The sequence below is a fragment of the Pedococcus sp. P3_C7 genome, assembly GCF_056402615.1.
Genome location: NZ_JBFUHC010000015.1, coordinates 1 through 42,238, shown reverse-complemented (window position 1 = coordinate 42,238; position 42,238 = coordinate 1). Strand labels below are relative to the sequence as shown.

Here is a 42,238-nt window from a genome sequence, read left to right as displayed (position 1 = left end):
CGAAGAAGGCCGCGCCCGCGAAGAAGGCCGCGCCCGCGAAGAAGGCCGCGCCCGCGAAGAAGGCCGCGCCCGCGAAGAAGGCCGCGCCCGCGAAGAAGGCCGCGCCCGCGAAGAAGGCCGCRCCCGCCAAGAAGGCCGCACCCGCCAAGAAGGCCGCACCCGCCAAGAAGGCCGCACCCGCCAAGAAGACGAGCGCGGCACCGGTCAAGAAGACCAGCGCCGCCACCAGGACCGCCCCCCGGTCCCTGCGGGTCCGTGACGACGAGTCTCCGTGGACGGCGAAGGAGCTGCGCGAGATCCGCACCGCGATCGAGGCCGACGTCGCGCACCTGCGCCAGGAGATCACCGTCGCCGAGGCCGATCTGGTCGGGCTGATGCGGGACGCCGGCGACGGCGCCGGGGACGACCAGGCGGATGCAGGAGCCAAGACGTTCGAGCGCGAGCAGGAGATCTCGCTGGCCAACAACGCCCGCGAGATGCTCGACCAGAACCTCCACGCCATCGAGCGGCTCGACAACGGCAGCTACGGAATCTGCGAGTCCTGCGGCAACCCGATCGGCAAACTTCGCCTTCAGGCCGCTCCTCGTGCGACCCTATGCGTGACATGCAAGACGAAGCAGGAGCGCCGCTGATCGCGGCCGACGAGTCCCCCACCACCACCAGACCCGCACCAGAGCGCCGACGCCTCTTCGGCCTGATGGCCGCAGCGGCCCTCACGGCCTACCTCGCCGACCAGGCGACGAAGGCCTGGGCCCTGGACCACCTCGACCCGGGCGCACCCGTCAACGTTGTCGGGGAGTTCATCCGGCTCAACCTGATCCGCAACGCCGGCGCCGCGTTCTCCATCGGGAACGGCGCCACCTGGGTGCTCACCCTGATCGCGTTCGCCGTGCTGGTCGTCATCATCCGCACGGCCCGCCGGATCGGGAGCCGCGGCTGGGCCTGGGCACTGGGGCTGCTGCTGGGCGGGTCCCTCGGCAACCTCACTGACCGGATGGTTCGCGAGCCCGGTCCCGGACGCGGACACGTCGTGGACTTCATCGACTACTTCGGCCTGTTCATCGGCAACATCGCCGACATCGCCATCGTCGGCGCCGCCGCAGCCATCGGGCTGCTGGCCCTGCGCGGTATCGGTGTCGACGGCAAACGCCCCCACCACGGACGACATGAGGCCGCAGATGACTGACGCCAGAACCCTTTTCGTCCCGGACGGGCTCGAGGGGGAGCGTGTCGACGCTGCCCTGGCCCGGCTGTTCGGGGTCTCGCGCACCAAGGCCGCCGACCTCGCCTCCGCGGGTGACGTCCAGGTCAACCACAAGCAGGCCGGGAAGTCCGACCGCGTCAGCGCGGGCGACCTGCTCGAGGTGACCCTGCCGGCCAGCGAGCAGAGCCCGACGCTCAAGGTGATCGCCGAGCCGGTACCCGGGATGAGCATCATCCACGACGACGACGACCTGGTCGTGGTCGACAAGCCCGTGGGGGTGGCGGCCCACCCGAGCGTGGGCTGGACCGGCCCGACGGTCGTCGGCGGCCTGGCGGCGGCCGGCTACCGGATCGCCACCAGCGGGGCGAGCGAGCGGCAGGGGATCGTCTCGCGCCTCGATGTCGGCACGAGCGGCCTGATGGTGGTGGCCAAGTCCGAGTACGCCTACAGTGTCCTCAAGCAGGCCTTCCGCAGCCGCAGCGTCGACAAGAAGTACCACGCCCTCGTCCAGGGCCTGCCCGACCCGGTCGTCGGCACGATCGACGCACCGATCGGCCGACACCCGAACCACGACTACAAGTTCGCGGTGATGGAGAAGGGCAAGCCCAGCGTCACCCACTACGAGGTGATCGAGGCATTCCGGGCCGCCTCGCTCCTCGACATCCACCTCGAGACCGGCCGCACCCACCAGATCAGGGTGCACTTCTCCGCGCTGCACCACCCCTGCGCGGGCGACCTCACCTACGGCGCCGATCCCACCCTGGCGTCCCGACTCGGTCTCGAGCGGCAGTGGCTGCACGCCGTGGGGCTCGGCTTCGACCACCCCGGAACCGGCAAGTACGTCACCTACGAGAGCCCCTACCCGCCTGACCTGGCCCAGGCGCTCGAGCGTCTCTGAGCCGTCCGGGCGGGCGCTGACGTATGCCGCGGGGCCGGCTCTGCGGCATACCTGAGCGTGGTGGGGGAGGCGTCGGGAACCCGCCGCGACACGGGGTCCCGACACGCCGAGGGGCAGTCGGTGGGGAGGCTTAGGATCGTCTCGATGTCCTCCCAGCCCGGCTCCCGCGCCTCTTCCACCACCTCGAGCGGCAACGACTCGTTCGTCCACCTCCACGTGCACACCGAGTACTCCATGCTCGATGGCGCGGCGCGGATCGGTGACCTGTTCACCAAGGCCGCGGAGATGGGGATGCCGGCCCTGGCCACGACCGACCACGGGTACGTCTTCGGGGCCTACGAGTTCTGGAAGAAGGCCCAGGGGACGGGCGTCAAGCCGATCATCGGGGTGGAGGCCTACGTCACGCCGGGCACCCACCGCACCGACAAGACGAGGGTCAAGTGGGGCGAGGACCACCAGGGCGGCGACGACGTCTCCGGGTCGGGTGCCTACACCCACATGACGCTGCTGGCCCGCAACAACAACGGCCTGCACAACCTCTTCCGGCTCGACTCCCAGGCCAGCCTCGACCAGGTCTACGCCAAGTGGCCGCGCATCGACCGCGAGCTGCTCGGCCAGTACGGCCAGGGGCTCATCGCGACGACCGGGTGTCCGTCGGGCGAGGTACAGACCCGCCTTCGCCTCGGCCAGTACCGCGAGGCGCTGCAGGCGGCGTCGGACTTCCGCGACATCTTCGGCAAGGACTACTACTTCGCCGAGCTGATGGACCACGGCCTCGACATCGAGCGGCGGGTGCAGAAGGACCTGTTGCGCCTGGCCCGCGAGCTCGGTCTGCCCCTGGTCGCGACCAACGACCTGCACTACACGACGCGCGAGGACGCCAAGGCGCACTCCGCCCTGCTCTGTGTCCAGTCCGGCTCGACCCTGATGGACCCCAACCGGTTCAAGTTCGACGCCGACGACTTCTACCTCAAGAGCCCGGCCGAGATGCGCCACACCTGGCGCGAGCTGCCCGAGGCGTGCGACAACACCCTGCTCATCGCAGAGATGTGCGACATCTCGTTCACCGAGGACGAGGGCCGCTACATGCCCCGTTTCCCTTGCCCCCCAGGGGAGAACGAGGAGTCGTGGTTCATCAAGGAGGTCCAGCGAGGGCTGGTCGAGCGGTTCCCGGGCGGGGTCCCCGACTACGCCACCAAGCAGGCCGCTTTCGAGACCGACGTCATCGTCTCCAAGGGCTATGCCGGCTACTTCCTCGTCGTCGCCGACTTCATCAACTGGGCCAAGGAGAACGGCATCCGGGTCGGTCCCGGTCGTGGCTCGGGTGCGGGGTCGATGTGCGCGTACGCCATGAAGATCACCGACCTCGACCCGATCCCGCACGGCCTGATCTTCGAGCGGTTCCTCAACCCCGAACGACCCTCGCTGCCTGACTTCGACGTCGACTTCGACGAGCGCCGACGCGGTGAGGTCATCAAGTACGTGACGGACAAGTACGGCGCCGACCGCGTCGCCCAGATCGTCACCTACGGCACCATCAAGGCCAAGCAGGCCGTCAAGGACGCCGCCCGGGTGATGGGCCACCCGTTCGTCGTGGGGGAGCAGCTCACCAAGGCGATGCCGCCCGACGTCATGGGCAAGGGCGTGCCACTCGCCGAGATCTACAACAAGGAGCACAAGCGCTACAACGAGGGCGGCGACTTCCGCACGCTCGTCGAGACCGAGCCGCACTTCAAGGAGATCGTCGACACCGCGCTCGGCCTCGAGGGGCTCAAGCGTCAGTGGGGGGTGCACGCCGCCGGCGTGATCATGTCGAGCGAGCCGCTCATCGACGTCATCCCGATCATGCGGCGGCTGCAGGACGGCCAGGTCATCACCCAGTTCGACTACCCGAGCTGTGAGGCGCTCGGGCTGGTCAAGATGGACTTCCTCGGCCTGCGCAACCTCACCATCCTCGACGACGCCATCGACAACGTGGTGGCCAACCGTGGCGAGGAGATCGACCTCGACGCGCTGTCCAAGGACATGACCGACAAGGCCACGTTCGACCTGCTGGCACGCGGCGACACCCTCGGGGTCTTCCAGCTCGACGGCGGCGGCATGCGCACGCTGCTCAAGCTGATGCAGCCCGACAACTTCGAGGACATCTCCGCGGCCCTCGCGCTCTACCGACCCGGCCCGATGGGGGTCAACGCCCACACCAACTTCGCCCTGCGCAAGAACGGCAAGCAGGAGCTCACGCCGCTCGACCCGCAGCTGGCGGGCAAGCTCCAGCAGGAGATGGTCGACGCCCTCCTGCCGATCCTCGGCACCACCTACGGCCTCGTGATCTACCAGGAGCAGGTCATGGAGATCGCCCAGAAGCTGGCCGGCTACACCCTCGGCAACGCCGACCTGCTGCGTCGCGCGATGGGCAAGAAGAAGAAGGAAGTCCTCGACGCGGAGTACGTCCCGTTCTCCCAGGGCATGAAGGCCAAGGGGTTCAACGAGGCCTCGATCGCGGCACTGTGGGGCGTCCTCGTGCCCTTCTCGGACTACGCGTTCAACAAGGCGCACACCGCCGCCTACGGGCTGGTGTCCTACTGGACCGGGTACCTCAAGGCCAACTACCCGGCTGAGTACATGGCAGCGCTGCTCACGAGTGTCGGCGACGACAAGGACAAGTCGGCGCTCTACCTGGGCGAGTGTCGGCGGATGGGCATCAAGGTGCTGCCCCCCGACGTCAACGACTCGGTGGCGCGGTTCGCCGCGGTGGGCACCGACATCCGCTTCGGCATGCAGGCGATCCGCAACGTCGGGCACAACGTCGTCGAGGCGATCGTGGCCGCGCGCGAGGAGAAGGGCGCCTTCACCTCGTTCAAGGACTTCCTGTCCAAGTGCCCAGCCGTGGTCTGCAACAAGCGCACCATCGAGTCGCTGATCAAGGCCGGCGCCTTCGACGGGCTGCAGGAGTCGCGACAAGGGCTCTACCGCGTGCACGAGGACTTCGTGGACAACTTCGTCGACATCAAGCGCCAGGAGGCGATCGGCCAGGACTCGCTGTTCGGGTCCTTCGGCGACGATGCGGCAGGGGAGTCCGTCGACTTCTCCGTGCTACCCACCATTCCCAGCGTCGAATGGGACAAGAAGACCCTCCTGCAGTTCGAGCGCGAGATGCTGGGGCTCTATGTGTCCGACCACCCGCTGTTCGGGATCGAGCACGTGCTCAGCTCACACGCCGACACCTCGATCGCGAGCCTGATGGGGGAGGACGGCAAGCCCGAGGGAGCCAACGTCACGATCGCCGGGCTGATCACCGGCCTGCAGGTCAAGCGCACCAAGAAGGGCGACCTCTGGGCGATCGTCACGGTGGAGGACCTCGAGGGCGCGATCGAGTGCCTCTTCTTCCCGAGCGCCTACCTCACGGTTCAGCATGCGCTCACCCACGACGCCGTCGTCGTCGTCAAGGGCCGGGTGAACCGGCGCGACGACACCCCGACCATCTTCGCCTCCGACCTGACGCTGCCCGACATCTCAGAGGGGCCGCGGGGCCCCGTCGTGGTCACCATCGACACCAACCGGGCAACCCAGACCAAGGTCGAGGAGCTGAAGTCGGTGCTGTCGTCGCACCCCGGCTCCACCGAGGTCCACGTCCGACTGAGCCAACCCGGTCGCTCGGTCCTGATGAAGCTCGAGGACTCCTACCGGGTCAACGCGACGGAAGCGCTCTTCGGCGACCTCAAGGTGATCCTCGGCCCGCGCTGCCTGGCCGGCTGAGGCCACCACGTAGGGTGCGAGCGTGACCACGCCTGAGGCAACCCCACCAACCACCGCGCCCATGGTGAGTGCGCCGCCTGTGCCGACGGGACCCGCCCCGGCCCCCCCTCGGGCGGAGCAGCGCGAGAGCACGCGGGAACACCACGGTGACGTCATCGTCGACCCCTACGAGTGGCTGCGTGACAAGGAGGACCCGGCGGTGCGCGCGCACCTCGAGGCGGAGAACGCCTACGCCGAGGCGGTGACCGCCGACCTGCAGCCACTGCGCGACGCGATCTTCGAGGAGATCCGCTCCCGCACCCAGGAGACCGACCTCTCGGTCCCGGTCGCGAGCGGCCCCTGGTGGTACTACTCCCGCAGCTTCGAGGGCTCGCAGTACACCGTCGAGTGCCGCGCCCCGCGGGTCGAGGGCGCGCCGCGACCGATGCCCGAGCCCGGCTCCGAGGTCGAGGGCGAACAGATCCTGCTCGACGCGAACGCCGAGGCGGCGGGGCACGACTTCTTCGCACTCGGGGCGCTCACGGTGAGCCCGGACCACCAGCGCCTCGCGTATGCCGTGGACACCGAGGGCGACGAGCGGTTCGCGTTGCGGGTCAAGGACCTTCGCACCGGCGACGTCATCGACACTGCGGTCGACGAGGTGGGTTACGGGTGCGTGTTCTCGCTCGACGGCCAGCACCTCTTCTACACGCGGGTCGACGAGACCTGGCGCCCCCACCAGGTCTGGCGACACGAGGTCGGTACTCCCACGGCCGCTGACGTCCTCGTCCACCATGAGGAGGACGAGCGCTTCTGGATGGGCGTCGGGTCCTCCCGGGACGACCGCTGGCTGATGATCGGCCTGGGTTCGAAGACGACGTCGGAGGTCCGGATCCTCGACGCAGCCGACCCGACGGGCGAGTTCCGCGTCGTCGCGCCCCGGCGCGAGGGTGTCGAGTACGACGTGGAGCCCGCAGGAGACCGCCTGCTGATCGTGCACAACGCGGACTCGATCGACTCCGACCTGGCCTGGGCCCCGCTCGATGCCACCTCGGCCGACCAGTGGCAGACCCTGATGCGGGCCGAGCGGGGGGAGCGGTTCCAGGGCATCGACGCCTTCGACGACGTCGCAGTGCTGTCGCTGCGCAGGGACGGGCTGACCGCCCTGCGGGTCCTCGACCGCGACCCGGCTCAGGCGTCGGGCTTCGCCGGCCACCACGACCTGCAGTTCGACGAGCCGGTCTACTCGGTCGGGCTCGGCGACAACCCCGAGAGCGCCTCGACGAGGCTGCAGGTCGTCTTCGAGTCGATGGTGACGCCCAAGACGGTCTACGACTACGACGTCGTCAGCCGAGAGTTCGAGCTGCTCAAGCGACAGCCAGTGCTCGGCGACTACGACCCGACGCAGTACGAGCAGCGGCGCGAGTGGGCGACCGCGGCGGACGGCACCAAGGTGCCGCTGTCGCTGGTCTACCCCGCCGGCACCCGACCCGACGGAGCCCACCCGGGGCTGCTCACGGCCTACGGCTCGTACGAGATCTCGTCCGACCCCTACTTCTCGGTGGCCCGGCTGTCGCTGCTCGAACGCGGCTTCGTCTATGCCATCGCGCACGTTCGCGGGGGTGGCGAGCTCGGACGGGCGTGGTACGACGAAGGAAAGCTCGCGACCAAGAAGAACACCTTCACCGACTTCGTCAGCTGTGCTGAGCACCTCGTCGAGAGCGGCTGGGTGGCACCGGATCGACTGGTGGCAGAAGGCGGTTCGGCTGGTGGCCTGCTCATCGGTGCAGCGGTGAACCTTGCGCCCGCTCGCTTCCGTGCCGTGCACGCCGCCGTCCCTTTCGTCGACGCCCTCACCACGATCCTCGACCCCTCGCTGCCGCTGACGGTGGTGGAGTGGGAGGAGTGGGGCAACCCGCTGGCCGACCCCGAGGTCTACGGCTACATGAAGTCCTACTCGCCGTACGAGAACGTGCAGCACGCGGCATACCCGGCGGTCCTCGCCACCACGTCGCTCAACGACACGCGGGTGTTCTTCACAGAACCGGCGAAGTGGGTTGCCCGCCTGAGGGAAGCCACGACGAGTGACCCAGCCCAGCGCCCCGTGCTGCTGCGCACCGAGATGGTCGCGGGCCACGGGGGCAAGAGTGGGCGCTATGACGCGTGGCGGCAGGTGGCCTGGGAGTGGGCTTTCCTCATCGACCAGGTGGACGCCGTGACGAGGAACTCCCGATTCAGTCTGAAATGACCGTGTCTCAGCACCGGTGGGGGCCCTACCCTTTCGGATAGAGCGATCCAGGTCGGACAGAGGCGGAATGCGTGGGTGAGGGCCGAACGCGGGAGGCGCGTCGTCTTGCTGCCCACAGCGACTGGGCCGCCACGCCTCTCGGGGCTCGGTCGCTGTGGCCACCACAGCTCGAGGCCGCCTGGGAGATCGCCCTGGAGTGTCCGCTGCCGGTGGCGCTGCTGTGTGGAGCCGACCTCACCATGCTCTACAACGACGCCTTCCGCGACCTCTTGGGCAGCAAGCACCCGTCGGCGTTCGGACAGTCTGCGCGCACGGTGGTCGCGGAGATCTGGGACGACCCCAGGGTGGGTCCGCTGCTAGAGCGCACCTTTGCCGAGGGCGAGTCGTTCCTCGACGAGGGCAGCGAGCTGCGGCTGGACCGCGGGCGAGGGTCGGTTGCCGGCCACGGCACCGGGTCCCAGGGTGGGTCCCGAGACGGGTCCCAGGAGGGGCCGGACGACGGGACCGACGTCGGCTACTTCCTGCGGAGCGGGTCGCCGGTCCTGGCCGAGGACGGGAGCGTGCTGGCGGTCCTGCACGTCATCGTCGAGACCACCAGTGCCATCGGGCGGGCGCGCGCCGTCGCGAAGCTCGCCGCCCAGCTCGCTGTCGCAGTCACCGTGGACGACGTGTGCAAGGTGGTCCTGCGCCAGGCGATGGTGGCCTTCGACGGGCTGTCCGTCTCGATCTGCCTGCCGTCGCCGGGGCCGGCCTCGTGGCGGATGGCGCGACGCCACCGGATCGAGCAGCTCTCGCCCGACGAGGAGCGCTTGCCGCTGATCTGGTCCGAGCTCGGGGAGGACATGTCGGCGACCATCGCCCAGGCGATCGCGCGCGGCGAGCCCTACCTGTCCGACAACGGCGAGATCGTGGCCGTGCCGACCAAGGCGGGCGGAAGGGACTCGGCGCTCGTCATCCAGCGCGAGGCCGCTCCCGTGCCGCACGACGTCATGGCGGTGCTCGCGCCTTTCCGTGAGCTCGTGGGGGATGCCCTGGGTCGGGCCGTCGTCTATGACGCCGAGCGCACCACGGCAGAGCTCCTCCAACGCACGCTGCTGCCCCCCAACCTGCCGCAGTCCGACGCGATCAGCATCGCCGCTCGCTACGAGCCGGTGTCGGAGGGGACGGTGGCCGGCGGAGACTTCTACGACTCGTTCTTCCTCCCGGATGGCCGGCTGGCCGTGGTCATCGGAGACGTCGTCGGGCGGGGCGTCATGGCAGCCACGGTCATGGGCCAGGTGCGCGCCGCCGTGCGGGGCGCGGCCCTGACCAACAGCGAGCCGGCCTCGGTCATGAACGCCCTCGACCGTGTCGTCTGGGACCTGGACGCCCTGTGGCCGGCGTCGATGCCGCTCGGCTCGCCCCGGGCCAGACCGGGGATGGCCTTCGGTGGCGAGCTGTTCGTGACGATGCTCTACGGCACGGTCGACCCCGAGACGGGCGACGTCGTGCTGGCCAGCGCGGGCCACCCGCTCCCGGCACTGCTCTTCGGCCATGCCTCCCGCGAGGAGGGTCAGTCGCGGGCGATGCTGTTGACGGTGCCCGTCGGTCCGCCGCTGGGGATTGAAGGGGTCCGGCCGGCACACCACCTCACCCTCGGGGTCGGCGACATGCTGGTCTGCTTCACGGACGGCCTTCTCGAGCGGCGCGGTGAGGCCTTCGACGAGGGCGAGGCCCGGCTGCTGGAGGTGTTGTCCGACATGCCGCCCGGCAGCCCGCGCAGCGTGGCGCAGCACGTCATGGACTCGATGCTGCAGACCTCCGGCCAGGAGGATGACTGCGCAGTGCTTGCCGTCGGGCGCTCACCGGCGGGGCACCGGCGGGCCGCGATCGTCGTCCCACCCATGCCGGAGTCCGTGCGTGCCGCTCGGGACTGGGCGCGCGAGCAGCTGACCGACTGGAACGTCGGCGACGGGGACCAGCACACCGTCGTCACCGGGATCTCCGAGCTCATCACCAACGCCGTCCTGCATGCCGGGACCGAGTCACACCTCACCATGGACCTCGACACCGGGATCCTGGCCGTGACCGTCGCCGACAGTGGCAACAGGGGCGAGCCACTGTTGACCGGCGCGGAACCCATGGCAGTCCGCGGCCGGGGCCTGTCGCTCGTGCGCGCCATCGCCGACGCCTTCGGAGCCCACCGGACCTCGGCCGGATCTACCGTCTGGTTCGAGGTGGCCGTCGAGCTGGTGGGGGCGCAGTCCACCGCCCAGGGTTGGGCCGGCTGATCCGCCCACGCGCGGGCCGGCTCCGGGCCGCGGGTGAGGTTCGTACGACTCCGTGGCCCGGACCAGCCGGACTCGTCCCGATTTGGTCGGGAGTGGCCGATCGTCCGTTCGGACATCGCTCGGTGACCAACGAACGAGACCGCCCGCACCGGCGCGCCGCCAACGCCTTGTCTGCGGCATCGTTCATGCTGCGCGTCAGAAGGATCGCCCGGACGAGTGCTCGTCCTGAACGGTGAAGGGTCGATGGATATGTGGCAACGGCTGCTCGAACGGTTCGTCCCCCTCATGGACGAGGACGTCTCGTCGCTGGACCGACGTGACGGTGTGGGCACCTCGAACGACTCGGCTCCTGCGCTGCCCCGTCGCGTCGGTGCTGCCGCGGCGCCCGTCAGCCACATCCGCACGGCGTACGAGGGACGGATCAGCCCCCTGACCTCCTGAGGCCCCGGTCAGTGCACCGTGGCCGGCGGCTCGCCGAACCGGTTGGTGCCGGGACTCTGACCCTCTCGTTGCTGGGCCCGTCGATGTTCTCACGCCCCGAGCAGCGCGGCGCGGTCCCTCGGGAGTTTGAGAGCATGGGCACCGTGCCCGAGTCGGTGTCGTTCTCCAGTACCAGCGGACCGCGCCTTGCCGGCGTCATCGACCAGCCCGATGGGCCGGTCCGGGGTTGGGGCGTCTTTTCCCACGGCTTCACCTTGGGCAAGAACAGCCCCGCGGCCAGCCGGATCTGCAAGCAGCTGGCCCTCGAGGGCATCGGGATGCTGCGGTTCGACAACCTCGGGCTCGGTGACTCCGAGGGTGACTGGGGGGACGGGTCGTTCTCGCACAAGGTCGCGGACACCGCCCAGGCGGTGCGGTTCATGAACGAGTCCGGTCGCCAGGTGCGGCTCCTGGTGGGGCACTCCTTCGGGGGCGCGGCGGTGATCGCGGCGGCCCACCACCTCGAGTCCGTGCGGGCGGTGGCGAGCATCGGAGCGCCGTACGAACCAGGGCACGTGGAGCACAACTACGACGCCCTCGTGGAGCGGATCCTGGCCGACGGGGAGGCTCCTTTCCTTATCGGTGGCAAGGCGCTCGTCCTGCGCCGGCACTTCATCGAGGACGTCCGGGCGGTGGACCTGCGCGAGCAGATCAGGACCCTGCGCCGGGCACTCCTGGTGATGCACTCCCCGACCGACAACACCGTGGGCATCGCGAACGCGAGCGAGATCTTCCGGGCCGCTCGGCACCCACGCAGCTTCGTGTCACTCGAAGGCGCCGACCACCTGCTCACCGGCAGGAACCAGGCCAAGCGGGCGGCCCGGATCATCAGCGCGTGGGCCGACCCCTACCTGGTCGAGCGGTGACGACGACGCACCGTGACCTCGGCACCCTCGTCCTCGTTGTTCCTGTCACCGAGCCAGCTCGGCCATCGACGAAAGGGCGGACCGGACATGTGGCAGCGACTGATCGAGCGGTTTGTGCCCCTCCGGGAGGACGAGCCCTCGGGCCTCGACCGACTTGACGGCGTGGGCCGCGTCAGGTGCCGAGCGCTTCCGCTCGAACCCCACGCGCTGCTCGAGGCGCAGGAAATCTCGGGCCACACGACCCTGAGGCGCGATCCCGAGACGTGGTGAGAGGTGCCTACGCCCCCTGGCCCCCTGTTGCGTAGGCACCTCTCTTCCCCGCACCAAGATTCCTCGCGGTGAGCCCTCCAGACCATAGTCAGTTTGAGCCATTTGCCCACCCATCGGGAGGAGGCATCATGGTTGATTCGGCCCTTTCGGCGATGGTCCCCACCCTGAGGGTCACCGGCGTGTGAGCCCCCCGGTGTAGGCCCGGTGTGGGCCCGGTGGCGGGATCAGCCGGCCAGGACGACGACCAGGGTGCGCGGCCCGTGGACACCTTCGACGCGGTCCAGCTCGATGTCGCTCGTCGCCGAGGGTCCACTGATGAAGGTGAGTGGGGCCCTCGGGTCCACCCGGCCCAGTCCCTCGGGAACCGTCTGCACGATGTCGGCCGTCCGGACGACGCAGACGTGGGTATCGGGGACCAGGGTGATGGCGCGGCGCCCGCAGAGGAGCCCGGCGTCGAGGACGATGGTGCCGGTCTCGGAGATCGCGACCACGGACCCGGTGACGACCGCGGGGATGCGGTCGAGCGCTCTGGCGTCCAGTGAGTCGTCGTCCACGACGACGTCGGCCAGCCACGAGGTCCACTCGCGCGGTGTGCCGGCAGGAGTGACGGCCTGTCCGATCTCGAGGGAGGCCAACGCGTTCGCAACCGCCTGTCCGATGGAGTCGTGGGGGGGTCCGCGCCGACGCGGACGACGGTGGCCTTGTAGTCCTCGAGCCGGTCGACGAGCTGGAGGACGAGCTCAGGTGCGCCCGCGGCATACGCGCCCTGCGTGCGGTAGGTGCGAGTCACCGGCGGCGCTGACGGGTCCTCGCCGAGGGCGCCGCGGATGCGGGCCAGCACCTCCTCGCGGGCGGTCACGACGAGCTCCCACGGGTGCGGGTCCACCAGTCGCGGAAGGACTCGGCCTGCGGGCTGGGGGCGTCGCGCGAGGCGGTCCACCCGCTCAGCGGCGGAGGGAGGGGGATGAGGGTCTTTCCTTTTCGTATGCCGTGTCGTGCCAGCGCCGCGGCGCGTCCCGCCTTCGCGAAACGCCGTTCGTCGGCCATCGCCCAGGCGGCGGCCTTCATGACGGCGGCCTCAGGGCTGGGGAGTCGGTGGTTGTCGGCATGGGCCTCGGTGTGCTCGGCGCGCAGCTGGACGAGCATGTCGGGGATGTTGATCTTCACCGGGCACACGTCGTAGCACGCCCCACAGAGCGAGGAGGCGTACGGCAGCGAGTCGTTGGGGTCGTCTCCGCCGGTCAGGCCGGTCAGCAGCGGCGTCAGGATGGCGCCGATCGGGCCGGGGTAGACCGAGCCGTAGGCGTGGCCGCCGGTGCGTTCGTAGACCGGGCACACGTTGAGGCAGGCCGAGCAACGGATGCAGTGCAGGGCGGTGCGGCCGAGCTCGTCGGCGAGCGCGCGGGTGCGGCCGTTGTCGAGCAGGACCAGGTGGAACTCCTGGGGTCCGTCGCCGGGGGTGACCCCGGTCCAGGTCGACGTGTAGGGGTTCATCCGCTCGCCCGTGGAGGAGCGGGGCAGGAGCTGGAGGAAGACCTCGAGGTCGCGCCACGTCGGGACGACCTTCTCGATGCCCATCACGCTGATCAGGGTTTCGGGCAGCGTCAGGCACATTCGTCCGTTGCCCTCGGACTCGACCACAGTGAGCGTGCCCGTCTCGGCGACCCCGAAGTTCGCACCGGAGACCGCGACCCTGGCTCGCAGGAACACCTCACGCAGGTGGGTCCGGGCCGCGGCCGCGAGCACCGCCGGCTCGTCGGTCAGGCCCGGGTCCACGCCGGGCATCTCGCGGGCGAAGATCTCGCGGATCTCGGCCCGCCCGCGGTGGATCGCCGGGACGAGGATGTGCGACGGCTTGTCGTGGCCGAGCTGGACGATCAGCTCGGCCAGGTCGGTCTCGTGGGCGGTGATGCCTGCGGCCTCGAGGGCCTCGTTGAGCCCGATCTCCTGGGTGGCCATCGACTTGACCTTGACGACCTCGTGGGCTCCCGTGGCACGGACGAGGTCGGTCACGATGCGGTTGGCCTCGGCGGCGTCGCGCGCCCAGTGGACGGTGCCGCCCCTTGCGATGACGTTGGCCTCGAGCTGTTCGAGCAGCTCGGGCAACCGGGCCATCGTGTCGGCCTTGATCGCGGAGCCGGCGTCGCGCAGGGCCTCCCAGTCCGGCACCTCGGCCACCACGCTGGCCCGCTTGGCCCGGATGGTGGAGGTGGCGTGGGCGAGGTTGCGCCTCAGCTGAGTGTTGGCCAGCGCGTCTCGGGCCTCGGCGGGAAACGACCGGTCGCCGGTCAGGTGGCCCACGGCGGTGTCGGCGGCGGGGCCGCGCACCCGGCCACCCGGCATGCCGAGGAAGGTGCTCATGCGGTGCTCGCCAGGATCTCGGCGAGGTGCACGGGTCGCACCCCTGTCTTCAGGCGGGAGAGGCCGCCACCGATGTGCATGAGGCAGGAGGAGTCACCGGCGGTGACGACCTCGGCCTTGGTCGTGAGGACGGAGGACATCTTGTCGGCGAGCATGGCGGTGGAGGTCTCGGCGTTCTTGACCGAGAAGGTGCCCCCGAAGCCACAGCACACGTCGGCTGCGGGCAGCTCGACCAGGTCGATGCCGCGCACCGCGCGCAGCAGGTGCAACGGGGCTTCGCCGACTCCCAGCAGGCGCAGGGAGTGGCAGGTGGGGTGGTAGGTCACGCGGTGCGGGTAGGAGGCCCCCACATCGGTCACGCCGAGCACGTCGACGAGCAGCTGGGACAGCTCGAAGGTCTTCGCCGCGACCGCCTCCGCTCGCACGGCCAACGGCTCGTCACCGGCGCGGCGCGCGATCGCGGCGTGCTGGTGGCGCACCGAGCCGGCGCACGACCCGGAAGGCGCCACGACAGCTTCGCAGCCGTCCGCGACGGCCTGCTCGAAGACATCGACGTGGTGGCGGACCAGCCCCACCGCGTCACGCTGGTAGCCGGTGTTGGTGTGCATCTGGCCGCAGCAGGTCTGGGCCTGGGGGAAGACGACCTCGTGACCGAGCCTCTCGAGCACCGTGACCGTGGCGCGACCCACGTCCGGGAAGAGAACGTCTCCGAGGCACGTGACGAACAGCGCGATCTTCATCAGGCGCTCCTGCGGGCGGCAGCAGTGGAGGCGCGGGCCACGAGCTCGGGCTGGAAGACCACGTGCTGGTGCTCGTGCTCGTCGCCCTGCTCGGCCTCGTCCACGAGCAGCCGGGCGGCCGTGCGACCGAGGAGCTGTCGCGGTTGGGCCACGGTGGTGAGCGGCACGGCGGCCGCAGCCGCGTACTCGATGTCGTCGTACCCCACGATGGCCACGTCGTCGGGCACCCGCACACCGAGCTGCACCAGGTGCTGCAGGAGGCCCAGGGCAAGCAGGTCGTTGGCGCAGAACACCCCCGTCGGGCGACTGCGCCGCGGCAGGCCGAGCAGCCGCTCTCCGGCCCGCCGGCCCTCGGCGATCGTGAGCGCGTCGGTCTGGATCCAGACGAGGTCGTCGGGGCGCAGGCCGGCGGTCTCCATGGCCCTGCGGGCCCCGATCTGACGGTCCTTGACCTGGGGGATCTCGAGGGGCCCCCCGATGAAGGCGAAGCTGTGGTGCCCCGCCTCGATGAGGTGGTTGAGGGCGAGCTCGCCACCGCTCACGTCGTCGACCCCCACCGTGCACCAGTCGTGGGGGCCCTGCGGCGCCCGGTCGACCAGGACGACCGGGACCCCCTGCTCCCGCAGCCGGGCCAACCGAGGGTTGGCGTAGTCGATCGCCGTGATCAGCACGCCGCGCACCCGCAGCTCGGTGAGCTGCTCGAGGTACTGGTCCTCGCGGTCCGCGTCGAGGTCGCTGTTGCACATGAACAGCGACAGGTGCTCCGTCTTCGCGACCTCCTCGATTCCCCGGGTGACGTCGGTGAAGAACGGGTTGGACGCGTCGAGGACGAGGTAGGCGAGCGTGCGACTTCGCCCCGCGGCGAGCTGTCGAGCCGAGGCATTGGGCACGAAGCCGAGCTGGGCGATCGCTGCTTCGACCTTGGCCCGCGTGGTCGGACGGACGGCGTCGGGACGGTTGAGCACGTTGGACACGGTGCCGACCGAGACCCCCGCCACGGCGGCGACGTCCTTGATGCTCACCGAAGCCATGTGCCTGGTCCTATCCATTGGTGCCGACGACGGGATGACTGCTCATTGTTGCGGTTGGGCTCGCGCGACGGGTCAGGAGGGCACGAAGTCGCGAACCTCCTGGGTCGCGTGCAGGTTCGCCCTGATCTCCTCGAGGCTGGCCGGCGCGGCACCGTGGGCTCTGGCCTGGACCAGTATGTTGCCCAAGCCCGTGGCCTCGACTGGTCCGCTCGTGACAGGCTTGCCGGACAGATCGGCGGTGAGCTGGCACAGGAGCGCGTTCTGGGAACCACCGCCGACGATGTGGATTACGTCGATGTCGTGGGCCAGCTCGGTGGCCTGGCCGAGAGTGCGGGCGTATGCCGTGGCGAGCGAGTCGAGGATGCACCGCACCGTGGCAGCCGGCCCGGCAGGGAGCGTGCGGCCCTCGCGGGACACGGCGGCAGCGATCCGCTGCGGCATGCGCCCCGGGGGGATGAACTCGGGGTCGTCGACGTCGATGGTCGGGCCACCGCCGGGCAACGTCTCTGCTTCGGTGAGGAGCGAGTCGAGGGCGTGGGTGGTGCCCTCGTCGGCCCAGGTCCGCAGGGACTCCTGGAGAAGCCACAGTCCGCCGACGTTGCGCAGGTACCTCACTCGCCCGTCGACCCCACCCTCGTTCGTGAAGTTCGCCTGCTGGCTCTCCCGGGTGAGGACCGGCTTGTCGAGCTCGAGTCCGGCGAGGGACCAGGTGCCGCTGGAGACGTAACCGAACCGACGGTCGGTGGCTGGCACCGCGACGACGGCCGAGGCTGTGTCGTGCGACCCGACAGTGGTGACCACGACACCCGGGCCCAGACCGGTCGCCCGGGTCACCGTCGGGAGCAGTCGACCGCGGATGTCGCCCGGCTGGTCGAGGTCGGGAAGGAGGTGTTCGGGGAGGTCCAGCAGGCTCAGCACTTCGGTCGACCAATCCCCGGTGGAGACGTCGAGCAGCCCGGTGGTGGAGGCGTTGGTGGCTTCGGTGCGGAGCTGTCCGGTGAGCCAGTGGGCCAGCAGGTCCGGCAGGAGGACCACGTGGGCGGCCCTGTCCCACAACGGGGATTGCCTCTCCGCCTCCAGCTGGTAGACAGTGTTGAACGGGAGGAACTGGAGCCCGTTCACGGCATACAGGTGGTCCTGGCTGATCCGGTCGTGGACGCGCGCGATCACGGCATCGGTCCGGCCGTCGCGGTAGGAGATCGGCTCGGCGAGCAGCCGACCGTCGGAGTCGAGCAGTCCGTAGTCGACGGCCCACGTGTCGATGCCGATGGACTCGACGTCGGGGAACTGGGCAGCCAGCTCGGTCAGCCCGGTGAGGACCTCGTCGAAGAGCCCGGTGAGGTTCCACCGCAGGTGACCACCCTGCATCGCCGCTCCGTTGGCAAAGCGATGCAGGGTGTGCAGTTGGGTCCGGCCGCTGGCCGGGTCGACGACGCCGGCCATGACCCGGCCGCCGGAGGCTCCGATGTCGACGGCGCCGAACACCCTGCCTGCCATGGTCTAGCGCAGGAAGGCGTTGGCGACGCCGGAGTCGACGGGGATGTGCAGGCCGGTGGTGTGGCTGAGCTCGTCGGAAGTCAGCACGGCGGCGGCATTGGCGACGTGCTCCGGAAGGACCTCGCGGCCGAGCAGGGTGCGCTTGGCGTAGTAGGCGCCGAGCTCCTCCTCCGGGACCCCGTAGACCTCGGCGCGCTTGGCGCCCCAGCCACCGGCGAAGATGCCGCTGCCGCGGACCACCCCGTCGGGGTTGATGCCGTTGACCTTGATGCCGTGCTCGCCGAGCTCTGCGGCGAGCAGCCGGACCTGGTGGGCCTGGTCGGCCTTGACCGCGGAGTAGGCGATGTTGTTGGGGCCTGCGAAGACCGAGTTCTTGGAGGAGATGTAGAGGATGTCGCCGCCGAGCTTCTGGGCGATCATCGCGGCGGCGGCGGACTTGGAGGCCAGGAAGCTGCCCTTGGCCATGACGTCGTGCTGCAGGTCCCAGTCGGCCTCGGTGGTCTCCAGCAAGGGCTTGGAGATCGACAGGCCGGCGTTGTTGACCAGCAGGTCGATCCCGCCGAAGGCGAGCAGCGTGGCGTCGACGGCGGCTTGGACGGCGGCGGCCTCGGTGACGTTCGCCTGGACGCCCACTGCGACATCGGTGCCGCCGAGCTCGGCGGCGGCGGCCTGCGCCTTGGCCAGGTCGAGGTCCGCGATCACGACGCACGCGCCCTCGGCCGCAAGGCGTGTGGCGATGGCCTTGCCGATGCCCGAGGCGGCGCCAGTGACGAGGGCGATGCGGCCGGCGTGCGAGCGGGGCTCGGGCATTCGAGCGAGCTTGGCCTCCTCGAGGGCCCAGTACTCGATGCGGAACTTCTCGGACTCGTCGATGGGGGAGTAGGTCGAGACCGACTCGGCTCCGCGCATCACGTTGATGGCGTTGGTGTAGAACTCGCCGGCGACGCGGGCGGTCTGCTTGTCCTTGCCGTAGGAGAACATCCCCACCCCGGGCACGAGGACGATCGCTGGGTCGGCGCCGCGGATCGCGGGGGAGTCGGGGGTGGCGTTGCGGTCGTAGTAGGCCTGGTAGTCCTCGCGGTATGCCGTGTGCAGCTCGCCGAGGCGTGCCACCGTCTCCTCGACGGTGGCGTCGGCGGGGAGGTCGACGACGAGCGGCTTGACCTTGGTGCGCAGGAAGTGGTCGGGGCAGGAGGTGCCCAGCTCGGCCAGGGGAGCGAGCTTCTCGCTGGCCAGGAACTCGAGGACGACGTCGGTGTCGCTGAAGTGGCCGACCATCGCCTTGTCCTGCGAGGCGACCGCGCGCAGGTGCGGGGCGAGTGCAGCGGCCTTGGCGCGTCGCTCGGACTCCGGGAGGGCGGCATACCCGGGCACCTGGGGGCCGAAGGGCTCGGCCTTGCCGTGCTCGTCGAGGTAGGCCTGCGCGGTCTGGATGATCCACAGCGAGTTGGCTTCGGCCTCCTCGCTCGTGTCGCCCCATGCGGTCACGCCGTGGCCACCGAGGATCGTGCCGACCGCCTGAGGGTTCGCCTTCTTGATGGCGGCGATGTCGAGGCCGAGCTGGAAGCCGGGACGGCGCCAGGGCACCCACACCACCTTGTCGCCGAAGATCTCCTTGGTGAGCTGCTCCCCGTCCTTGGCCGTCGCGATGGCGATGCCACTGTCGGGGTGGAGGTGGTCCACGTGAGCCGCATCGACCAGACCGTGCATCGCCGTGTCGATAGACGGCGCCGCGCCGCCCTTGCCGTGCAGGCAGTAGTCGAAGGCGGCGACCATCTCGTCCTCGCGGTCGACACCGGGGTAGACGTCGGCGAGGGAGCGCATGCGGTCGAGCCGCAGCACGGCCAGGCCGGACTCCTTGAGCGTGCCGAGGTCGCCACCGGAGCCTTTGACCCAGAGCAGCTCGACCTGCTCGCCGGTCACCGGGTCGGTCTCGGCGCCCTTGGCGGAGGTGTTGCCACCCGCGTAGTTGGTGTTCCTCGGGTCGGCGCCCAGGCGGTTGGAGCGGGCGATCAGGTCGGAGACGGCGGGGTTGGTCATCGGGGAGTTCTTTCTCGTTCGGGGGTATGACGGTGCAGGGGTTCGCGAGATGGGGGACTCGGGGTGGGGGCTGGGGCGCGGTGCGGTGGGCTGCTCAGGCGCCCCAACCGGCCTGGGTGCCGCCGACTCGGTCAGAGGCGATGCGGGCCTGGTAGCCGCTGGCGGCGTACGCCTTCAGGGGGTCGGCGGGCAGCCCGCGGCCGGCGCGCCAGTCCGCGAGGTCGGCGCGCACGTCGGTGTAGAAGGCGTCCATGAGGACGCCGTTGGCGCCCAGCACGTCACCCGCGCGCTCGGCTTCGCGCAGCGCCTCACGGTCGACGAGCAGGGCCCGGGCCGTCATCTCCTGGACGTTGAGCACCGACCGGATCTGGCCGGGGATCTTGTCCTCGACGTTGTGGCACTGGTCGAGCATGAAGGCCACGTCGCTGTCCTCGCCGTAGCCGCCGCCGCGGATCACCTCGTAGAGGATGCGGAACAGCTGGAACGGGTCGGCCGCCCCGACGATGAGGTCGTCGTCGGCGTAGAAGCGCGAGTTGAAGTCGAAGGAGCCCAGCCGACCCAGCCGCAGCAGCTGGGCGACGATGAACTCGATGTTGGTGCCGGGGGCGTGGTGGCCGGTGTCGAGGCACACGCTCGCCTTGTCGCCCAGGGCCAGGCAGTGGACCAGCGAGGTGCCCCAGTCGGGGACGTCGGTGGCGTAGAAGGCGGGCTCGAAGAACTTGTACTCGAGGACCAGCCGCTGGTGCTCGCCGAGGCGGGCGTAGACCTGCTGGAGGCTGTCGGCCAGGCGGTCCTGACGGTCGCGCAGGTCGCCCTGACCGGGGTAGTTGGTGCCGTCGGCGAGCCAGATCTTCAGGTCCCGGCTCCCGGTGACGTCCATGATGTCGATGCACTCGACGTGGTGGGCGATGGCCTTGGCGCGGATGCGCTCGTCCACGTTGGTGAGGCTGCCGAACTTGTAGTCGTCGTCCTGGAACGAGTTGGAGTTGATCGTGCCCAGGCGCAAACCCAGGTCCTCGGCGAAGCGGCCGAGCTTGTCGTAGTCGTCCACCTTGTCCCACGGGATGTGGAGGGCCACCGACGGCGCGAGCCCCGTCAGCCGGTGCACCTGGGCCGCGTCCGCGAGCTTCTCCTCGACCGTGCGCGGCGTGCCCGGGGTGGTGAAGACCTTGAAGCGCGTGCCCGAGTTGCCGAACGCCCAGGAGGGCAGCTCGATCGCCTGCTCGGCGAGCCGGTCTGCGATGTCGGCGAAGGTGTTCATCCGTGACCGTCCGTTCATGAGTGTAAATGAAGCGCTTCAGTTGAGTGGAGTAAACAGCATGGACCGGCGCACGTCAACGCCGAACTGTGGACTGCTCGCAGGAGAGGGCGCCTAGGGCCGCATGGCTTGATGTCAAGGGCCTGTGAGGCCGGAATAAATCGCGAATGAATGGTTGACAGGTTCAAGTGGCACCCTTACCTTGGAGCCACGTCAGGAAATGAAGCGATTCAAAACAGGACGTGAGACCAACGCGGATACGCGCCCCAATGCTGTGGAGGTACCCATGAAGATTTCCCGTTCAAAGTTCGCGGCAACCGTCGTTGCTGCAACTGCCGTCGTGTCGCTTGCTGCCTGTGGTGGTGGTGATGCCAGCTCGTCCGGCAAGACGACGATCACGCTGCTGACCGACAACGCCGAGACGACGGTGAAGCCTGCGAAGGCGCTCGCGGCGGCTTTCGAGAAGGCGAACCCGACCATCACCGTCAAGCTGGAGTCCCGGCCGGGTGGCGCCGACGGCGACAACCTGGTCAAGACGAAGCTGTCGACCGGCGACATGGCAGACGTGTTCTGGTACAACTCCGGGTCGCTCCTGCAGGCGCTGAGCCCGGAGAAGAACCTGGTCGACCTGACCGGCGACGCGGCGCTCAAGGACACCGACCCCGCGTTCCTGCCCACGGTCACGCAGAACGGCAAGGTCTACGGCGCTCCCGTGGGCACCGTGATGGGCGGCGGCATCCTCTACAACAAGGACGTCTACTCCAAGCTCGGGCTGTCGGTCCCCAAGACGTGGTCGGAGTTCGAGTCGAACAGCGACAAGATCAAGGCAGCGGGGATCACCGCGGTGGTGGGCAGCTTCAAGGACACCTGGACGTCCCAGCTGTTCGTTCTCGGCGACTTCCACAACGTCGCTTCGGCCAACCCCAGCTTCGCTGCCGACTACACCGCGAACAAGGTCAAGTACGCGACGGATCCGACGGCGGTGAAGGGCTTCGAGAAGACCGCAGAGGCGAAGGCCAGGGGCTGGCTCAACAAGAGTGCCGGCTCCACCACCTTCGACCAGGGCATGAAGCTGCTGGCCAGTGGCAAGGCCGGCCAGTACCCGCTGCTCACGTTCCCAGTCGGCACGCTGTCGAAGGAGGACGCCGCCAAGATCGGCTTCTTCGGGATCCCGGGTGACGACGCCAGCAAGAACGGCGCCACCATCTGGCCCGGTAACGGTCAGTACATCCCCAAGAACAGCAAGAACATCGACGCGGCCAAGAAGTTCATCGCCTTCGTGGCCTCGCCCGCCGGCTCCGAGGTGTACTCCTCCGCGGCCCCGCCGACTGGCCCCTACATGGTGACCGGTTCGAAGGTGCCCGCCGATGCCCCGCCGGTCGCCCAGGACCTCCAGGCCTACATCGACGCCAAGGCGACGACCCCGGCCCTCGAGTTCCTGTCGCCGGTCAAGGGCCCGTCGCTCGAGCAGATCACCGTCGCCGTGGAGACTGGTCAGACCTCGGGCAAGGACGGTGCCGCGCAGTACGACGCCGACGTGACCAAGCAGGCGAAGCAGCTGGGACTGCCGGGATGGTAACCAGCGCCACCCCGAGCCAGACTCGGACGACCGGTCCCCGCGGTGACGCGGGGGCCGGTCGGCCCACCCGGAAGCAGGCCCGGTCCGGTGGCGCCCGCAACCTCCGCGCTCGGACCTACTCGTACTGGTTCTACGCGCCCGCAGCGGTCATCTACGGCCTGATCTTCCTGGTGCCGACCGTGATCGCCTTCTACTACTCCCTCACTCGCTGGACCCTGTTCGACTCAGAGTTCATCGGTCTCGACAACTTCAAGCAGTTCTTCTCAGAGCAGTCGCTGGTCAGCGGCATGAAGAACACGCTGATCTATGCGGTCCTCACCAGTGGCCTCAAGGTGGTGCTCGGGATGCTCTTCGCAGTCCTGCTGACCGGGCCGATCCGCTCTCGTGGCCTCCTTCGGTCGGTGGTGTTCTTCCCCGTCCTCGTGAGCACGGTGGCCGTCGGCATCACCTTCAGCGTGCTGCTGCAGCCGGACTTCGGCCTCGTTGCCACCGTCCTGAGCAAGGTCGGCATCACCTCTCCCGACTGGCTCGGTGACCCCAGCCTCGCCCTGATCTCGGTGGCTCTCGTCGACGTGTGGAAGGGCGTCGGACTCGCGACGCTGATCTACATCGCGGGCATCCTCGCCATTCCCAAGGACTACTACGAGGCCGTCGACGTCGACGGCGGCAGTGCCTGGACCAAGTTCAGGAACATCACCCTCCCGCTCGCCCGCCCGGCCACGTTCACCGTGATCCTGCTCTCCCTCATCGGGGGTCTCAGGTCGTTCGACCTCATCTGGACGATGACCGGGGGCGGGCCCGGGTTCAGCAGTGACGTGATCGCCTCGGTGATCTACAAGCAGTACCAGGCCGGCTTCTACGGCCTGGCGACGGCGGGCAACGTCGTCCTGTTCGTCCTGGTGTCCCTGATCATCTTTCCGCTGTTCCGGTACTTCAACTCGAAGGAGGTGGAGTCATGAGGACACGAGCCCTGAGGCGTGTCTCACTCGAGGTACTGGCCGTGGTGGTCGCCCTGGTCGTCTTCGTCGTCCCGTTCGTCTTCATGTTCCTCACCGCGTCCAAGGACGAGTTCGAGTCCGCCGACCTGAAGTTCTCGCTGCCCACCGACTGGGCTGTCGTCGACAACATCAAGGAGGCATTCGCCGCCAGGGACGGGATGCTGCTCACGGCCTTCAAGAACAGCACCATCCTCACCGTCGTCCCGGTGGCCATCCTGGTGGTGCTCTGCTCGATGGTCGGCTATGTCATCCAGCGCCGGCCCGGGCGGGTGGCAAACCTCGCCAACGTGCTGGTGATCTCCGGGCTGATCATCCCCCCGGCCGTCGTGCCGACGATCTGGGTGCTCCAGCAGCTGCACCTCTTCAAGACTCTGCCCGGACTGATCCTCGTCGAGGTCGCCTTCCAGATGGCGTTCTGCGTCCTGCTCTTCCGCGCGTTCGTCGCCGCCATCCCGCGAGAGCTGGACGAGGCGGCCATGATCGACGGGTGCACCGGGCTGTCCCTCTTCTTCCGGGTGATCTTCCCGCTCCTGCGGCCAGTCACGATCACGGTGATCCTCACGAGCTCGGTCTTCATCTACAGCGACTTCGTCAACCCGCTGTACTTCCTGCCTGGTGACGAGAACGCCACGGTGCAGCTCACGCTGTACAACTTCCTCAGCCAGTTCAGCACGCAGTACAACCTGCTCTTCATGGACATCGTGCTCGTGACGCTGCCGCCGCTGGTCCTCTTCATCTTCTTCAACCGCAAGATCGTCGCCGGCATGACGTCCGGCGCCGTCAAGGGCTGACGCCCTTCGCCAGGTGGGCGCAGGGCCCGCCAACCCGACCCTTCCTTCCCCGATCCCGTGACGCTCTCACCGTTCTCCTGAAAGGCAGACATGACCCACGACTGGTCCGCAGCCCTGATCGCCCCCGACGAGGACTTCGCCGGCGCCCCCGTGCTGCGCAAGGAGTTTGCGCTCGACCAGGGCCATGGCGCCGTGGTCCGCGCGACACTCTTCGTCACGGCGCACGGGATCGTTGAACCGACCCTCAACGGCGCGCCAGTGTCCGACGAGGTGCTCACGCCGGGATGGACCAGCTACGAGTGGCGGCTGCGCTACCGCAGCTACGAGGTCACGTCGCTGGTCTCGGACACCTCGGTGTTGGGGCTCGCGCTCGGCAACGGCTGGTTCCGCGGCCGTCTCGGGTGGGACGGTCGCCGGGCGTTGTACGGCTCGGAGCTGGCGGCCCTGGCGGAGCTGCACCTCGACTTCGAGGACGGACACCACCAGGTCGTGGGCACGGACGCCACCTGGCAGGCAGGTCCCTCCGCCACGCTCGCCAACGACCTCTACGACGGCCAGACCATCGACGCCCGGCTGGAGTCGTCCGACTGGACGCTGCCCGAGGCGGCCCTCGACGGTTGGTCCGGAGTGCACGCGGTCAGCCATGACACCGCGCGACTCGAGCCCTACCTCGGGCCTCCCGTCCGTCGTCAGGAAGTCGTGGCACCGGTGAAGGTGTGGACCTCACCGGCGGGCGCGACGTTGGTCGACTTCGGGCAGAACCTGGTCGGCTGGCTCCGCTTCTCCATGCAGGGCGAGGCCGGCACCGAGGTCACCATCCGTCATGCCGAGGTCCTCGAGCACGACGAGCTGGGCACCCGGCCGCTGCGCAGCGCGTTGGCCACGGACCGGTTCGTCCTCAGCGGGGGAGTGGACACCTTCGAGCCCACCAAGACCTTCCACGGCTTCCGGTATGCCGAGGTGACCGGTTGGCCGGGTGAGCTCACTGAGGGCTCGCTCGAGGCCGTCGTGGTCCACTCCGACCTCGCGCGAACGGGGACGTTCGAGAGCTCCGACGAGATGCTCAACCAGCTGCACCGCAACGTGGTCTGGGGCCTGAAGGGCAACTTCCTCGACGTCCCCACCGACTGCCCGCAACGCGACGAGCGCCTGGGCTGGACCGGTGACATCGCCGCCTTCGCCCCCACGGCGGCATACCTCTATGACGTGTCTGGTTTCCTCTCCAGCTGGCTGGTCGACGTCGACCTCGAGCAGAGCCACGCCGATGGCATGGTGCCGTTCGTGGTGCCAGATGTCCTGAAGTACATGGAGATCCCGGCCGAGTTCCCCACTCCGAACAGCACCGCTGTCTGGAGCGACGCGGCCGTCTGGGTGCCTTGGGCGCTCTACCAGGCGTACGGAGACCGGGAGGCGCTCGGCCGCCAGTACCCGGCCATGACGGCGCACGCCCGCCGGGTGGAGGGCATGCTGTCTGACACCGGCCTGTGGGACACCGGGTTCCAGTTCGGCGACTGGCTGGACCCGCAGGCACCCCCGGACGAGCCGTTCAAGGCCAAGGCCGACAACGGCGTCGTCGCGACCGCTTGCTACTACCGCACCCTGCGCCAGGTGTCCGCGACAGCCGAGCTCGTGGGTGAGAGCGACGACGCCGGATACTTCTCGGACCTTGCGGACCGAGTGCGCAGCGCCTTCCTGAAGCACTACGTCACCGAGGGCGGCCGCATCGTGAGCGACTGTGCCACGGTCTATGCCCTGGCCATCGAGTTCGGTCTGCTCGACGGGGCCGACCGCCAGGGTGCGGGCGACAGACTCGCAGAACTGGTGCGGCAGAATGGTTTCCGCATCTCGACCGGGTTTGCCGGGACGCCCTTCGTAACGGACGCACTGACCAACACGGGGCACCTCGACGACGCCTACAACCTGCTCCTCGAGCGAGAGTGCCCGTCCTGGCTGTACCCGGTCACCATGGGTGCCACGACGGTCTGGGAACGGTGGGACTCCATGCTCCCGGACGGCACCATCAACCCCGGCGAGATGACGAGCTTCAACCACTACGCCCTGGGTGCCGTGGCCGACTGGATGCACCGGACCATCGCCGGCATCGCGCCCCTCTCGCCCGGGTACGACCGCGTCCTCATCGCCCCACAGCCAGGCGGAGGGCTGACCTGGGCCAGGGGTGCTCTCGACACGAGGCACGGCACCATCGCCACTGACTGGGCCTTGGATGACGACCGACGGCTGTCCGTCCGGGTGACGGTCCCCGAGGGCGTCGAGGCGACGGTGCGCCTGCCCGACGGCACGGAGCAGACCGTGAGTGCTGGGGACCACGAGTTCACCGGCTAGAGCCGGCCCCTGCACCGAGCCCACCGATCCCGGGACTTCCACCGCGAGCAAAGGACTGCAGCATGACCCTGGACGACCTCAGCCGGCTCATCAAGGACCCTGCGATCGAGTACCGGCCCGAGCTGCGCTGGTGGCTCGCCGAGGGACTGCACACCGACGAGACCCTGCGACACGAGATCGACACCGCCCATCGACTGGGTTTCGGCGGGATGGAGTTCCTCGCCATGGACGAGGGCGACATCGACCACACCCGCTACGGGTGGGGGGCCGAGGAGTGGGTGCACGACTCGCAGATCGTCGTCGAGGAGACCACCAAGCGGGGTATGTCGGTCAGCTTCACGTCGGGGACGAACTGGTCGAACGCGAACCTCCCGACCATCGACGCCGACCACCCCGCAGCGGCCAAGGAGCTGGACGTCGTCATCGAGGAGCTCCAGGGCGGGGCTTCGCGACGGGGCGCCCTGCCCCGCATCGACCTCGATGCTGAAGTGGTACAGCAGGTGCTCCCCGGGCACCGCGGTGAGATCCGCAAGCAGCATTTCGTCTCGGTCCTGGCCGCCCGCGTGGTGGAGGAGACGGAGATTGGCGCTGTCCTGGACGTCGACTCCGTGGTGGACCTGACGGGTCTCGTCCAGGACGAGGCGCTGGCGTGGACTGCCCCGGACCTCGGCTCCTGGCGGATCTTCACCTACTGGACGCACGGGACCGGGCAGACAGCGTCTCCTGCGGCCTTGGTCAACTACACCGTCAACTACCTCGACCCTGATGGCGCGCAGGAGGTGATCCGCTACTGGGACGCCGTGGTGCTCACTCCCGAGCTCCGAGAGCAGATCGCCCGCAACCCGCGCGCCCAGATGTACATGGACTCCCTCGAGCTGTTCACGACCGGAGCCGGTGGCGTGTTCTGGGGCCGCACGGTGGCCGACGAGTTTCGGACACGCCGCGGCTACGACATCCAGCCCTGGCTGCCTTTCCTCACCCGGACGGTGTTCATGATGGCGGCGGCGACGACCTACCACAACGAGGCCACCGAGGAGCACCAAGTCACGGTCGAGAAGGTCCGCTTCGACTACGTCCGCACCCTCACCGACCTCTACATCGAGAACATGCTCCGCCCGTTCGCGGCGTTCCTCCACGACAACGGCATGACGCTCCGCGCGGAGATCAGCTATGGCCTGCCGTTCGAGCTCACCCGACCGGGCCCGGAGGTCGACGGCATCGAGACGGAGTCACTGGAGTTCGCTTCCCAGATCGATGCCTACCGGCTGATGGCCGGTCCGGCTCACCTGTTCGGCAAGCAGTACTCGTCGGAGACCGGCGCCACCACCCGCAACCACATCCTCGACCACCGGTTCTACGACCAGATCATCGCCACCCAGCTGGCCGCCGGCATCACCAAGACCGTCCTGCACGGCTGGGCCAGCACCGCCGGCGCCGAAGGTGTGACCGAGTGGCCCGGACACGAGGGCATGTGGTCCATGTTCTCCGAGCGGTTCGACACCAGGCAGCCGGGGTCGGAGTTCTACCCGCTGTGGAATGACGCGCTGGGCCGCTACCAGTGCGTCCTGCGGCAGGGAAACCCCCGCGTCGATGTCGGCATCCTGCGCACCGACCACTTCACCGACAACATGTCCGGCATCGGGTTCCTCGGCGCGGACGGCACCCGCACCCACGACGAGGAGGCCTATGGCCGCCTCTGGATGCGCAACCGACAGAACCACTGGTGGCAGGACCTCGGCATGCAGGACGCCGGCTGGACCTACGAGTTCTTCGACGGCTCCCTCCTGCTGCGCGATGACGTCACCCTTGCCGACGGGCTCGTCCAGCCGAATGGTCCCGGCTACCAAGCGCTGATCGTGTACCAGAGCGAGTTCGACCCGGACGTCGCCGCCAAGCTCCTCGAGTGGGCTCGCCAGGGGCTGAAGGTGCTCGTCGTGAACGGCGCGCGCGAGCTGAAGCTGCTCATCAAGGACCTTCACAGGACCCATGAGCGTGCCGCCGCACAGACACCCGGACTCGACGGACGCGACGATGAGCTGGCCCGCACCATGGCCGAGCTCCTCGCCCAACCCACCGTCGTGGCGATCGACGATCCCGCAGAGACCGTCGAGGCACTGCGAGACCTTGGCGTCGCGGGACGCGCCGAGTTCACCAACGAGAACCGCAGCGTGCTGTCCCACCTGCGCGAGGACGGTGAGCTGCTGCACTTGTACCTGTACCACTTCCTCTACGAGACGGGAGCGCCCGTCGAGGTCGAGGTAGCACTTCCGGGTCAGGGACGTGCGCACCGGATCGACGGGTGGACGGGGGCGATCCGGCCGTACCCGAGCGTGGGGGAGGGCGATCGAACCATCCTGCGGGTGGCGCTCGCACCGGGTGAGACCGTGCTGCTCACTCTGGACCGCGGGGACACCACCGCCCCTGACACCACCGCCCCCGACACCACCGACGTCGACGTCGATGCGACCTCGTTCGAGACGGTTGTCGAGCCGGCCGAGTGGACGATCGCTGTCGAGAGCTGGGACGCGGGGGAGCTCAAGGTCATCACCGAGGACCGCGGGCTCGGCTACCAGACCCGCGAGGTCCGGCCTCTGACGGCAGTCTCGCGCCTCGAAGCCGGGACAGGAGCACTGCGGCCCTGGAAGGACCTGCCCGAGGTCGGACCCGAGGTGTCCGGCGTGGGTGAGTACACCACCACGCTGCAGCTCGACCATGAGCCGCTGGAGGGGCGCCGCCACCTCCTCCACCTCGGCTCCACCGCCGGCGCCCTCGGCTCCGTGCGGATCAACGATGCCGAGGCAAAAGGCTTCGACACGTCCTGTCCCGTCGTCGACGTCACCGACGACCTGCGCGCGGGTGCCAACACGCTGACCGTCCGGGTGTCGAGTTCACTGAACAACCGGCTGCTCGCCCGGGGTTACTACGAGAAGGTGCCCGACATCATCTGGCAGATCTCAGGTGGGGAACCACAGATGCAGACAACCGACGTGCACGATCACGGCCTCCTCGGTCCCGTCCGTCTCATCCGGGAGGCGACGGGGCAGTGACCCCGACCCGATATGGCGCGCGAGGCACCAACGAGGCGCCCCTGAACCTCAGAGCTTGAGCTGGGCCGCATGCCCCATGACCACGACGGGATGTGACTCGGGAGCGAGGTGCAGCAGGAGGTAGCGCACACCCTCAGCGGGGAGGGAGACGCAACCGTGCGTGGGACCGTCGTGGTCCACATGTAGCCAGATGCCACCGCCGCGTCGGTCGCCAAGAGGTCGTGACTGGTCGAGGGGCGACCGGCCGGGAACGCGGTTGTAGTCGACGGCGATGACGTAGTCGAACGCGTCCGCCGTCGAGTCCCCGAAGCCCGGCTGCTTGGGAGGAGGCTCGAACGCTGCCGACCGGTGGTAGGGCAGCTGGGATCCGGGATTGGCCTTGCGCCCGCCTGCCGCGCTGAGGGTGAAGGTGCCGACCGGAGTCTTGAGGTCGCCTTCGACGTGGCTGGTGGCCCAGCCCCGTTTGCCGACGTGTCCCCGCCAAGCGGCCACGAGCATCCAGTCCGCTGCCGTGCGCTCGTAGAACTCGACAGTGGCCGCACTCGACGTCGCGGTCGCTCCACGAACCACCACCACCTGTCTGGTGTGTCCTGCAATGGTGCTGCGCGTCCGTGCGCCGACAGGGAGGGTCCGCGGGGCGGCTGTGGTGGTGGAGGGGGTGGGGGAGGCGGCCGGGTCAGGGACCGCGGAGCCTGCTCCACTCGCCGACGTTCCGGGCGAGGGGGTGTCCTGGGGCCCGTTGGCGGCTGCCGGTTGCTCATGCTGGCCTGCCGGCCCGCTGAACGGGCCGATCCCCATGGTCGCGAGGCCAGCAAGGCCGAGAGCCGTCCCCAGCGCCAGCATCGTCACGGTCGCGGCCAACCGCTCGATACGGGGTGGGTACCTGCGTGGTGTGCGGTGTGAGCCGGCATGGCTGGCAGCGCGGGCCTGTCGGCCTGCGCTGGAGCGGCTGCCACCCGACATGCCGCGAGTCTACGGCCGCCTCCTCGTGAACTTCGTCAGCCTGCGGATCGCCCCGGAACCACGTCCGCGTGCGGGGTGGTGGCCGCAGTCGCGCCGGCTTGGAGGGAGCGCACGACGAGGGTGGCGAGTGCGGTGGTGACCGGGACAGCAAGGACCAGGCCGATGCCGCCGGCCATCGTGCGCACGATCTCCTCGCTGATGTCGGAGCTGGTCAGGATCCGCGCGACGGGCTGGTTGACCAGGCTGATGAGCAGCAGGACCGGCAGAGCGGCGCCGGCGTAGGCGAACACGACCGTGTACACGGTGGAGGCGATGTGGTCGCGCCCGATGCGCATGGCCTGTTGGTACAGCCGCAGCGGCGGCATGGTCGGGGCAGCGTCGTACAGCTCCCAGACGGCGGAGCTCTGCGTGATCGTCACGTCGTTGAGGATGCCCAGACCGGCGAGGATGATGCCGCAGGTCAGCAGGTTGCGCAGGTCGATCTGCTGGGCCACCTGTTGCAGGGCGGCGTTGTCCTCACTGCTCACGCCGTTCAGGTGCGCCTGCGCCACTGCCAGCGTGCCGACGCCAGCGGTGATCCCCAGGCCGGCGAAGGTCCCCAGGAGTGCGGTCGTCGTGCGGGCCGAGACGCCGTGAGCCAGGTACAGCACCACGATCATGATCGCTGCGGAGGAGAAGAGGCCGACCGCCACAGGGCTGCGCCCATCGAGCAGCGCAGGCATGAGGTACTTGACGACCACCGCGCCGGCGACGGCGAGGCCGACCAACGACCGCAGGCCGCGCCACCGGGCGACGGCGATGACGGTGAGGCCGAAAGCGACCGCCAGCCACGTCAGGGGAGCGCCGCGCTCGATGTCATAGAAGGTGTAGGGAGACCCCTCTCCTTCGCCGGGGACCTTGAGCACCACGAGGCCGATGCCAGTCCCCGCACGTCTCGCATCGGGGGGCAGGTCGACGGTGACCTCGGATCCCTTCTCCGGGCCGGTGCGGATCTCGACCTTGGCCCGTCCACACTTCGCGGTCGCTGGATCCTTGGTGATCGCGGTGTCGGGTGCCCCGAACTGGTCACAGTCCAGGGGGGCGATCGAGGTGACGGTGCCGTGGAGGTACTCGACGCCGGCGACGGCGCTGTCGCGCAAGGCCGGACGGCCCTCGCCAGTGGGACGCAGGACCCACATGCCGGCTGCCGTCACGACGGCGATGACCAGGACGGCGGCGCCCAGCGCGACCCGCATCCACACCGGTGTCGGCGGGTGAGCGCTCGTGTTGGTATGCCGGTGGGAGCCTGCCATGGGTACCTCTCTCGTGGATCGCACTGCGCACCTTATGCGCTGAGGCTGGCCCTCGCCGCACGCCCTCCCTGAGGGCACTGGGGCTGGGCCAAGAGGCCGTCAAGATTGCGGTCGCGCGCGCTAAGGATGCGTCAAGAGCCGGGGCCGCGCGGTCGCACCGGTGTTTCAGTCGGGTCGTGACCGAACTGCTGCGCATGCCCAAGCGCCTCCTGGTGGGCCGACCACTGCTGAGCTCCCAGATGGGGGAGACCCTGCTGCCGAAGAAGCTGGCTCTGCCCGTGTTCTGCAGCGACCCGCTGTCGTCCAACGCGTACGCCACCGAGGAGATCCTCCTGGTTCTGAGCATGGGTGGGCTGACCCTGCTGCACCTCACCCCGCTCGTGGCCGCCGGAGTCGTGCTGCTGCTCGTCGTGGTCGTCCTGTCCTACCGGCAGACGTGTCACGCCTATCCCAACGGCGGCGGAGCGTATGCCGTCAGCCGGGCCAACCTGGGGCGAGGCGCGGCCCTCGTGGCGGCCAGCGCCCTGCTCGTCGACTACGTGCTCACCGTCGCGGTGTCGGTGGCGGCAGGAGTGGCCAACATCGTCTCCGCGATCCCGGCCCTCGCGCCCCACGCCCTCACACTGTCGGTCGTGCTGGTGGCCCTGCTGGCACTGGTCAACCTGCGCGGGATCAAGGAGTCCGGAGCCGCGTTCGCCGTCCCCACCTATGGGTTTGTCGCCTGCGTCCTCGTCATGCTCGCCCTCGGGATGTACCGGACCGCGAGCGGAGCGCCACCGGTCGCTGAGTCCGCACCACTCGGCATACACGCCGAAGGCCACGTCTCAGGGTTGCTCGTGCTTGCCCTCGCGCTCCGAGCCTTTGCCTCGGGCTGTACCGCGTTGACCGGCGTCGAGGCCGTGAGCAACGGGGTGCCCAACTTCAAACGACCCAAGAGCCGCAACGCCGCCGACACCCTGGCGATCATGGGGGTCCTGACCATCGTGATGTTCGTCGGCCTGACCGCGATGGCCCTGATCGCGAAGGTCCACGTCGCTCATGACCCCAGCATGCTCACCGGTGCTCCTGATGGGTACATCCAGAAAACAGTGATCGCCCAGATCGCTGGTGCCGTCTTCGGTGGGGGCAGCATCGGCTTCTACGCGGTCCAGGCCTTCACGGCTGCCATCCTCGTCCTGGCTGCGAATACCGCGTTCAACGGTTTCCCGATCCTCGCCTCGCTGTTGGGGGAGGACGGCTACCTGCCGCGACAGTTCGCTCGTCGCGGGGACCGGCTCGTGTTCTCCAACGGAATCGTCATCCTGGCGCTTTTGGCGGTCGGTCTGTTGTGGGCCTTCGACGCGAACACCACTCGCCTGATCCAGCTCTACATCATCGGGGTGTTCGTCTCCTTCACCCTCAGCCAGGCCGGGATGGTTCGGCACTGGCAGCAGCTGTTGGTCGGACCAGCAGCGCCACGGGACCGGGCACGTACCAGGCGCAAGCTGGCGATCAATGCTGTGGGCGCTGCGGTGACCGGGTTGGTGCTGGTCATCGTCCTGGTCACCAAGTTCACCCACGGTGCCTGGCTGGTCGTGGTCGCCATGCCCTTGCTCATCGCGCTCATGACGCTCATCCGCAGGCACTACCGGACGGTGGCCCGAGCGCTTCGCCCGGCCGCTGGCGGGGTGGTCCTCCCCGCCCACATCCACACCCTGGTGCTCGTGTCGAGGCTGCACGCACCCACGCTGCGCGCGCTGGCGTTCGCCCGCGCGACCAGGCCGGCGAGCCTCCGGGCCGTCACGGTGCGCACCAGCGCTGCCGACACAGAACGACTGACTGCGCAGTGGATCGAGCGCGACATCCCGGTCGAGCTGACCGTCCTGGACTCACCGTTCCGCGACATGACCCGCCCCGTGGTCGAGCACGTCCGCGAGCTCCTGCGCGACCATCCCCGCGACGTCGTGTCGGTGTTCATCCCGGAGTACGTGGTTGGTCGGTGGTGGGAACAGCTGCTGCACAACCAGAGTGCACTGCGGTTGAAGGCTCGCCTCCTGTTCGAGCCCGGGGTCATGGTCACGTCAGTGCCCTGGCAGCTCTCCGCCGACCCCCCGGTCGAAGGGGAGGACCTGTCCCTATCCCGCGACGCACGTGTGTCACGCTGAGGACATGCAGCGGGCCGCGCGGGACGTAGAGCTCATCGTCCCCCTCCTTCCTGCAACCGTGCCACCGTCGAGGGTCATCGGCCTGCCACGACGGCGGCTGCTCATCGGCCTCGGCCTGTGCCTCGTCGGGCTGCCACTGCTCACATGGGTCATGGTGGGGCTGCGCGGCTCCGGGACCGGTGAGAGCGTGCTGCTGATCTACCTGTTGGCGGTCGTGGTGATCGCCGTCGTCGGCGGGATGCTGCCGGGTCTGCTCGCGGCGGTCGGCGGCTTCCTGCTCGCGAACTGGTTCCTGACCCCGCCGTTCCACACGTTCACGGTCGGCGAACCCGCAGCCCTGGCCGACCTCGTGGTGTTCGTCCTGGCCGCCGCGATCGTCAGCGTCACCGTCGAGGTCGGTGCACGGAACCGCGCGAAGGCGGAGCGAAACCGGCTCCAGACCCACATGGTCGCGAACCTGAGCTCCGCCGAGATGCAGGGCGTCAGCGTGGAGCGGGTGCTCGACCAGGTGCGCCAGCTGTACAGCATGAGCACCGTGGTCCTCGCCCCGCACACCGACGTCCGGCGGCCGGTGGCATCGGTTGGTCCCACCCCCCACGGGTGGCCGGTGCTGTCGATCCCGGCGTCCGACTCGTTGAGCCTGCTCGGGTACGGCCGCCCCGTGTTCGCCGAGGACCGTGTCCTGCTGCAGGCCCTGGCCGGGACTGCCGGCCGCGCGTGGGAGACCGCGCGCCTGGCCGAGGAGGCCAGCCGAGCCGAACAGCTCGCGCAGACCGACCGGGTCCGGTCCGCGCTGCTGACAGCCGTGGGGCATGACCTGCGCACGCCGCTGGCGGGCATCAAGACCGCTGCGTCGGGGCTGCGGCAGCCCGACGTGGCCTGGGAGCCGGGCGAGCAGGACGAGCTGCTGGCCACCATCGAGGACGGCGCAGACAGGCTCGCCGCCCTCGTGGACAACCTGCTGGCGATGAGCCGCCTCCAGGCTGGCGCGTTGTCCGTGCACGCTCATCCCGTGGACGTCGAGGAGGTTGCCTCCCGAGCACTGATCGGCCACGACACCCACTGCGTCGTCCTCGACATCGCGAAGGGACTGCCACCCGTCATGGCCGACGGTGGCCTGCTCGAGCGCGTCCTGGCGAACCTTGTCGACAACGCCCTCCGGTACACCCCCGAAGGGGGCCAGGTGACCGTCGCCGCCCTGCTGGCCCCCGACCCCGCAGTCGTCGAGATCCGCGTGAGCGACCAGGGACCCGGCGCCGACCCAACGAGCTGGGACGAGATGTTCGTTCCCTTCCAGCGCCTCGGTGACAACACTCCTGGCGGGGTCGGGCTCGGTCTGGCGATTGTCCGCGGCTTCACCGAGGCGATGAGCGGAACCGTCAGGCCATCTGCGACTCCCGGCGGCGGCCTGACCATGACCCTCCTGCTGCCGGCGTCGGCCACGCCGTGACCACCGTGCTCATCGTCGAGGACGACCCCCAGCTTCGCCGGGCGTTGGCGATCAACCTGCGCGCCCGCCACTACGACGTGCGCGCCGTGGCCGACGGAACCTCGGCCCTGAACGCCGCCGCAGCCGAGGTGCCCGACATCGTCATCCTCGATCTCGGGCTGCCTGACATCGACGGGGTCGACGTGGTCAGCGGCCTGCGTGGCTGGACCGACGTGCCGATCATCGTGCTCTCCGCGCGGGACGGCCAAGGGGACAAGGTCGACGCACTGGACGCGGGCGCGGACGACTACGTCACCAAGCCGTTCGGCATGGACGAGCTCCTGGCCCGGTTGCGCGCGAGTCTGCGACGAGCGGCTCCGGCCGAGGACGCGCCCACCCTTCTGGCTGGCGCCCTGGTCATCGACCGACGGGCCAAACGCGTGACGCGATCAGGACAGGATGTGCGCCTCACGCCGACCGAGTGGCACCTGCTCGAAGCCCTGGTGCGCGACCCGGGCAAGCTCATCCCCGGCCGTCAGCTGTTGCAGGAGGTGTGGGGGCCCTCCTACGGCGACGAGACCAACTACCTGCGCGTCTACATGGCGACGCTGCGGCGCAAGCTCGAGGAGAACCCTTCCGCGCCGCGCCACCTGATCACCGAACCCGGACTGGGCTACCGCTTCGAGCCGTAACTGGTCCCTGCGCCAGTGAGACGACTGGCTCAACGATCTCCTGCTGGTGCAGATCAGCCGCCGTTTCCCGCTCGCTCAGATATCGAAGTACATCTCGAACTCGTGCGGGTGCGGGCGGAAGCGGATCGGGTCGACCTCGTTCTTGCGCTTCCACTCGATCCAGGTCTCGATGAGGTCCTTGGTGAAGACGTCACCCTCGAGCAGGAACTCGTGGTCGGCCTCGAGGGCTGCGAGCACCTCGGGGAGCGAACCGGGCACCTGCGCGATGGCGTCGTGCTCCTCGGGCGGCAGCTCATAGAGGTCCTTGTCCACCGGCTCCGGGGGCTCGATGCGGTTCTTGATGCCGTCCAGGCCGGCCATCAACATCGCGGAGAACGCGAGGTAGGGGTTGGCCGACGGGTCCGGCACGCGGAACTCGACGCGCTTGGCCTTCGGGTTGTCGCCGGTGATCGGGATGCGGATGCACGCCGAGCGGTTACGGGCCGAGTAGACCAGGTTCACGGGCGCCTCGTAGCCGGGCACCAGGCGGTGGTAGGAGTTCACCGTCGGGTTGGTGAACGCCAGCAGCGCCGGAGCGTGCTTGAGCAGTCCGCCGATGTACCAGCGGGCCAGGTCGGACAGGCCGCCGTAGCCGCGCTCGTCGTAGAAGAGCGGCTCGCCGTCCTTCCAGAGCGACTGGTGCGAGTGCATGCCCGAGCCGTTGTCGCCGAAGATCGGCTTCGGCATGAAGGTGACCGTCTTGCCGCCGTCCCACGCGACGTTCTTGACGATGTACTTGAACTTCAGCACGTCGTCCGCGGCCTGCTTCAGCGTGTTGAAGCGGTAGTTGATCTCCTGCTGACCGGCGGTGCCGACCTCGTGGTGGGCGCGCTCGACCGACAGGCCGGCGGCTTCGAGGGCCAGGGTCATCTCGTCGCGCATGTCGGCGAAGTGGTCGGTCGGCGGGACGGGGAAGTAGCCACCCTTGTAGCGGGTCTTGTAGCCCTTGTTGCCGCCCTCCTCCTCGCGCCCGGTGTTCCAGGCGGCCTCGACGGAGTTGATGTAGTAGTAGCTGGCGTTCTGCTTGGTCTCGAAGCGCACGTCGTCGAAGACGTAGAACTCGGCCTCGGCGCCGAAGTACGCGGTGTCGGCGATCCCCGTCGACTTGAGGTAGGCCTCGGCCTTGGCCGCGATGTTGCGCGGGTCGCGGGAGTACTCCTCGCCGGTGAACGGGTCGACGATGGAGAAGTTGAGGATGAGCGTCTTTTCCTTGCGGAACGGGTCGAGGTACGCGCTCGTGGGGTCCGGGATGAGCTTCATGTCGGACTCGTGGATGGCCTGGAAGCCGCGGATCGAGGATCCGTCGAACATCTGCCCTTCCTTGAAGAACTCCGCGTCGAGGCTCTTGGCGGGCACGTTGAAGTGCTGCATCACGCCGGGCAGGTCACAGAACCGCACGTCGACGAAAATGACGTCCTCGTCCTTGATGAACTTCAGGACCTCGTCAGCATTGCTGAACAAACCAACCTCCTGTGGTGGGGCGGGCGAATCCGCCCATGGCTCAACTGGTGTCGGCGTCGACCCTAACGGGTGGGGATTTCTCGCCCATGACCCGAATGTTTCGCCGGTGTTACGCGGACATAGGCTTTCCGCGTGGTCGACCGCAAGGACATCGGTTCGTGGCTCCAGGGGCCGGGTTCGCTCTCAGGCGCGCCCGCGGCATACCCCGGTGAGCGTCTGGGTATGCCGCGCGAAGGCGCCGGTTCGATGGGCCGGTTCGGGCGCCGCCTGGTGGGCGTCGTCATCGACTGGACCGCCTGCCAGCTGATCGCGGCGGCGCTGTTCCACGTGCCGCTGCCGTTCAGGGGAGTGGCCTCGGGGACCGACACCCTCATCCTGCTGGCGATCTTCGCCCTGGAGAACCTCCTCCTGCTCAGCACGACCGGCTACACCCTCGGCCACCGCATCGTCGGCCTGCGCGTGATGTCCCTCGACGGTCGCACGCCCAGGCCCACCCAGGTGCTGGTGCGCACTGTGCTGCTGTGCATGTTCCTGCCCGCGATGTTCTGGGACAAGGACGGTCGCGGCCTGCACGACAAGGCGGCTGGCACCCTCCTCGTGCGCAGCTGACCGACCGGCAGGCTCAGCCGGCCGGTCGGTCAGCGCCGGGTGATGACGTCGCGGATCCGCCCCGTCGCCTCGGCGAGGATGTCGATGATCTCGCGGCTCTGGTCGCTCGTGAGCCCGTGCCGCTTCCACGCGCCTCGCGCCTCGGACCGCAGCTCGGCAACGGCCTCCTCGAGATCGCGGATCGCCTTGGGGTCGCTGCCCTTCCAGCCTTGCCACGGCTCCGGGCCACCGACCGGTGTCGCCGTGCGGCGGGCCTCCTGGGCCGCGGCCCTGAGCTCGGCGCGCAGGTCCTTGGTCTGGCCACGGACGCGCGAGCGCACCTGTTCGGCGAGCTCGCGCACCGACAGGTCGAGATCGGACTCGAGGCTGGACAGGTCGTCCCGGCGTGCCCGGACCTCCTCACGGCCGGCCTCGGTGATCCGGTAGATCGCCTTGCGCCCCTCGTCGGACCGCTGCACAAGGCCCTCCTCCTCGAGCTTGGCCAGCCGCGGGTAGACGGTGCCGGCACTGGGGGAGTACAGCCCGTTGAAACGGTGCTCGAGGTCCTGGATCACCTCGTACCCGTGCCGGGGACCCTCGTTGAGCAGGGCCAGCAGGTAGAGGCGGAGCTGGCCGTGCGCGAAGACGGGGCTCATGCGGACGCCTCGTCCGAGGGCGCCGCCGGGCTCGCCTTGAGGACCACGACATTGCCGGAGACGGCGTTGGCCTTGAGGCGCAGGCTGCCATCGCCGTCGGTGAGCCGGTTGCCGGGTTGGCGTGAGTGCTTGTGGATGGTGTGGCCGTCGATGACGACCTGGCCTGATGCGGTGTTGGCCGTGACGTCGTAGCCACCGTGCGGCGCACGGACGGTCACGTCCCCGGAGACCGAGTTGGACTTGATCGTGGCAGCGCCGTTGACCAGGTCGAGGGCCACGTCGCCGCTGACCGTGCTGATGCTGACCTCGGGCACGTCGCTGTGCTGGGCGGTCACTGCACCGGACACGGAGTGCACCTTGAGCGGGCCGCGCACGTTGCCGCACTCGACCTCGCCACTCACGGTGTTGACGTCGACGGGGCCGACGATGTCGTCGATCGTGATCGAGCCGGAGACGGTGTTGGCCCTGACGCCCGCCCGCATGCCGGCGAGCAGCCCGCTGGCGCTGACCGTGCTCACGGAGGTCTCGGCGTCCTCGGGGATCGAGATGCTGATCGCGACCCGGTTGCGCTCGAGGCCGTCGAAGGCCTGACGCACCCGCTCCAGGATCCGGGTGGAGTCCACGCCGTGGGTGATCTTGAGCTTCGTGCCGTCCCAGGTGACCTTCACCGGCATGCCCTCGACCTTGGCGATCTCGACCCGCGCCGTGGGGGAGTCGGCGTGGGTCACGACGTCGACCCTGCCGCCGACGATCGCGACGCTGAGCCGGCGGACCCGCTCGCCGTCGCCACCGATGTCGAGCACCCTGGCGGTGTCGATCGACCATTCCTCGCTCATGGGATGTCCTTTCGTTGAGGGGTCATCTCGCGCTATATCGCGTTGTCGAGACTCACGTTATATCGCGTATGCCGCGAGGGCAAGTCCCAGCGCAGGGTGATCCTTCGGGCCCTCATCACGCCTGAGACAATCCCTTCCGTGACGAGCCACCGCATCGCCCTGTGCACCTGGTCCGACCCGTCCTACGTCGACCCGGAGCCACCGCAGATCGCTGAGGCGTTGCACGCCCTGGGTGTTGCCGCCGAGGTGGTCGTGTGGCACGACGAGGCTGACTGGGCGTCCTTCGACCTCGTGGTGATCCGTTCGACGTGGGACTACTTCGACCGCCTCGACGAGTTCCTCGAGTGGGCCGACCGGGTTGACTCGGTCTCGCGAATCATCAACAGCCCCAACATCATTCGCTGGAACTCGCACAAGGGCTACCTCGCGGAGCTGGGCGAGGCCGGCATACCCGTGCTGCCCAGCCTCGCCCTCGCGAAGGGGGCCGCCCACCCGGTCGACCGGATGCTCGCCACCGGCTGGGCCGACGTCGTGATCAAGCCGGCCGTCGACGGCGGCGCAAGGGGCGCCCTCAAGGCGCCGGCCGGCTCGGCCGAGGCGGGCGCACACCTGGGGGCGCTGGTCGCCGCCGGCGACACGATCGTCCAGCCGTTCGCCCCGAGCGTCGAGCTGGGGGAGACGTCGCTGTTCTTCTTCGGCGGCGAGTTCTCCCATGCCGTGCGCAAGGTGCCCAAGGCGGGCGACTACCGCGTGCAGGCGCTGCACGGTGGCTCCGAGGAGGTGCACGAGCCGACCCCGGCGGAGCTCGAGGTCGCGGCCCGGGCGATGGCCCTGGCGCCGGTCGAGCTGGTCTACGCGCGCGTCGACCTCATCGACGTGGACGGTCGGCCGACGCTGATGGAGCTCGAGCTGATCGAACCCGACCTGTTCCTGCGCCTCGCGCCCGGCTCCGTGACGCGCTTCGCGGCGGCCGTTGCGGCAGCGGCGGCGTCGGCTGGTGCTCTAAGGTCACGGAATGATTACGAAATGAGAACGCTCCCACGCAGGTCTTGACCGGGCGGCGCCTGCGGTCCCACGCTGGCCGGGAGCGCTCCCATAAGGGGGCCCGACGAAAGGTGCAACGGTGCACTCACGCTCTCGCTGGCTGGTTACCGCAGCCGCAATGATCGCTACGGCCGCCCTCACCGCCGCCTGCGGTGGCGACGACGGCGGCTCTTCCTCATCCAGCGGCGAGAAGATCACGCTGCGGGTGAGCACGTTCGGCAAGTTCGGCTACACGGACCTCTACAAGCAGTACATGAAGGACCACGCGAACATCACGGTCGTCGAGACCGCCGAGGGCGACCTCGGCAAGTACAACACCCAGCTCATCCAGCGCATCGCGGCCGGCTCGGGTGCCGGGGACGTCGTGGCGATCGAGGAGGGCCAGGTCGTCAACTTCCTCCAGAGCGCCGACAAGTTCGTGAACCTGCAGAAGTACGGCAGCAACGAGCTGAAGGACAACTGGTTGCCGTGGAAGTACTCGAACGCCACGACCGCGGACGGTGCGACGACCATCGGCCTTGGCACCGACGTCGGTGGTCTGGCCATGTGCTACCGCAAGGACCTGTTCGAGAAGGCCGGGCTGCCCACCGACCGCGTCGAGGTCGGCAAGCTCTGGCCCACCTGGGACGAGTACATCGCCACCGGCCAGAAGTACCAGGCCGGGATCAAGGACCCGAAGTCCCACTTCGTCGACAGCGCGACCAACACCTACAACTCGATCCTCATGCAGTCGGGTGACCACACCTACTTCGACCGCAGCGACAAGCTCGTCGTCGACAGCAACCCGGCCGTGAAGTCGGCCTGGGACGAGTCCCTCAAGATGGTCGACACTGGCCTGTCGGCCAAGCTCAAGGCGTTCTCGCCGGAGTGGAACGCCGGGTTCAAGAACGGTTCGTTCGCGACCCTCGCCTGCCCCGCGTGGATGACCGGCTACATCAAGGACCAAGCGGGCGCCGAGAACACCGGGAAATGGGACATCACCACGATCCCCGGCGGTGGCGGCAACTGGGGTGGTTCCTGGCTCGGCGTCCCGACGCAGAGCAAGCACCAGAAGGAGGCAGTCGAGCTTGCCAAGTTCCTCACGACCGGCGAGAGCCAGCTGGCGGCGTTCAAGGCGGCCGGAAACCTGCCCTCCAATCCCAAGCTCTACACCGAGGCAGCCCTCAAGGACGCCAAGAACGACTACTTCAACAACGCGCCAGTGGGAGAGCTGTTCGTGGCCGGCGCCGCCAACCTGAAGCCGGTCTACCTCGGCGCCAAGAACCAGCCTGTCCGTGACGCCGTGGAGAACACCCTGCGCGCCGTCGAGGGCGGTCAGCGCACCGCGGCAGCCGGCTGGACGGAGGCCGTCGCGGCCGCGCAGAAGGCAGCCAAGTAGCCGCGACCCTGCGGCACACCCAGCTGCGGTCGGGTGTCGGCGCTCTCGCGAGCCGGCACC

31 protein-coding genes are annotated in these 42,238 nt (G+C 68.9%); 19 read left to right on the top strand and 12 right to left on the bottom strand.

Features of this window, described 5'->3' with window-relative positions; genetic code table 11:
- From AC1DS4_RS18940 to AC1DS4_RS18905, 8 genes are all read left to right on the top strand, one after another.
- Window positions 1-632 (top strand): TraR/DksA family transcriptional regulator (locus AC1DS4_RS18940; RefSeq protein WP_477646103.1); only part of this gene is annotated, 632 nt, incomplete at its 5' end.
- Entirely contained in the window at window positions 605-1,186 is a 582-nt protein-coding gene (lspA, locus tag AC1DS4_RS18935) for a signal peptidase II (RefSeq protein ID WP_477633358.1), read from the top strand. The genes AC1DS4_RS18940 and lspA, both read left to right, overlap by 28 nt.
- The gene (locus AC1DS4_RS18930) at window positions 1,179-2,102 is read left to right on the top strand and encodes an RluA family pseudouridine synthase (protein WP_477613298.1); all 924 of its coding nucleotides are present in this window, start codon (window positions 1,179-1,181) and stop codon (window positions 2,100-2,102) included. Before lspA ends, AC1DS4_RS18930 begins: the two co-directional genes overlap by 8 nt.
- A gap of 144 nt (window positions 2,103-2,246) precedes the next feature.
- Window positions 2,247-5,858 (top strand): DNA polymerase III subunit alpha, encoded by a 3,612-nt coding sequence (dnaE, locus tag AC1DS4_RS18925; RefSeq protein WP_477633359.1) that lies wholly within the window; start codon window positions 2,247-2,249, stop codon window positions 5,856-5,858.
- Window positions 5,859-5,919: 61 nt separating this feature from the next.
- Complete coding sequence (locus AC1DS4_RS18920; RefSeq protein WP_477623814.1) at window positions 5,920-8,085, top strand: S9 family peptidase; 2,166 nt, start codon at window positions 5,920-5,922, stop codon at window positions 8,083-8,085.
- Between the two features lie 71 nt (window positions 8,086-8,156).
- Window positions 8,157-10,355 (top strand): ATP-binding SpoIIE family protein phosphatase, encoded by a 2,199-nt coding sequence (locus AC1DS4_RS18915; RefSeq protein WP_477613296.1) that lies wholly within the window; start codon window positions 8,157-8,159, stop codon window positions 10,353-10,355.
- A gap of 243 nt (window positions 10,356-10,598) precedes the next feature.
- Window positions 10,599-10,796, top strand: a complete 198-nt coding sequence (locus AC1DS4_RS18910) for a hypothetical protein (RefSeq protein WP_477613295.1) — start codon at window positions 10,599-10,601, stop codon at window positions 10,794-10,796.
- Between the two features lie 134 nt (window positions 10,797-10,930).
- Window positions 10,931-11,701, top strand: coding sequence for an alpha/beta hydrolase family protein (locus AC1DS4_RS18905; RefSeq protein WP_477623594.1), 771 nt, complete (start codon window positions 10,931-10,933; stop codon window positions 11,699-11,701).
- Between the two features lie 494 nt (window positions 11,702-12,195).
- Here AC1DS4_RS18905 and AC1DS4_RS18900 read toward each other — a convergent pair whose 3' ends face one another.
- The 7 genes from AC1DS4_RS18900 to rhaI all read right to left on the bottom strand — a co-directional run bounded on the left by AC1DS4_RS18900 (window position 12,196) and on the right by rhaI (window position 20,901).
- Window positions 12,196-12,606 carry a LutC/YkgG family protein gene (locus AC1DS4_RS18900; protein ID WP_477646102.1) on the bottom strand — a complete coding sequence of 137 codons (411 nt, stop codon included), beginning with the start codon at window positions 12,604-12,606 and terminating at the stop codon, window positions 12,196-12,198.
- 220 nt (window positions 12,607-12,826) lie between these two features.
- Window positions 12,827-14,332, bottom strand: coding sequence for a lactate utilization protein B (locus tag AC1DS4_RS18895; protein WP_477623596.1), 1,506 nt, complete (start codon window positions 14,330-14,332; stop codon window positions 12,827-12,829).
- On the bottom strand, window positions 14,329-15,072 hold the full coding sequence (locus AC1DS4_RS18890; protein ID WP_477623597.1) for a (Fe-S)-binding protein: 744 nt from the start codon (window positions 15,070-15,072) through the stop codon (window positions 14,329-14,331). Before AC1DS4_RS18890 ends, AC1DS4_RS18895 begins: the two co-directional genes overlap by 4 nt.
- Window positions 15,072-16,103 carry a LacI family DNA-binding transcriptional regulator gene (locus AC1DS4_RS18885; RefSeq protein ID WP_477623598.1) on the bottom strand — a complete coding sequence of 344 codons (1,032 nt, stop codon included), beginning with the start codon at window positions 16,101-16,103 and terminating at the stop codon, window positions 15,072-15,074. The genes AC1DS4_RS18890 and AC1DS4_RS18885 overlap by 1 nt, the downstream gene beginning before the upstream one ends.
- A gap of 72 nt (window positions 16,104-16,175) precedes the next feature.
- On the bottom strand, window positions 16,176-17,600 hold the full coding sequence (locus tag AC1DS4_RS18880; RefSeq protein WP_477633361.1) for a rhamnulokinase: 1,425 nt from the start codon (window positions 17,598-17,600) through the stop codon (window positions 16,176-16,178).
- A gap of 3 nt (window positions 17,601-17,603) precedes the next feature.
- Window positions 17,604-19,640: a bifunctional aldolase/short-chain dehydrogenase gene (locus AC1DS4_RS18875; RefSeq protein ID WP_477633362.1), complete on the bottom strand. Its 2,037-nt coding sequence runs from the start codon at window positions 19,638-19,640 to the stop codon at window positions 17,604-17,606.
- A 94-nt stretch (window positions 19,641-19,734) separates the two neighbouring features.
- Entirely contained in the window at window positions 19,735-20,901 is a 1,167-nt protein-coding gene (gene rhaI / locus AC1DS4_RS18870; protein WP_477633378.1) for an L-rhamnose isomerase, read from the bottom strand.
- A 283-nt stretch (window positions 20,902-21,184) separates the two neighbouring features.
- On the opposite strand from rhaI, the gene AC1DS4_RS18865 reads away from it, so the two are divergent.
- The 5 genes from AC1DS4_RS18865 to AC1DS4_RS18845 all read left to right on the top strand — a co-directional run bounded on the left by AC1DS4_RS18865 (window position 21,185) and on the right by AC1DS4_RS18845 (window position 29,656).
- On the top strand, window positions 21,185-22,477 hold the full coding sequence (locus AC1DS4_RS18865) for an ABC transporter substrate-binding protein (protein WP_477623601.1): 1,293 nt from the start codon (window positions 21,185-21,187) through the stop codon (window positions 22,475-22,477).
- Window positions 22,471-23,436, top strand: coding sequence for a carbohydrate ABC transporter permease (locus tag AC1DS4_RS18860; protein ID WP_477623602.1), 966 nt, complete (start codon window positions 22,471-22,473; stop codon window positions 23,434-23,436). The genes AC1DS4_RS18865 and AC1DS4_RS18860 overlap by 7 nt, the downstream gene beginning before the upstream one ends.
- Window positions 23,433-24,266 (top strand): carbohydrate ABC transporter permease, encoded by an 834-nt coding sequence (locus AC1DS4_RS18855; RefSeq protein ID WP_477633363.1) that lies wholly within the window; start codon window positions 23,433-23,435, stop codon window positions 24,264-24,266. Before AC1DS4_RS18860 ends, AC1DS4_RS18855 begins: the two co-directional genes overlap by 4 nt.
- Window positions 24,267-24,356: 90 nt before the next feature.
- Window positions 24,357-26,609 carry an alpha-L-rhamnosidase gene (locus tag AC1DS4_RS18850; protein WP_477633364.1) on the top strand — a complete coding sequence of 751 codons (2,253 nt, stop codon included), beginning with the start codon at window positions 24,357-24,359 and terminating at the stop codon, window positions 26,607-26,609.
- Window positions 26,610-26,671: 62 nt separating this feature from the next.
- A complete protein-coding gene (locus tag AC1DS4_RS18845) occupies window positions 26,672-29,656 on the top strand; it encodes a glycosyl hydrolase (RefSeq protein WP_477623605.1) in 2,985 nt (994 codons plus the stop codon).
- A 48-nt stretch (window positions 29,657-29,704) separates the two neighbouring features.
- On the opposite strand, the gene AC1DS4_RS18840 is transcribed toward AC1DS4_RS18845, so the two are convergent.
- Together AC1DS4_RS18840 and AC1DS4_RS18835 are read right to left on the bottom strand one after the other, a co-directional pair.
- A complete protein-coding gene (locus AC1DS4_RS18840) occupies window positions 29,705-30,619 on the bottom strand; it encodes a L,D-transpeptidase family protein (RefSeq protein WP_477633365.1) in 915 nt (304 codons plus the stop codon).
- A gap of 35 nt (window positions 30,620-30,654) precedes the next feature.
- Window positions 30,655-31,911: a YibE/F family protein gene (locus tag AC1DS4_RS18835; protein WP_477623607.1), complete on the bottom strand. Its 1,257-nt coding sequence runs from the start codon at window positions 31,909-31,911 to the stop codon at window positions 30,655-30,657.
- A 176-nt stretch (window positions 31,912-32,087) separates the two neighbouring features.
- Between AC1DS4_RS18835 and AC1DS4_RS18830 the strand changes: the two genes are divergently transcribed.
- The 3 genes from AC1DS4_RS18830 to AC1DS4_RS18820 are packed head-to-tail and all read left to right on the top strand — an operon-like array spanning window position 32,088 to window position 36,176.
- Window positions 32,088-34,055: an APC family permease gene (locus AC1DS4_RS18830; protein WP_477633366.1), complete on the top strand. Its 1,968-nt coding sequence runs from the start codon at window positions 32,088-32,090 to the stop codon at window positions 34,053-34,055.
- 4 nt (window positions 34,056-34,059) lie between these two features.
- Window positions 34,060-35,505, top strand: a complete 1,446-nt coding sequence (locus AC1DS4_RS18825; protein ID WP_477633367.1) for a sensor histidine kinase — start codon at window positions 34,060-34,062, stop codon at window positions 35,503-35,505.
- The gene (locus AC1DS4_RS18820; protein ID WP_477613277.1) at window positions 35,502-36,176 is read left to right on the top strand and encodes a response regulator; all 675 of its coding nucleotides are present in this window, start codon (window positions 35,502-35,504) and stop codon (window positions 36,174-36,176) included. Before AC1DS4_RS18825 ends, AC1DS4_RS18820 begins: the two co-directional genes overlap by 4 nt.
- 75 nt (window positions 36,177-36,251) lie before the next feature.
- Here the strand turns inward: AC1DS4_RS18820 and glnA are convergent, their stop codons facing one another.
- A complete protein-coding gene (gene glnA, locus AC1DS4_RS18815) occupies window positions 36,252-37,676 on the bottom strand; it encodes a type I glutamate--ammonia ligase (protein ID WP_477613276.1) in 1,425 nt (474 codons plus the stop codon).
- Window positions 37,677-37,808: 132 nt separating this feature from the next.
- On the opposite strand from glnA, the gene AC1DS4_RS18810 reads away from it, so the two are divergent.
- Window positions 37,809-38,285: an RDD family protein gene (locus AC1DS4_RS18810; RefSeq protein WP_477633368.1), complete on the top strand. Its 477-nt coding sequence runs from the start codon at window positions 37,809-37,811 to the stop codon at window positions 38,283-38,285.
- A gap of 29 nt (window positions 38,286-38,314) precedes the next feature.
- Here the strand turns inward: AC1DS4_RS18810 and AC1DS4_RS18805 are convergent, their stop codons facing one another.
- Complete coding sequence (locus AC1DS4_RS18805) at window positions 38,315-38,920, bottom strand: PadR family transcriptional regulator (protein ID WP_477613274.1); 606 nt, start codon at window positions 38,918-38,920, stop codon at window positions 38,315-38,317.
- Window positions 38,917-39,756, bottom strand: a complete 840-nt coding sequence (locus AC1DS4_RS18800; protein WP_477633369.1) for a DUF4097 family beta strand repeat-containing protein — start codon at window positions 39,754-39,756, stop codon at window positions 38,917-38,919. The genes AC1DS4_RS18805 and AC1DS4_RS18800 overlap by 4 nt, the downstream gene beginning before the upstream one ends.
- Window positions 39,757-39,894: 138 nt before the next feature.
- Here AC1DS4_RS18800 and AC1DS4_RS18795 point away from each other — a divergent pair, with 138 nt between their 5' ends.
- Both AC1DS4_RS18795 and AC1DS4_RS18790 read left to right on the top strand, forming a co-directional pair.
- Window positions 39,895-40,809, top strand: coding sequence for an ATP-grasp domain-containing protein (locus AC1DS4_RS18795; RefSeq protein ID WP_477633370.1), 915 nt, complete (start codon window positions 39,895-39,897; stop codon window positions 40,807-40,809).
- Window positions 40,810-40,918: 109 nt separating this feature from the next.
- Window positions 40,919-42,178 (top strand): ABC transporter substrate-binding protein, encoded by a 1,260-nt coding sequence (locus AC1DS4_RS18790; RefSeq protein ID WP_477613271.1) that lies wholly within the window; start codon window positions 40,919-40,921, stop codon window positions 42,176-42,178.
- Window positions 42,179-42,238 lie beyond the last annotated feature (60 nt).

Excerpts from the sequence above, each read along its gene's own strand:
- AC1DS4_RS18865 (WP_477623601.1), top strand. The coding sequence starts at position 21,185 with ATGAAGATTTCCCGTTCAAAGTTCGCGGCAACCGTCGTTGCTGCAACT.
- AC1DS4_RS18860 (WP_477623602.1), top strand. The coding sequence starts at position 22,471 with ATGGTAACCAGCGCCACCCCGAGCCAGACTCGGACGACCGGTCCCCGC.
- AC1DS4_RS18880 (WP_477633361.1), bottom strand. The coding sequence starts at position 17,600 with ATGGCAGGCAGGGTGTTCGGCGCCGTCGACATCGGAGCCTCCGGCGGC.
- AC1DS4_RS18885 (WP_477623598.1), bottom strand. The coding sequence starts at position 16,103 with ATGGCTTCGGTGAGCATCAAGGACGTCGCCGCCGTGGCGGGGGTCTCG.
- AC1DS4_RS18875 (WP_477633362.1), bottom strand. The coding sequence starts at position 19,640 with ATGACCAACCCCGCCGTCTCCGACCTGATCGCCCGCTCCAACCGCCTG.
- AC1DS4_RS18930 (WP_477613298.1), top strand. The coding sequence starts at position 1,179 with ATGACTGACGCCAGAACCCTTTTCGTCCCGGACGGGCTCGAGGGGGAG.
- AC1DS4_RS18850 (WP_477633364.1), top strand. The coding sequence starts at position 24,357 with ATGACCCACGACTGGTCCGCAGCCCTGATCGCCCCCGACGAGGACTTC.
- AC1DS4_RS18805 (WP_477613274.1), bottom strand. The coding sequence starts at position 38,920 with ATGAGCCCCGTCTTCGCGCACGGCCAGCTCCGCCTCTACCTGCTGGCC.
- AC1DS4_RS18790 (WP_477613271.1), top strand. The coding sequence starts at position 40,919 with ATGATCGCTACGGCCGCCCTCACCGCCGCCTGCGGTGGCGACGACGGC.
- AC1DS4_RS18890 (WP_477623597.1), bottom strand. The coding sequence starts at position 15,072 with ATGAAGATCGCGCTGTTCGTCACGTGCCTCGGAGACGTTCTCTTCCCG.
- AC1DS4_RS18895 (WP_477623596.1), bottom strand. The coding sequence starts at position 14,332 with ATGAGCACCTTCCTCGGCATGCCGGGTGGCCGGGTGCGCGGCCCCGCC.
- AC1DS4_RS18920 (WP_477623814.1), top strand. The coding sequence starts at position 5,920 with ATGGTGAGTGCGCCGCCTGTGCCGACGGGACCCGCCCCGGCCCCCCCT.
- AC1DS4_RS18825 (WP_477633367.1), top strand. The coding sequence starts at position 34,060 with ATGCAGCGGGCCGCGCGGGACGTAGAGCTCATCGTCCCCCTCCTTCCT.
- AC1DS4_RS18800 (WP_477633369.1), bottom strand. The coding sequence starts at position 39,756 with ATGAGCGAGGAATGGTCGATCGACACCGCCAGGGTGCTCGACATCGGT.
- dnaE (WP_477633359.1), top strand. The coding sequence starts at position 2,247 with ATGTCCTCCCAGCCCGGCTCCCGCGCCTCTTCCACCACCTCGAGCGGC.
- AC1DS4_RS18910 (WP_477613295.1), top strand. The coding sequence starts at position 10,599 with ATGGATATGTGGCAACGGCTGCTCGAACGGTTCGTCCCCCTCATGGAC.
- rhaI (WP_477633378.1), bottom strand. The coding sequence starts at position 20,901 with ATGAACACCTTCGCCGACATCGCAGACCGGCTCGCCGAGCAGGCGATC.
- AC1DS4_RS18855 (WP_477633363.1), top strand. The coding sequence starts at position 23,433 with ATGAGGACACGAGCCCTGAGGCGTGTCTCACTCGAGGTACTGGCCGTG.
- AC1DS4_RS18840 (WP_477633365.1), bottom strand. The coding sequence starts at position 30,619 with ATGTCGGGTGGCAGCCGCTCCAGCGCAGGCCGACAGGCCCGCGCTGCC.
- AC1DS4_RS18845 (WP_477623605.1), top strand. The coding sequence starts at position 26,672 with ATGACCCTGGACGACCTCAGCCGGCTCATCAAGGACCCTGCGATCGAG.
- AC1DS4_RS18835 (WP_477623607.1), bottom strand. The coding sequence starts at position 31,911 with ATGGCAGGCTCCCACCGGCATACCAACACGAGCGCTCACCCGCCGACA.
- lspA (WP_477633358.1), top strand. The coding sequence starts at position 605 with ATGCAAGACGAAGCAGGAGCGCCGCTGATCGCGGCCGACGAGTCCCCC.
- AC1DS4_RS18905 (WP_477623594.1), top strand. The coding sequence starts at position 10,931 with ATGGGCACCGTGCCCGAGTCGGTGTCGTTCTCCAGTACCAGCGGACCG.